General features: G+C 34.3%; 65 protein-coding genes, 1 other RNA gene and 1 pseudogene (1 of these 67 running past the window's edge). 5 read left to right on the forward strand and 62 right to left on the reverse strand.

What is annotated here, in order from left to right; translation table 11 throughout:
* Positions 1-796, reverse strand: partial view of a glutamine--tRNA ligase/YqeY domain fusion protein gene (locus tag RT412_RS06785; protein WP_313345407.1) — the beginning only. The gene continues 893 nt to the left of window position 1, outside the view; only the first 796 of its 1,689 coding nucleotides appear in the window; its start codon is at positions 794-796; the stop codon falls past the left edge of the window.
* 157 nt (positions 797-953) lie between these two features.
* Positions 954-1,808, reverse strand: a complete 855-nt coding sequence (locus RT412_RS06790; RefSeq protein ID WP_313345256.1) for a 3-hydroxyacyl-CoA dehydrogenase NAD-binding domain-containing protein — start codon at positions 1,806-1,808, stop codon at positions 954-956.
* A 180-nt stretch (positions 1,809-1,988) separates the two neighbouring features.
* On the opposite strand from RT412_RS06790, the gene RT412_RS06795 reads away from it, so the two are divergent.
* The 3 genes from RT412_RS06795 (at position 1,989) to RT412_RS06805 (ending at position 4,549) form a co-directional block, all read left to right on the forward strand.
* Positions 1,989-2,825 carry a YihY/virulence factor BrkB family protein gene (locus RT412_RS06795; protein WP_313345253.1) on the forward strand — a complete coding sequence of 279 codons (837 nt, stop codon included), beginning with the start codon at positions 1,989-1,991 and terminating at the stop codon, positions 2,823-2,825.
* Between the two features lie 121 nt (positions 2,826-2,946).
* A complete protein-coding gene (locus tag RT412_RS06800; protein ID WP_313345250.1) occupies positions 2,947-4,002 on the forward strand; it encodes a peptidoglycan DD-metalloendopeptidase family protein in 1,056 nt (351 codons plus the stop codon).
* A 103-nt stretch (positions 4,003-4,105) separates the two neighbouring features.
* Positions 4,106-4,549, forward strand: coding sequence for a polymer-forming cytoskeletal protein (locus tag RT412_RS06805; RefSeq protein WP_313413118.1), 444 nt, complete (start codon positions 4,106-4,108; stop codon positions 4,547-4,549).
* 98 nt (positions 4,550-4,647) lie between these two features.
* Here RT412_RS06805 and RT412_RS06810 read toward each other — a convergent pair whose 3' ends face one another.
* The 14 genes from RT412_RS06810 to RT412_RS06875 form a co-directional block, all read right to left on the reverse strand.
* The gene (locus RT412_RS06810) at positions 4,648-5,250 is read right to left on the reverse strand and encodes a methyltransferase (protein WP_313345244.1); all 603 of its coding nucleotides are present in this window, start codon (positions 5,248-5,250) and stop codon (positions 4,648-4,650) included.
* A gap of 147 nt (positions 5,251-5,397) precedes the next feature.
* Positions 5,398-8,847, reverse strand: coding sequence for an FAD-dependent oxidoreductase (locus RT412_RS06815; protein WP_313345242.1), 3,450 nt, complete (start codon positions 8,845-8,847; stop codon positions 5,398-5,400).
* 13 nt (positions 8,848-8,860) lie between these two features.
* Complete coding sequence (gene nuoF / locus RT412_RS06820) at positions 8,861-10,663, reverse strand: NADH-quinone oxidoreductase subunit NuoF (protein WP_398439148.1); 1,803 nt, start codon at positions 10,661-10,663, stop codon at positions 8,861-8,863.
* A 38-nt stretch (positions 10,664-10,701) separates the two neighbouring features.
* Positions 10,702-11,172, reverse strand: coding sequence for an NAD(P)H-dependent oxidoreductase subunit E (locus RT412_RS06825; RefSeq protein WP_313345402.1), 471 nt, complete (start codon positions 11,170-11,172; stop codon positions 10,702-10,704).
* Positions 11,173-11,396: 224 nt separating this feature from the next.
* Positions 11,397-12,809 (reverse strand): aminopeptidase, encoded by a 1,413-nt coding sequence (locus RT412_RS06830; RefSeq protein WP_313345239.1) that lies wholly within the window; start codon positions 12,807-12,809, stop codon positions 11,397-11,399.
* Between the two features lie 14 nt (positions 12,810-12,823).
* Entirely contained in the window at positions 12,824-13,276 is a 453-nt protein-coding gene (locus RT412_RS06835) for a hypothetical protein (protein ID WP_313345237.1), read from the reverse strand.
* A gap of 147 nt (positions 13,277-13,423) precedes the next feature.
* Positions 13,424-14,422 (reverse strand): LacI family DNA-binding transcriptional regulator, encoded by a 999-nt coding sequence (locus RT412_RS06840; RefSeq protein ID WP_313345235.1) that lies wholly within the window; start codon positions 14,420-14,422, stop codon positions 13,424-13,426.
* 108 nt (positions 14,423-14,530) lie between these two features.
* A non-coding RNA gene (gene ssrS, locus RT412_RS06845) (6S RNA) lies at positions 14,531-14,705 on the reverse strand.
* A gap of 89 nt (positions 14,706-14,794) precedes the next feature.
* Positions 14,795-16,228, reverse strand: coding sequence for an AAA family ATPase (locus RT412_RS06850; RefSeq protein ID WP_313345232.1), 1,434 nt, complete (start codon positions 16,226-16,228; stop codon positions 14,795-14,797).
* Between the two features lie 135 nt (positions 16,229-16,363).
* On the reverse strand, positions 16,364-16,846 hold the full coding sequence (gene ispF / locus RT412_RS06855; RefSeq protein WP_313345229.1) for a 2-C-methyl-D-erythritol 2,4-cyclodiphosphate synthase: 483 nt from the start codon (positions 16,844-16,846) through the stop codon (positions 16,364-16,366).
* Between the two features lie 9 nt (positions 16,847-16,855).
* The gene (gene ispD, locus RT412_RS06860) at positions 16,856-17,548 is read right to left on the reverse strand and encodes a 2-C-methyl-D-erythritol 4-phosphate cytidylyltransferase (protein WP_313345226.1); all 693 of its coding nucleotides are present in this window, start codon (positions 17,546-17,548) and stop codon (positions 16,856-16,858) included.
* Between the two features lie 83 nt (positions 17,549-17,631).
* Complete coding sequence (locus tag RT412_RS06865) at positions 17,632-18,444, reverse strand: PHP domain-containing protein (protein ID WP_313345224.1); 813 nt, start codon at positions 18,442-18,444, stop codon at positions 17,632-17,634.
* Positions 18,445-18,451: 7 nt separating this feature from the next.
* A complete protein-coding gene (locus RT412_RS06870; RefSeq protein WP_313345222.1) occupies positions 18,452-19,450 on the reverse strand; it encodes an asparaginase in 999 nt (332 codons plus the stop codon).
* Positions 19,447-20,340, reverse strand: a complete 894-nt coding sequence (locus tag RT412_RS06875) for an RluA family pseudouridine synthase (RefSeq protein ID WP_313345219.1) — start codon at positions 20,338-20,340, stop codon at positions 19,447-19,449. Before RT412_RS06875 ends, RT412_RS06870 begins: the two co-directional genes overlap by 4 nt.
* A gap of 66 nt (positions 20,341-20,406) precedes the next feature.
* Here RT412_RS06875 and RT412_RS06880 point away from each other — a divergent pair, with 66 nt between their 5' ends.
* On the forward strand, positions 20,407-21,210 hold the full coding sequence (locus RT412_RS06880) for an NAD(+)/NADH kinase (RefSeq protein WP_313345217.1): 804 nt from the start codon (positions 20,407-20,409) through the stop codon (positions 21,208-21,210).
* 96 nt (positions 21,211-21,306) lie between these two features.
* On the forward strand, positions 21,307-23,097 hold the full coding sequence (locus tag RT412_RS06885) for a methyl-accepting chemotaxis protein (RefSeq protein WP_313370159.1): 1,791 nt from the start codon (positions 21,307-21,309) through the stop codon (positions 23,095-23,097).
* Positions 23,098-23,352: 255 nt separating this feature from the next.
* Here RT412_RS06885 and RT412_RS06890 read toward each other — a convergent pair whose 3' ends face one another.
* The 46 genes and pseudogenes from RT412_RS06890 to RT412_RS07115 all read right to left on the reverse strand — a co-directional run.
* A complete protein-coding gene (locus RT412_RS06890) occupies positions 23,353-24,747 on the reverse strand; it encodes a stalk domain-containing protein (protein WP_313413120.1) in 1,395 nt (464 codons plus the stop codon).
* Positions 24,748-24,922: 175 nt separating this feature from the next.
* Positions 24,923-25,267, reverse strand: coding sequence for a phage holin family protein (locus RT412_RS06895; protein ID WP_313413121.1), 345 nt, complete (start codon positions 25,265-25,267; stop codon positions 24,923-24,925).
* A 13-nt stretch (positions 25,268-25,280) separates the two neighbouring features.
* Positions 25,281-25,835 carry a M23 family metallopeptidase gene (locus RT412_RS06900; protein ID WP_313413122.1) on the reverse strand — a complete coding sequence of 185 codons (555 nt, stop codon included), beginning with the start codon at positions 25,833-25,835 and terminating at the stop codon, positions 25,281-25,283.
* Positions 25,822-26,313 carry a phage holin family protein gene (locus RT412_RS06905; RefSeq protein WP_313413123.1) on the reverse strand — a complete coding sequence of 164 codons (492 nt, stop codon included), beginning with the start codon at positions 26,311-26,313 and terminating at the stop codon, positions 25,822-25,824. Before RT412_RS06905 ends, RT412_RS06900 begins: the two co-directional genes overlap by 14 nt.
* A gap of 9 nt (positions 26,314-26,322) precedes the next feature.
* The gene (locus RT412_RS06910) at positions 26,323-28,140 is read right to left on the reverse strand and encodes a hypothetical protein (RefSeq protein WP_313413125.1); all 1,818 of its coding nucleotides are present in this window, start codon (positions 28,138-28,140) and stop codon (positions 26,323-26,325) included.
* 81 nt (positions 28,141-28,221) lie between these two features.
* Entirely contained in the window at positions 28,222-28,425 is a 204-nt protein-coding gene (locus RT412_RS06915; protein WP_313413126.1) for a hypothetical protein, read from the reverse strand.
* A 102-nt stretch (positions 28,426-28,527) separates the two neighbouring features.
* Complete coding sequence (locus RT412_RS06920; protein ID WP_313413127.1) at positions 28,528-28,677, reverse strand: hypothetical protein; 150 nt, start codon at positions 28,675-28,677, stop codon at positions 28,528-28,530.
* A 22-nt stretch (positions 28,678-28,699) separates the two neighbouring features.
* A complete protein-coding gene (locus tag RT412_RS06925) occupies positions 28,700-28,978 on the reverse strand; it encodes a hypothetical protein (RefSeq protein WP_313413129.1) in 279 nt (92 codons plus the stop codon).
* 1 nt (position 28,979) lies between these two features.
* Positions 28,980-29,558 carry a hypothetical protein gene (locus tag RT412_RS06930; protein WP_313413131.1) on the reverse strand — a complete coding sequence of 193 codons (579 nt, stop codon included), beginning with the start codon at positions 29,556-29,558 and terminating at the stop codon, positions 28,980-28,982.
* A 10-nt stretch (positions 29,559-29,568) separates the two neighbouring features.
* Positions 29,569-30,414 (reverse strand): distal tail protein Dit, encoded by an 846-nt coding sequence (locus RT412_RS06935; RefSeq protein ID WP_313413133.1) that lies wholly within the window; start codon positions 30,412-30,414, stop codon positions 29,569-29,571.
* A 15-nt stretch (positions 30,415-30,429) separates the two neighbouring features.
* Complete coding sequence (locus tag RT412_RS06940) at positions 30,430-31,845, reverse strand: hypothetical protein (RefSeq protein WP_313413135.1); 1,416 nt, start codon at positions 31,843-31,845, stop codon at positions 30,430-30,432.
* Positions 31,846-33,117: 1,272 nt separating this feature from the next.
* Positions 33,118-33,462, reverse strand: coding sequence for a hypothetical protein (locus RT412_RS06945; protein WP_313413136.1), 345 nt, complete (start codon positions 33,460-33,462; stop codon positions 33,118-33,120).
* A gap of 10 nt (positions 33,463-33,472) precedes the next feature.
* The gene (locus tag RT412_RS06950) at positions 33,473-34,069 is read right to left on the reverse strand and encodes a hypothetical protein (protein WP_313413138.1); all 597 of its coding nucleotides are present in this window, start codon (positions 34,067-34,069) and stop codon (positions 33,473-33,475) included.
* 2 nt (positions 34,070-34,071) lie between these two features.
* Positions 34,072-34,446 carry a hypothetical protein gene (locus tag RT412_RS06955; protein WP_313413139.1) on the reverse strand — a complete coding sequence of 125 codons (375 nt, stop codon included), beginning with the start codon at positions 34,444-34,446 and terminating at the stop codon, positions 34,072-34,074.
* A complete protein-coding gene (locus RT412_RS06960; protein ID WP_313413140.1) occupies positions 34,427-34,879 on the reverse strand; it encodes an HK97 gp10 family phage protein in 453 nt (150 codons plus the stop codon). The genes RT412_RS06955 and RT412_RS06960 overlap by 20 nt, the downstream gene beginning before the upstream one ends.
* A gap of 6 nt (positions 34,880-34,885) precedes the next feature.
* Complete coding sequence (locus RT412_RS06965; protein ID WP_313413141.1) at positions 34,886-35,176, reverse strand: phage head closure protein; 291 nt, start codon at positions 35,174-35,176, stop codon at positions 34,886-34,888.
* Entirely contained in the window at positions 35,169-35,534 is a 366-nt protein-coding gene (locus RT412_RS06970) for a phage head-tail connector protein (protein ID WP_313413143.1), read from the reverse strand. Before RT412_RS06970 ends, RT412_RS06965 begins: the two co-directional genes overlap by 8 nt.
* Before the next feature lie 49 nt (positions 35,535-35,583).
* A complete protein-coding gene (locus RT412_RS06975) occupies positions 35,584-35,886 on the reverse strand; it encodes a X2-like carbohydrate binding domain-containing protein (RefSeq protein WP_313413233.1) in 303 nt (100 codons plus the stop codon).
* A complete protein-coding gene (locus tag RT412_RS06980) occupies positions 35,856-37,058 on the reverse strand; it encodes a phage major capsid protein (RefSeq protein WP_313413145.1) in 1,203 nt (400 codons plus the stop codon). Before RT412_RS06980 ends, RT412_RS06975 begins: the two co-directional genes overlap by 31 nt.
* Complete coding sequence (locus RT412_RS06985; protein ID WP_313413146.1) at positions 37,058-37,657, reverse strand: HK97 family phage prohead protease; 600 nt, start codon at positions 37,655-37,657, stop codon at positions 37,058-37,060. Before RT412_RS06985 ends, RT412_RS06980 begins: the two co-directional genes overlap by 1 nt.
* Positions 37,641-38,807 carry a phage portal protein gene (locus RT412_RS06990; RefSeq protein ID WP_313413147.1) on the reverse strand — a complete coding sequence of 389 codons (1,167 nt, stop codon included), beginning with the start codon at positions 38,805-38,807 and terminating at the stop codon, positions 37,641-37,643. The genes RT412_RS06985 and RT412_RS06990 overlap by 17 nt, the downstream gene beginning before the upstream one ends.
* Before the next feature lie 13 nt (positions 38,808-38,820).
* Entirely contained in the window at positions 38,821-40,503 is a 1,683-nt protein-coding gene (locus RT412_RS06995) for a terminase TerL endonuclease subunit (RefSeq protein ID WP_313413149.1), read from the reverse strand.
* Complete coding sequence (locus RT412_RS07000; RefSeq protein ID WP_398439064.1) at positions 40,503-40,874, reverse strand: hypothetical protein; 372 nt, start codon at positions 40,872-40,874, stop codon at positions 40,503-40,505. Before RT412_RS07000 ends, RT412_RS06995 begins: the two co-directional genes overlap by 1 nt.
* Before the next feature lie 82 nt (positions 40,875-40,956).
* Positions 40,957-41,277, reverse strand: a complete 321-nt coding sequence (locus tag RT412_RS07005; RefSeq protein ID WP_313413151.1) for an HNH endonuclease signature motif containing protein — start codon at positions 41,275-41,277, stop codon at positions 40,957-40,959.
* Positions 41,278-41,327: 50 nt separating this feature from the next.
* The gene (locus tag RT412_RS07010; protein WP_313413152.1) at positions 41,328-41,702 is read right to left on the reverse strand and encodes a PH domain-containing protein; all 375 of its coding nucleotides are present in this window, start codon (positions 41,700-41,702) and stop codon (positions 41,328-41,330) included.
* A gap of 429 nt (positions 41,703-42,131) precedes the next feature.
* A complete protein-coding gene (locus RT412_RS07015) occupies positions 42,132-42,578 on the reverse strand; it encodes a hypothetical protein (RefSeq protein ID WP_313413153.1) in 447 nt (148 codons plus the stop codon).
* 1 nt (position 42,579) lies between these two features.
* Complete coding sequence (locus RT412_RS07020) at positions 42,580-43,026, reverse strand: hypothetical protein (RefSeq protein ID WP_313413155.1); 447 nt, start codon at positions 43,024-43,026, stop codon at positions 42,580-42,582.
* Between the two features lie 4 nt (positions 43,027-43,030).
* Entirely contained in the window at positions 43,031-43,507 is a 477-nt protein-coding gene (locus RT412_RS07025) for a hypothetical protein (protein WP_313413157.1), read from the reverse strand.
* Position 43,508: 1 nt separating this feature from the next.
* Positions 43,509-43,730: a hypothetical protein gene (locus RT412_RS07030; protein ID WP_313413158.1), complete on the reverse strand. Its 222-nt coding sequence runs from the start codon at positions 43,728-43,730 to the stop codon at positions 43,509-43,511.
* Complete coding sequence (locus tag RT412_RS07035) at positions 43,727-44,287, reverse strand: hypothetical protein (protein WP_313413159.1); 561 nt, start codon at positions 44,285-44,287, stop codon at positions 43,727-43,729. The genes RT412_RS07030 and RT412_RS07035 overlap by 4 nt, the downstream gene beginning before the upstream one ends.
* Positions 44,280-44,675, reverse strand: a complete 396-nt coding sequence (locus RT412_RS07040; protein WP_313413161.1) for a YopX family protein — start codon at positions 44,673-44,675, stop codon at positions 44,280-44,282. The genes RT412_RS07035 and RT412_RS07040 overlap by 8 nt, the downstream gene beginning before the upstream one ends.
* Before the next feature lie 50 nt (positions 44,676-44,725).
* Positions 44,726-45,049: a DUF551 domain-containing protein gene (locus RT412_RS07045; RefSeq protein WP_313413163.1), complete on the reverse strand. Its 324-nt coding sequence runs from the start codon at positions 45,047-45,049 to the stop codon at positions 44,726-44,728.
* A gap of 1 nt (position 45,050) precedes the next feature.
* Positions 45,051-45,407 carry a RusA family crossover junction endodeoxyribonuclease gene (locus RT412_RS07050; RefSeq protein ID WP_313413164.1) on the reverse strand — a complete coding sequence of 119 codons (357 nt, stop codon included), beginning with the start codon at positions 45,405-45,407 and terminating at the stop codon, positions 45,051-45,053.
* Positions 45,408-46,562: a hypothetical protein gene (locus RT412_RS07055; RefSeq protein ID WP_313413166.1), complete on the reverse strand. Its 1,155-nt coding sequence runs from the start codon at positions 46,560-46,562 to the stop codon at positions 45,408-45,410.
* Positions 46,547-46,750 carry a hypothetical protein gene (locus RT412_RS07060; RefSeq protein WP_313413168.1) on the reverse strand — a complete coding sequence of 68 codons (204 nt, stop codon included), beginning with the start codon at positions 46,748-46,750 and terminating at the stop codon, positions 46,547-46,549. The genes RT412_RS07055 and RT412_RS07060 overlap by 16 nt, the downstream gene beginning before the upstream one ends.
* 9 nt (positions 46,751-46,759) lie before the next feature.
* Positions 46,760-47,191 carry a single-stranded DNA-binding protein gene (locus RT412_RS07065; protein WP_313413169.1) on the reverse strand — a complete coding sequence of 144 codons (432 nt, stop codon included), beginning with the start codon at positions 47,189-47,191 and terminating at the stop codon, positions 46,760-46,762.
* On the reverse strand, positions 47,184-47,504 hold the full coding sequence (locus tag RT412_RS07070) for a hypothetical protein (protein ID WP_313413171.1): 321 nt from the start codon (positions 47,502-47,504) through the stop codon (positions 47,184-47,186). Before RT412_RS07070 ends, RT412_RS07065 begins: the two co-directional genes overlap by 8 nt.
* A gap of 14 nt (positions 47,505-47,518) precedes the next feature.
* Positions 47,519-48,295 (reverse strand): site-specific DNA-methyltransferase, encoded by a 777-nt coding sequence (locus RT412_RS07075; protein WP_313413174.1) that lies wholly within the window; start codon positions 48,293-48,295, stop codon positions 47,519-47,521.
* The gene (locus RT412_RS07080) at positions 48,296-48,478 is read right to left on the reverse strand and encodes a resolvase (RefSeq protein WP_313413180.1); all 183 of its coding nucleotides are present in this window, start codon (positions 48,476-48,478) and stop codon (positions 48,296-48,298) included.
* Positions 48,479-49,360, reverse strand: a complete 882-nt coding sequence (locus RT412_RS07085) for a hypothetical protein (protein ID WP_313413184.1) — start codon at positions 49,358-49,360, stop codon at positions 48,479-48,481.
* A gap of 1 nt (position 49,361) precedes the next feature.
* Positions 49,362-49,862, reverse strand: a complete 501-nt coding sequence (locus RT412_RS07090; protein ID WP_313413186.1) for an HNH endonuclease — start codon at positions 49,860-49,862, stop codon at positions 49,362-49,364.
* Positions 49,863-49,874: 12 nt separating this feature from the next.
* Positions 49,875-50,420: a hypothetical protein gene (locus tag RT412_RS07095; RefSeq protein ID WP_313413188.1), complete on the reverse strand. Its 546-nt coding sequence runs from the start codon at positions 50,418-50,420 to the stop codon at positions 49,875-49,877.
* The gene (locus RT412_RS07100) at positions 50,421-50,699 is read right to left on the reverse strand and encodes a hypothetical protein (RefSeq protein ID WP_313413190.1); all 279 of its coding nucleotides are present in this window, start codon (positions 50,697-50,699) and stop codon (positions 50,421-50,423) included. It lies immediately after the preceding gene.
* Entirely contained in the window at positions 50,686-51,285 is a 600-nt protein-coding gene (locus RT412_RS07105) for an ERF family protein (RefSeq protein ID WP_313413192.1), read from the reverse strand. The genes RT412_RS07100 and RT412_RS07105 overlap by 14 nt, the downstream gene beginning before the upstream one ends.
* Positions 51,269-51,508: a hypothetical protein gene (locus tag RT412_RS07110; RefSeq protein WP_313413194.1), complete on the reverse strand. Its 240-nt coding sequence runs from the start codon at positions 51,506-51,508 to the stop codon at positions 51,269-51,271. The genes RT412_RS07105 and RT412_RS07110 overlap by 17 nt, the downstream gene beginning before the upstream one ends.
* A pseudogene (locus RT412_RS07115) lies at positions 51,505-51,844 on the reverse strand (hypothetical protein); the annotation flags it as partial. The gene RT412_RS07110 and the pseudogene RT412_RS07115, both read right to left, overlap by 4 nt.

The raw sequence follows: 51,844 nt of genomic DNA on the forward strand, positions 1-51,844 counted from the left end.
ATAAAAACAACTTAGCAAACTCGATTTGCTTGGTAGGAGCTTTTTTAAAATCATCTATATTACTTAAAACCCAGTCATAAAAAGGTCTGTGATCTTCAAATTCTAATGTGCATACAGAATGAGTTATTCCTTCGATTGCATCCTCTAAAGGATGGGCATAGTCATACATAGGATAAATGCACCACTTATCCCCTGTGTTATGATGAGATTCATGTAAAATTCTATAAATTACAGGATCTCTCATATTGATATTGGCACTTGCCATATCAATTTTAGCCCTTAATACTTTTTCACCGTTTGCAAATTCACCGTTCTTCATTTTTGTAAACAATTCTAAGTTTTCCTCAACGGATCTGTTTCTGAAAGGACTTTCTTTTCCCGGTTCAGTCAAGGTTCCTCTATATTCTTTTATTTCTTCAGCCGATAAATCATCAACAAATGCAAGACCTTTTTTAATTAATTCTACGGCATAATCATACATTTGATCGAAATAATCGGAAGCATAAAATATTCTTTCCTCCCAATCGGGGCATAGCCATTTAACATCTTTTATAATAGACTCCACAAATGATACATCTTCTTTTGTAGGATTAGTATCATCAAATCTCAAATTAAATGTTCCGTTGTTTTTCTTAGCTAAGCTATAATTTAAGCAAATTGATTTTGCGTGACCTACGTGAAGATAACCATTTGGCTCCGGAGGAAATCTTGTGTGTACCCTGTTTCCGTATGTACCATTTTCAAGGTCTTCATTAATTATTTTTTGAATAAAATTAACCGATTCCCTGTTTTCGATTTCGCTCATCATTTTCCTCCTTGATTATGTATATTTCATTTCATTATATATAATGAAATTACTATTTTCAAGCTAAAAATTCCAATATCTTTATTATTTCCCAATAAAAAAATGTCATCCTGCATATTGAAGGATGACATAATACTAAACTTTTTAATTATTTGCTGTAATCATAGAATCCTTTACCTGTTTTTCTGCCAAGCAAGTTTGCTCTTACCATTTTGCGCAGAAGCGGATGCGGTCTGTATTTTGGATCGCCGAATTCATTGTATAGAACCTCCATAATAGCAAGACATACATCAAGACCTATTAAATCTCCCAATTCTAATGGTCCCATCGGATGATTTGCTCCTAATTTCATAGCAGTGTCTATTTCTTCTCTTGAAGCAACTCCGTCAGCTAATATGCCAACACCTTCATTTACTAACGGAACTAATATTCTGTTAACAACAAATCCCGGAGCTTCATCAACGCTTACAGGAGTTTTGCCTATTTTTTGTGATAATGCAAATATTTCATCATGAACTTCCTGAGAAGTAAGCTTACCCTTAATGATTTCAATCAATTTCATTACCGGTACAGGATTAAAGAAATGCATACCTATTACATTTTCAGGTTTTTTCATTTTAGAAGCTATTTCAGTAATTGATAAAGAAGATGTATTAGTGGTTAAAATTGCAGTTTCTTTTGCAACCGCCTCAATTTCACCGAATATAACATGTTTTGTTGCCATGTCTTCTGCTATTGCTTCAATGAATAAATCTGCTCCCGAACACTCTTCATATGTAGTAACCTTTGTTATGTTTGCAAGAGTTTGATCCATAGCTGCCTGTTCAATTTTTCCCTTAGCAACTAATTTAGCAAGACCTTTGCCTATTGTATCTTGTAACATATCATATGTTTTTCCCGGTCTTCCCTTAACTATAACAGGATATCCTGCCTGTGCAAAAGTCTGAATAATTCCCTTTGCCATTGTACCTGTTCCAATAACACAAATTTTTTTTATTTCCATTTAATCCTCCTATATTATTAGGACCATTGTCCTTTTTTTGCCTAACACAATTATATCACTGTAAATAGTTTTTATCAATACAGATATATTTGACATATATTTAACAATTAAAATAATTGTTGAATATATTGTAAATAATAAGCAAAGAATCTCCGTATGACATTTAAAAATGGGTGTATTATGATTAAAAAATTTTTCGTATTTATTGTTAAGCTGCTTTCTAAAATGAAGGAGGATAATATATTCGAGTTAAGTGCCCAATTTTCTTATTATATAATATTGGGTATTTTTCCGTTCCTTATTTTATCAATTTCAATATTGTGTAACTACAGCTACTTTATATATGAAATATTGCATTCCATAGAATCAATTGTGCCTGCGGATGTTTATAAAATAGTTTACAGCATAGTCGCTAAATCAGTAAACAGCTGCGCCAAGCCATACATATCTTCAAGCTTACTTATTCTGTTATGGTCCGCAACTGCAGGGAGTGCCACAATTATTGCCGGAATAAACAGAGCATACGGCTTCACAGTTAATCGAAACTATTTTTTCATGAGATTAGAAGGAATCATCTTTTCATTTGCTATTATGGTAATACTGCAAATTATTTTTGCACTGATTGTTTTAGGAAATGAAATTATTACATTAATGCAAAATGTAACACTATTATCAGAAATTATTTTTTCACTGATTCATATTTTCAGATACGTACTGCCGTTTTCATTGATGTTTTTAATTTTTTCTGCTGCGTATAAATATCTGACCTATGAAAAAGTTAAATTTTCATTTGTGTTTCCGGGTGCGGCATTTGCAACCATAGGTATAATTTCCGGCTCAGCTGCTTATTCCTATTACATAGGAACCAAGACAATGTATTATGATACCATCTACGGCAACTTAGCAGGTGTGATAATTTTTTTATTGTGGATTTTCATTATGTCCATAATCTTCTTAACCGGTGCAGAGATTAATTATTTTGTAGGGAAAAACAGACAGAAGAAGGTACAGAAATAAAATACAGTAGAAAAAACATTGTTATTTTATGTAATATGTTATATAATATAACAATGTTATTAAAATTTTCACAATTTTGAATATATCTTACAATTTTAGTGTAAGAATTAGAAGAGGATCTATGTTTACTTTTAACAAAGAGAAAAAAGTTAAAAAGAAATATGAAAATTCTAAATTGCATTTTATTATGTTTTTAACATCAGAAAAGCCTATAAACCTTTCTATATCAAAATGGGTTGTATATACGGGTTTATCCGTGCTTGTATTGACTATTGCAGGAATTTCAATATTTTCATACAATACCTATAGTCTAAAGATGAGATTAGATGATAGCTTAGCGAATTTAGAAAAGGAAATACAAAGACTACAAATTGATAAAATTCAAGTTGATATTGAAAACAAAAGCTTAAAGAGCTCTTTAGATTATAAAACTCAAATGGTTGAAAGTGCCATAGATGAAATTGAGTGCTTGCAGGATTCAATCAATGAAATAAAAGATATTGTGGGTTTGCCTGCTGATGAAGAGAAGGTTGATGAAAGTTTAGAAAAAAAGACTGAAAAATCAGCAAAGGATTTAAGCAATATAGGACAGTTAGCTTATCTGCCAATAAAAATGACCACAATGAGCAGAAGCATGTCAGGACTTAGAAGCTTTGAAAATCAAGTCAAAGAAACTTCTGAACTTAGAGATGATGATGACTTTGAAAAAATAGACAAGCTTATAGCAGGGACTAAGGGGGATCTTGAGGAGCTTTTAAGTAGTGCGGAGGATAGAAAACAGTATTTGAAAGATGTTCCAATTAAATTTCCGACTCAAGGAAGAATTACATCAACATATGGACAAAGGTGGGGAAAGTTTCACAGGGGACTGGATATAGCAAATGTTACCGGAACAGAAATATATGCAGCCGGCAATGGTAGAGTTATAGAATCAAAATACAACAATAGCTACGGAAACTATGTGTTGATTGAGCATAAGAATGGGTTTAGAACCAGATATGCGCATATGTCAAAGAGATTGGTTGAACAAGGAGCTGAGATTAATCAGGGAGACCTTATAGGTTTAATCGGAAATACTGGTACAAGCTATGGCTCGCACCTTCATTATGAGATATACCTATATGGAAAATTAATTAATCCTCTTGAAATAGCTGATTATTTAAAATATAACGAATAATTTTTAATAGAAAAGCTTAATAAAATTATAAATATATATAAAGAAAGGATAGGCATCAGACCCAAAATACATGGGTTTTTATGAAACGATGCATGGACATGAAATGTTTGGAATAACTAAAGAAAACGAATCTACAATTAAATTCAACGAAGAAAAATTAGATACTATAGTATCATCTAATATCACAATAGATGGAAAATTTAAATCTACAGGCAATATAAGACTTGATTGTACGATAATAGGCATCTTAGATTCTGAAAGTCTATATTTAGGTCAAAGCGCTGATATTAAAGGAGATATCAACTGTGATAATATAATAGTAGCAGGAAAAATAACCGGCAATGTGTTTTGTAAAGGCAAGATGCATATTAAGGAAACCGGAATTGTTAATGGAGACATCGAAGTGAGCATATTGTCTATGGATGAAGGTTCTACGTTTTCAGGTAAATGCACTAGAAAAAAGTTTGAACCAATAAAGACTGATAATCTGACAAATGACGATAAAAAAAATAAGATTGACAATAAAAGCAACAAAAAAATTAATTGATACTCTTTTAATAAACATCTAAATTTAAATTTTGAGATTTTAATGCGTTCGCCGCAATTTAATTTACGGCAAACGCATTAAAAAATTGCGTCCCCCCATCATTTTTCTGCGCGGAAAATGAAGTACCCTGATTTTTTGTTTGCTGTTTCGCAATTATTGAACAAGCTTTCTATTTTTGCTTTAGTACTTGGGGCGCCCTGCTTTTTTTGTATAACAACATATAGCTTACCGCCCTCATTTAAATGCTCGTAAGCTCCTTCATAAAATGAAAATACCACATCCTTGCCTGCTCTTATGGGCGGATTGGTTACTATAATGTCATATTTATCATTGATATTTTCAAAACCGGATGATTTAATTATTTTTGTTCTGCCGTCGACCTTGTTTTCTTTTGCATTCATGGCACAAAGCTCTAAGCTTCTTTCATTGACGTCCGACATTGTAACGTTGGTCTTATTTAATAGCTTGGCGATAATAATGCCTATGGGACCATAACCGCATCCTAAATCCAGTAAGCTTCCCGAAAAGCCTTCATTTTCATTTAAAACCGTTTCAACTAAAAGCATTGAGCCAAAATCCATGCCGCTTTTTGAAAAAACGCTGTTGCTCGTATAAAAATAAAATCTGTCCTGTCCTATGTTCCAGTCAAATTTATATATTTCCTTTTCTGTTGATGGATTTTGATTAAAATAGTGTTCCATTATTCTCTCCGAATGTTTTTTAATATTTTTATTATAGCTTATTTTTACCGATTATTAAAGAATAATCAGAAAAAAGAAAAAGGAGATTCCTCGCTTCACTCGGAATGACAAAGTCCCGTGAAGAATCTCCATTAATATTACAAATACCTATTTAGCATTTATGCAGTTTGCTTTTAAATTCATTAAATATGCTTTTTCAACCGTATCAAAGATTTTATATTCCTTTTCTTTATTACCGAATATTGGAACATAAAGCTCTGTTTCGTATACCTTCCTGCATTTTTCAGCCGGTTTAGCATTCAATAATTCAGCTATTGTTTTAAACATCTCAGCATTTGACATTCCTGTTAACGGCTTAAATGCTTCAACGACATTTTTAACTGTACCGTCTGCACTTATTACCGTTCCCTGAGATTCAGCCAAGCTGTTTAAAGGAAGTACATATTCTGCAGCTGATGTTGTTTCATTTTCCATAATATCGAATGCAGCAAAGAATTTAAGCTTATTTACAGCTTCTTTTAATTCCTTGTCATTTGACAATATGTCTTCACCTACAACAACCAAGCCATTCATATTACCGTTAATAATTGACTTTCTGATTTCCTCACCCGGCGTTTTAAATCCAATATCCCAGGCACCCTGGCTGTTGGATTTTGCTTTAAGCACTATAAATCCTCTGTGTGGCTTATTGTCGTTCCCTAACAATAATGTTATATCGGCTAATACCTTTAACGCTTTATTGTCAACTGTATTGGAATCTGCAATTATAATCGGCTTTTTAGCCTTCTTGATACTTTCTGCAACCATATCGGCAGATTGCAATACTTCAATATCTTTGACAGCGCTTAATAATTTATCGCCGTTTGGATACTTGCTTAATAATTCGGCTTTGATGACACCTTTATCTATCAATGCCTTCAGCACACCCGCAAAGAATGCTTCATAGTGTCTTACATCGGCTTTAATTGCCCACTTGTCTGCTTTAGTCGGCTCTGTTGAGCAAGATATAATGCTTCTGTCATTGGATAATCTTCTTAGCTTCATACCCATTGAAGGATGATGCTCGTATAATTGTCCAACGGAAACTATTAAATCAGCGGCATCTAATTGTTCAAAATCTATGGTCGATTGATTTTTGCCTAAAACGCTCTCGATGCCCGGCTCTTCATCTATTGTAAATGAACCCTTATAGTGGCTGTCTAATTCTTTAACTATTGATTTTATAGTTAACAATTCTTCATTTGTTAATTTCGGTGATACAACAAACGCAACCTTATCTTCACCGTACATGTTTTGTATGCTTCTCAGACGTTTAGCTGTTTCAAACAATGCAATGTTCAGTGCTATTTCTTCTTGATTTCCTTTTATCTTTGCTTTAGCATTTAGCAACCTGTTGTCATTGTTTATATGCTCAATACCAAACTTACCTTTTCCGCACAACGGGATTTCACTTTCTTTAGGGCTGCTTGCCTGGTAGATTATATTGTCTTTATGCTCGTAAACTACATCACATCCAACCGAACAGTAGCTGCACACTGACTTGGTCTGAACTAAATTAAGCGGAATTTCCTTAATGTTTCCTCTTCTGTCAAGCCATGCACCTGTTGGGCACACATCTATACATTGACCGCATGAAATACATTCGGTTAATTTTAATTCCTGTTCAAATGCAGGTGCTACAAATGTCGCATTTCCTCTTTCAACGAAACCTAAAGCATTAGCTCCTACAACCTCGCTGCACGTTCTTACACACAATCCGCAAAGCACGCATTTGTCAACATTTTGAGATATGAAAGGATGATCTGTTTCTTTTTGTTTCTTTTCATCTTCTGCATGATATTTTACGGTATCTATTTCATACTTTTTAATATAATCAACCAACTCACATTCGAAGTAATCCTTGCATCCGCATTCAAGGCATCTCTGTCCTTCTCTTACTGCTTCTTCTTCCGTCATAGTCGGAAGAATCGGCTGGAAGTTTACTCTTCTGAGTTCCGGCTCAACAGTTCTGTGTTGTACTCTCGGCACTGCTTCTCTGTCCTTATAATCCTCTTTAGAAACTTCGGTATATACTAAAGGTAATTTCTTGTAAGGAATAATTTCTCCGTTTAAATAGCCGTTTATTGCTTCGCATGCATGCAATGCCTGTGCAATTGCTTCAATAGCAATCTTAGGACCTGTTGCGGCATCCCCGCCTGCAAACACTCCTCTTAGGTTTGTTTCGAATGTTTCTTCATTAATTTGAATGTTTTTCTTTCTTCCTTGCGCTACATTTATATTTCCGCAATCAACCTCCTGACCGATTGCCGCTATGATTGTATCTGCTTCAAAGGTTACAAATTCTCCTGTCGGTTCAGGTTTTTGTCTGCCTGATGCATCCTTCTCTCCAAGAACCATCTTTTCACATTTTAAGCCGGTAACCTTGTCGCCGCCTTCTACTGATACGGGCGCTGAAAGGAATGAGAATATAACTCCTTCTTCCTTTGCTTCCTTAATTTCTATTTTTTCGGCAGGCATTTCGCTTTCAGTTCTTCTGTAAACTACTCTTACTTCCTCTGCACCAAGACGGATGCTTGTTCTTGCAACGTCCATTGCAGTGTTTCCGCCGCCTACCACTATAACCTTTTTACCTATTTTAACGGGTTTATTTTCAGCTACGTTGATTAAGAAATCAATACCTCCCAATACTCCCTCAAGGTTTTCGCCTTCACATCTCATAGGTGAGCTTTTCCATGCTCCTATACCTAAAAATACGGCATCATAATTATTTTGCAAATATTCTAAAGACATATCGTCCCCGATTTTTACTCCGTAATTAATCTTTGCTCCCATTTCTTCGATGATGGCAACCTCTGCATCAACCACATCTTTAGGAAGACGGTATTCAGGTATGCCGTATCTCAGCATTCCGCCCGGTTTAGGCATTGCTTCGAATATTTCTACCCCATGACCTTCTCGAAGTAAGAAATATGCAGCTGACAAGCCTGCAGGACCTGCTCCTACTACTGCAACCTTCTTTCCTGTAGACGGTTTTAAGCTTGGTATATATTGTTTTTCAGAATTTAAATCGTAATCTGCCGCATATGTCTTAATACATGCAATGGATACAGATTCTTCAACGTGCTGTCTTCTGCATGCCTTTTCACAGGGATGTGGACAGACTCTGCCTATACAAGCCGGCAAAGGCAATCTTTCTTTTATTAATTTTAATGATTCTAAGGGTTGCTTGTTTGCAACTAATCCAACATATCCCTGGACGTCGGTTTCTGCCGGACAATTCAAGGTACATGGCGGTTTACAGTCACCTATATGCTGAGATACAAGTAAATTAAGCGCTGTATTTCTTGCTTCCACAACTTTTTGGGTGTCTGATCTGACTACCAATCCATCGGCTACGGGTGTAGCACATGCTCTTGCAGTCTTTGGCTGTCCTTCTATTTCAATTAAGCACAATCCACAGCCTGCGTATACTTCTAATCTTTCATCAAAACATAAATGCGGAATTTCAATATTATTTTCTAAAGCTGCCTGTAATACTGTTTTTCCTTGTTCTGCTGAAATTTCTATACCGTTTATATTAAGTTTAACTATTGACATGTTATCCTCCTTCTTAGTTCTTTTCTACTGCGCCGAATCTACATACGCTGTAGCAATTACCACATTTAATGCACGCTTCCTGATTGATGACATGAGGATTCTTAACAGTGCCATCTATGCATTTTACAGGACATTTTCTTGCGCATAAGGTACATCCTGTACATTTATCTTTATCAATTTCGTATGTTAATAATGCTTTACAATGTTTAGACGGACATTTTTTATCAATAACATGGGCAATATATTCATCTCTGAAATATCTTAATGTTGATAATACAGGGTTCGGAGCTGTTTGTCCAAGACCGCAAAGAGATGAATCCTTAACACTTTTTGCTAAGCTTTCAAGCTCTTCCAAATCCTCCATTGTGCCCTTACCTTCAGTAATTTTTTCTAAAATTGACAGCATTCTCTTAGTACCGACTCTGCACGGAGTACATTTGCCGCAGGATTCATCAACTGTAAATTCCAGAAAAAATCTTGCGATGTCAACCATACAGTTGTCCTCATCCATTACTATCATACCGCCTGAACCCATCATTGAGCCAACTGCCATCAAAGTTTCGTATTCGATAGGTGTATCAAGATGATCTTTGGTTAAACAGCCTCCTGATGGACCTCCGGTTTGAACCGCCTTAAATTCTTTTCCGTCAGGGCATCCGCCGCCTATATCATAGATAACTTCTCTTAATGTTGTTCCCATAGGTACTTCAACAAGTCCTGTATTAGCAACCTTGCCGCCTAAAGCAAATACCTTTGTTCCCGGAGATTTTTCAGTACCGAAGCTTCTGAACCATTCCGGTCCTCCATTGATAATCTGAGGTATATTAGCCAATGTTTCAACGTTGTTTATACATGATGGTTTTCCCCAAAGTCCCTTATGTGCAGGGAATGGCGGCTTAACTCTTGACATGCCTCGTTTACCTTCGATGGATTGCATTAAGGCAGTTTCTTCTCCGCATACGAATGCTCCTGCACCTAATCTTGTTTCTATTTCAAAATCAAAGCCGGAATTAAATATATTTTTACCTAAAAGTCCGAGTTCCTTTGCCTGCTTGATTGCTATTTCCAATCTCTTAACCGCTACAGGATACTCCGCTCTGACATAAATATACCCCTTTGTCGCACCGATTGCATATCCTGCTATTGCCATTGCTTCTAAAACAGCGTGAGGGTCTCCTTCAAGAACGCTTCTGTCCATGAATGCACCCGGGTCTCCTTCATCAGCATTACAGATTATATATTTCTGATCAGCCTTGTTAGGTGCGGTAAATCCCCATTTAACTCCTGTCGGGAAGCCTGCTCCTCCTCTTCCTCTCAGACCTGAATCCTTCATAAGCTTAATAACTTCATCAGGGGTCATTTCGGTAAGTGCCTTACCTAAAGCAGTATAACCGTCTCTTGCAATATATTCGTTAATGTTTTCAGGATCTATAAAACCGCAGTTTCTTAAAGCAATTCTTTTTTGTTTTTTATAGAAATTTCCATCCATTAAGGATGTACTTTCTACAGGTTCTTCAGCCTTTTCCGCAAATTCGTCAATTATTTTTTTAGCTTTTTCCGTATCTACATGAGTATAGGTTACCTTTTCTTTGTTTGGTTCATAAACCTCAACTATCGGTTCATAGACACACATTCCTATACATCCTGTTTGAACAACCTTTATATTGCTTAAATTTTTAAGCTCGGCTTCTTTAACAAGTGTATCAAGCACAGGTCTTGCTCCGGCTGATATGCCGCATGTGGCCATACCTACAACGATTCTTATTTCATCTTCTTTTTTATTACTATCTAAGCTTTTAGCAAATTCATCTCTCATATTTTTTAATTCATTTAATGTCTTCAAGTTTGCACCTCCTAATTTCTGTATTTAGCTATAATTTCAGGTACTTTCTTGGAATCAACTTTGCCATAAACATCTTCGTCTATAACCATTACAGGTGCTAAGCCACAGCATCCTAAACATCTTGTTGCTTCAAGAGTAAACAATTTATCATCCGTAGTTTGTCCGACCTTAACATCTAACTCGTCAGCTATCTTATCAATTATTTCTTGAGAACCTTTTACGTAGCAGGCAGTTCCCAAACATACTCCGATTGTATGTCTGCCTTTTTCTTCTATTGTAAATTGAGTATAGAATGTTACTACACCATAAATATCAGCTAAAGGAATGTTTGTTTCGTCTGAAATGAACTTTTGCACTTCTAATGGCAAATAACCAAATATTTCCTGAGCTTTTTGCAATGTTTGCATTAAAATACCCTGTACATTTTTTACAGAACTAATATATTCTTTCAATTCCGCAAATTCTTTTTCCTTTAATTGCATGAAATCGTTTTGCAATTTAAGTCCCTCCTCAAAATTTTATGACACAATAATTATATATTCTGGTATATAAAAAGTCAATGAATAACAAAATAACAAAGTCTGGATAACGTACCCAAAATAAAAAAGTCATTCTGAGTGTAGTGGGAATCTCTCTTCGAATGGAGATTCCACGTCGCTCAGAATGACATTATGCGTTCAGAATAACAAAGCTTCGTTTAATTGTTTTAAAAATTATTATAAAATGTTTTGTACGCTTTATATGTCATGTAAAGGTCTGTTTTTGAAATTATTTCGTATGGTGCATGCATACTGAGAACAGGGACGCCAAGGTCAACAACATCCATATTGTAGCTTGCCATAATGTATGCAATTGTTCCTCCGCCGCCCTGATCTACCTTTCCAAGCTCAGCCGGCTGCCATACTACATTATTTTCATTAAATAATTTTCGGAGTTTCCCTATATATTCTGCATTTGCATCGCTGGCTCCTGATTTACCCCTGCTGCCTGAGTATTTTACCATCGCAACACCTTTGCCCATTATAGGTGAGTTTTGGATTTCAGAAACCTGAGAGTATGTAGGGTCTACACCTGCTGCTACGTCTGATGAAAGCATACTGCTGTTTGATAAAGCTCTTTTTAAAGACAATTCACTGTAAACACCGTCGTTTTGCAAAGCAATTAATTCGGCAATCATATTGTTAAAGAACATAGAATGCATACCTGTATTTCCTACACTGCCTATTTCTTCTTTATCAACAAATAAGGCAACTGCCGTTTTATCTATATTTTCAACCTCTAAAATTGCTTTTAAAGACGTATATGCACATACTCTGTCATCGTGACCGTAGGCAGCAATCATGCCTCTGTCTATTCCTACGTCTCTTGATTTTCCTGCCGGTACTATTTCAAGCTCGGCAGTTTGGAAATCTTCCTCAATCATTCCATATTTCTCATTAATAATTTTCAAAACATTGTATTTAAATTTCTTATCCTTGTCGTCCTCATCATCATTTCCTGTACAATCAGCAGGCAACGAACCGATTATAACGTTTAAGCTTTCCCCTTCAATTGCCTCCGAAAGCTTTTTGTCGTTTTGGTCTTTAGCCAAATGTGGAAGTAAATCTGTTATATAAAATATCGGGTCGTTTTCATCGTCTCCGATTGCTATATCTACTATTTCCCCGTTAGCTTTAACAACTGTGCCATACATAGCAAGAGGAATTGTAACCCATTGATATTTTCTGATACCGCCGTAGTAATGAGTTTTTAATAAAGAAATACCATATTCCTCATACAATGGATTTTGTTTTATATCTATACGAGGTGCATCAACATGGCTACCTACTATATTCATTCCATTTTCAATTTTTTCTTTTCCTACCACAGTAAGCACGGCATTTTTTTCTTTATTGATATAATATATCTTGTCACCCTGTCTTACTTCTTTTATGTTTTCAAAATTAACGAAGCCATTTGCTTCAGCTCTTTTTACAATTTCTTTTATAGATAGTCTTTCAGTCTTTGAAGCATCCATGAATTTTCTGTAATCATCGCCTATCGCAAAAACTTCTGTCCTTTCATCATTGTTTAATTTTTCCCAAATAAAATGCTTCTTATAAAAAAGTTTGTTCTCCATATATACTCCTATTATTAATTTTGTATCACCAAAGAGGTCAAATACATTTGTTTATCTTCTTCAATACATTTTATATCATAATTTCTAACCATGTTAAATTCGCCGTCATAACCGCTCATCTGCCAATTTAAATCTGCATTTATATTTATTCCCTTTTCGGTGCGTTCTACACTGTGAATTTTATCAACCTTTACGCTCATGGCAAGCTCAAAGTCGGTTGGATTATCTGCAATCTTTTGCAGTATATCAGTATCATTATCCAATAATTTATCTCTTTCAATATTCGTTAACTTTTCCTTTAATAAGTTCATATCCTTAAATCCATAAAGGAACTCATTCATTATTTCAATACGCTGATTTAACTGATATTCGATACTTGTTATTTCTTGGTGATATTCAAGACCGCCTATTGAAATATAACTGAAAAGCATTGTAACAATCATTAGGTAAATAAATCTTTTTTTCATTGGTAATCCCCCTACAATATAAATTAACACTATATATTATAGAGGGATTATATGGCTTATGTTAGCACTATTTGTCAATGTACCTTATCAAATTTTCTATTAATTTCAACAAATAATGTCATCGATAAATCAGCTTAAATTCTAAATTTACACTAAAGATTTAACGCTTTTCCTCTTTTCAATAGTAAATGGCAGCTCCATCAAGCCTTGCTGAGTTTTGTCACCTTTTATCATTTTAATAAGCATTCTCATTCCTACCGCACCAACATCATAGTATGGCTCACCTATAGTTGTTAGTTCGGGTCTTACGAATTTGCCTTCTCTTATATTTCCAAAACCTACAACAGAAACAGAATCGGGAACCTTTATACCGTTATCAATGAAACTGTCCATAATTCCGATTGCAATTTCATCATTGCTGCAAACAACCGCAGTAAAATCTTTTACATCTTTTACAATGGATTTTCCAAGCTCATATGCTTTTCCATGCTTGTTTCCTCCGACAACGTATATGTTGGAATATCCTAAATCACTTTCCTCGATTGCTCTTAAATATCCGGAAATTTTGTCGTTTTCTACTGTTGTCCTGTCTTCGAAATCAGAAACATAAACAATCTTTTTATGTCCTTCTTTAATTAAGTAATTAGTCATTTCAAATATTGCTGCGTTGCAGTCAATAGAAATATGATTCATATCTTCACGAACATTTCTCGTAAAATAAATGCAAGGTTTATTAAATCCTTTCGCAATATCAATAATTTCATCATCAAACTTGTTTCCTACAAGAAATAAACCTTCTGCCTGCTTTCTGTCTAAAAGCTGCAAGTATTTTTCCTGAGTTTCTTTACTTGAATAACTGCTGCACAGAAGAATGTCATAGCCATACATTTTCCCTATTTCTTCAATTCCTCTTACTATATCTGCAACGTAGCTTTGTGCAAGGTTGTTTATGATGACACCTATTAAATAGGACCTTCTTGTAACCAAGCTTCTTGCCACATCGTTTGGTTTATATCCTGTTTCTTCAATAACCTTCAATACTTTTCTTCTTACTTCGGGACTTACAGGTTTAGAATCATTTATAACTCTTGAAACAGTTGAAATCGATACTTCCGCAAGTCGAGCAACATCCTTTATCGTAACCATTTTTACCTCCTGTGAAAATTTATCTTTTCGTTTTTCCTAATTTATATTAACATTATATACATATTTTATATAATAATCAATCGTTTTTTCCTGATTTTCCTAACAAAAAAATAACCCGCGTGAGCCGCAAGCCTTTAATTCACACCCGCATCTAAGCAGGTGGGATTTCTGTTAAGTGGTTCTGACTTCCCGTCAAAGCAGGCATGTCATCTGCACTTAAACACGAATTCCCTTTTACAATATGTCGGTTGAATTAATAAGCTTCCGCACTCTGCAGGCCTTTTTAGTAGTATTATTATAGCACGATTTATGGATTTCTTCAACTGTATTTTACAGCTGCCGCATGCAATTTTTACTATTTTACCCTATAATTTAAGATAATATTACATTTAATTCTTCTTCGTAAACAACTTCTTTTTCCATTAAATGCTTTGCTATTTTTTCTATCTTTTCCTTATTATTTTCAATTATTTTTACAACATCCCCATAAATTTCAGCAGACAGACTCTTAACTGATTTTTCTACAGAATTAAGCGGAATATTAAGTTTTTCCGCTAAAACACCTAAATTCACAAATGAATTGTCATCATCCATTCCATATCGTGCGATGTAATCGACCGCTAATGAAGTTGCTTTTTCAATGTCATTTTGTGCCCCGATAGTAATATTTTCTTTGCCGAAAAATATTTCTTCGGCAACTCGTCCTGCCATTAAGACGGCAAGCTGATTTTTTATTCGCTTTTTAGTTATAACCTCAGCTCCGTTAGGAGTGCTTAATGTATAACCACCCGCACCCTTGCTGGTTGGAATTACAGATATTCTTATAACCTTGTTGTCAGGCATCAAATATTTTGATATAAAAGCATGTCCTGCTTCATGGTAAGAGGTCACAACTTTTTGTTTATTGTTTTCAGTTAAATTCTTTTTCTCTGTTCCGGCTATAACTTCAAGATAAGCTTTATTTATATGTTCTTTGTTTATTTCATCGGCATTTTCCCTTATTGCTGATAAAGCTGCCTCATTAACTAAATTCTCTATCATCGCACCGCTGAAATATACTGTCAAATCAGCAATTTCTTCTATGTCTATATCCTGCTTTGCTTTTTTTTTCGATAAATATAAGCTTAATATATCTTTTCTTGCATTTCTGTCAGGGAGCATTATTTCTATTTGTCTGTCAAATCTTCCGGGTCTTAAAAGAGCCGAGTCCAATGTGTCAATTCTGTTAGTAGCAGCTATCACAACGGTTCCGGAATCATCACCGAATCCTGACATTTCTGTCAGAAGTGCATTAAGCGTCCTGTCTCCTTCATCGCTTCCTCTCATGTTGCCATTCATTCTTTTCTTGCCTATGGCATCAATCTCGTCAATAAATATTACGCTTTTTCCTGACTTTTTGGCTTTCTTGAACAGATTTCTGATTCTTCCCGCTCCTAATCCGGCATAAACCTGTACGAAATCGGAACCGGATACTGCATAGAAAGGAACTCCTGCTTCTCCCGCCAATGCCTTGGCCATCAATGTTTTTCCCGTACCGGGGGACCCGTATAAAAGAACTCCTTTTGGCATTCTTGCATTGAACCTGCTGTATTTTTCCGGATTTTTAATAAAATCCACTATTTCCTGCAAGCTGTCCTTTGCTTCGTAGTTTCCTGCCACATCATCAAATTTCATGTTTGATGAACTTACGTATTCTATTTCATTTAATTTATTTATTTCTTTTTGTGCCGTTTTTTTATTTTTCAGTAACAGTAAAATTACAAAAATCAGCACAGCGATTACTCCTGCTATCTGAAATTTATCCATCTTTATACCCCCTAATACGATTGATAAGCAATCGATTAGCTATTGATTATCAATTGCCTGTCTATTGCTCTTCTATTACTTATACATTGTATCATTTGGATATATGTTTGGATATACTTAATATATAGATAGATTTCAATGTTTTTCCTTATCTTCCAATAAACAAACCGCCTGTGCGGCTATACCTTCTCCTCTGCCTTCAAAGCCCAACTTTTCTGTTGTTGTTGCTTTAATATTTATATTTGATATGTCGGTTTCTATATCACAAGCCAAATTCTTTTTCATTTCTTCTATAAAAGGACTCATTTTTGGTTTTTGCGCTATAACCACCGCGTCTAAATTGCATAGCTTAAAGCCGTTATTTTTCATATGCTTTACAACTTGCCTTAAAAGCACTCTACTGTCGGCATCCTTGTATTTGTCATCTGTATCCGGGAACATTTTTCCTATATCTCCCTGACCCATGGCGCCTAACAAGCTGTCCATAACGGCATGAATCAATACGTCCGCATCGGAATGACCGTAAAGTCCCATTTCGTATGGTATTTGCACTCCTCCGATTATTAATTTTCTGTTTAATGTTAATGCATGCACATCATAACCTATTCCGATTTTCATATATGCTCCTTAATATAAGCTTGCGAAAATTTCAGCTATTCTTAAATCCTGAGGTGTGGTAATTTTTATATTTTTAGCTAAGCCGTCAATGGTTTTTACTTTATAACCGTAGTATTCGACAATTGATGAATCGTCTGTAAAGACAGCATCTTCTGTAACCGCATTATAATAACAATCACTTATGAGCTCATATTCAAACGCCTGAGGAGTTTGAACAGCTTTTATGCTTGATCTTTTCATGGTTTGATTAACAAATCCATCCTCGGTTATTTCTTTAACGGTATCCACAACATCAATAACAGGAATGCAAGCTCTGTAATTATTTGCCCCTTCCACGCAGTTTAAAATTAAATTATATGAAATAAAGGGTCTGACACCATCGTGAATGAGAACAATTCCGCAATCCTTCCTTACGGCTTTAATGCCCTCATATACTGATTCGGTACGAGTTGAACCCCCTGCTTCAATGCATGTAATTTTTTTATAATCATCAGCCACTTCGCTTCTGATATAATCTAAATCTTCTTTGCTTACAATCAGTATTATTTCATCAACTTCGTTGCTTTTTTCAAATTTGTACAAGGTTGTATCCAATATTGTCTTACCACCGATGGATAAAAATTGTTTCGGTATTTCTGAGCCCATCCTTGTACCCTTTCCCGCTGCAACAATAATTGCAGAAACAAATTTGTCTTTATACATATAAGTCCCCTTTGTAGCAATTGAAGAGCAATAGATTTGTAATTGGTAAAGATATCTACTGTTCTCCTATCGTTCTCCTATTGTTATAATATTTTTCTAATATCTAAATCTTTTAGCATCACTTCCGGCAAGCCGATCTTTCTGCTTGGAATAAATAAGCCGTGACAATCAGACCCTCCGGATATCATCAAATTGTTCTTTTTGCAAAAATCAATATAGTATTGTTCTTCACCCTTATTATAAGGTGAAAAACATTCTATTCCATCTATTCCTGCTTCAAGCCAAAATTCCAATTCTTCTATAGGCATACGGCTGTTTCTGTAATGGTATGACGGATGAGCCAAAAATACAAATCCACCGCTTTCGTGAGCAGTTTTTATAACTTCTTCGGGACCTTTCAGCTTAGCTTTAATCCCTGACTTTTCAACATCTGTTAAATGAGTCAGCACATCCTTGTGTATACCTTTGTCTATCATGTAGTTAGCGGATTTCCAGCCGCCTCTTTTTCTGTCATAATCATATTTTTCAAAATCTTCAAAGCTTATACTGTCATATTTTTCAGAAACATATTTTATATAATCCTTATTGGAGCTTAATTTGCTTTCATTTGTCCAATTTATCATATCTAAAAGCTGTTTATTCTGTATATCGAAGTTATACAATGTCAAATGATATTCTCTGCCTTGATATTCACAAGTAAGCTCCGTACCCGGGATAAAAATTAAATTGTCGCTTGGTTTTAATATTTCCTGCATGTTTTTAATATTTTCGATACAGTCATGATCTGTTATTGAAAATATATCGATTTTATTCTTAATCAGTTCTTCTTTCAATTCTGATACATCCCATGTTCCGTCAGAAGCATAGGTGTGCATATGCATGTCAACTTTTTTCATAGTACCTCTAATATAATAAGTCTTCGTTTACTTTAATATAAAACATTTCCTTTATTTCATCAAAATTCTTTGTTTGTGCCATTATCCACATCAGCTTAGTAATTGCCGCTTCTATGGTCATATCATAAGCTTGCAGCACCTTAAATTTTTTCAAGGCCTTTATACCTACTTCATATATACCCATATCACTGCCTTCAAACATAACTTGTGTGGCTATTACGATAATTTTTCCTTCATCAGTCAAATGCCCTAACTTCTCTAAAAAATTTCTTTTATCTAAGAACGGAAGTCCTCCGACTCCATAGCTTTCAATTACAACACCTTCATATTTTTCACCTATATAATCCAACACGTCCGGCTCCATTCCCGGAGCTAGCTTAAGTAAAAATATTGAAGGGTAAATATCCTTATAAAACTTAGCGCCCTCAGTAAATCTTTCATTTCTGATATACTTAGTAATTCTATTATCATCTATTATTGCTGCAACAGGAAAATTTATTGATTCAAATGCACTGTAGCTCTTTGACTTGATTTTTCTTGCTCTTGTTCCAACTATAGCTTTCCCGTCAAACACTAAATATACTCCGCTTACATCTTTTTCCACTGCAAACCTGAAGCTGTCAAGAAGGTTTTTCTTAGCATCGGTTATATCGGCATTTATAGGCTTTTGTGCACCGGTAATGATAATCGGTTTATCTAAATTTTGAATTAAATATGATAAAGCGGCAGAAGTGTAGGACATAGTATCGGTTCCGTGGGATATAACGAATCCGTCATACTTATGATAATTTTTCTCTATTGTCTCTGTCATTAAAACCCAGTATTCAGGTTGAATATTTGTACTGTCAATGTTAAAAAGCTGAATTGCTTCTACGTTACAATACTCCTTAATTTCAGGAACATAGCCAAGAAGCTCTTGAGAGGTTATTTGAGGAGCTAAACCATCTTCTGTATTTTTTGAGGCAATTGTACCGCCTGTAGCGATAAGCAATATATTTTTCTTCATAATCTTGTACCCCCTAAACCTATTATTTTTTCCATATCCTCCGGCAGAGGACATTTTATAACTATTTCCTCGACCGTAGACGGTTGTAAAAACTTCATTTCATAACAATGCAGTGCCTGTCTTTTAATTAAATCACTTTCACTTCCATACAAGGTATCTCCTAATACTGTATGTCCTATATGCTTCATATGTACTCTTATTTGGTGAGTTCGTCCCGTTTCAAGCTTTAATTTAACCAATGTAAGATTATTAAAACGCTTTTCAACAATGTAATGTGTAATGCACTCCTTACCCGTGGGATGGATAATTCTTATGATATCCTCTGCATTTAACCTTGTAATTGGTTCGTTAATCGTTCCACGGTCGTTTACTACAGTCCCTTCGACTATTGCATAATAGTATTTGTCAACTTTATTATTCTTCATTTGTTTAGATAATTCATTATGAGCATATGGGTTTTTAGCTATTATAACGATTCCCGAAGTGTTCATATCAAGGCGGTTAACCAATCTGACCTTTCTCTTGAGACCTTTTTGCCTGAAGTAATATGCAACACCATTGGCAATTGTATTATTTTGGTGAGATTTTGTGGGATGAACCACTATATACGGCGGTTTATTCACTATCAGCAAATCATTGTCCTCGTATACTATGTTTATAGGAATATCTATCGCATCATATTCGTCTTCATCCTCGTCAAATTCCAAGGATAAAACATCTCCTGCAAATACATTTTTATTTAATCTTGTAACTCTATCGTTTAAAAGAATTTTATCGTTCAGTTCTAATTTTTTGGATAATCGTCTGGAAAAATTTAAGTTTTCGGATAATATGTCCTTTACAGTTTTGTCGTTTTCTTGTATTGTATAATTAAGAATATTGTTATTCATTAAAAACTCCCATAATTTCGTCAATATAAATATAATATAAAAAGTATTTTATGTAAAGGGGATAAGATGAAAGAAAAGGTAATAAATATATCTGCAAACCATGATGAATATACTCTACAAATAAAAGACAGGTTAATAGAGCTGCTAAATAAAAGCGGTTTTAAGCATAATGATGGATTTTCTGAGGAAGCAGAGCTTAATATAACTATAGGCGGCGATGGCTCCTTTTTAAGAGGTGTCAGAGACAGTAGCTTTTCAAAAACTCCTTTTGTGGGTATCAACACAGGAACTTTAGGATTTTACCCCGAAATATCACCCGAAAAATTAGAAACCTTCATATCAGATTACATATCAGGCAATTTTACCATCAACAGTGTTAATTTAATAGAATGTGAAATTAACGCCGGAGGACGTAACGAAATTATATATGCGGTTAACGATATCGTTCTTAAAAGAAAAGATATGAAGACAATACACTTGGACGTATATATTGCTTCAAACCACTTAGAAAAAATAAGCGGTGACGGTTTGATAATTTCTTCACCCTTAGGAAGCTCAGCATATAGTAAATCTGCAGGTGGGAGCTTAGTTTATCCTTCACTTAAAACTTTGCAAATTACACCTCTTTCGCCCATAATTTCAAATGCCTACAGATGTCTGGAATGCAGCATAATAGTTCCGCCGGAATTTAATATATCTATTTTTCCGGAAAGAGAGGTAGATTATTATGTAGCAATAATGGCAGATGGATTTATATTTGAATATGACAAGTTGGAAAGTATACAATTCAGAACTTCAAAAAAGGTAATTAACAGGTTAGCCACAGGCAAGTTTAATTATTGGAATGTAATTAAAGACAAATTTTTGTAGATTATGGTAATTTTTCCCTCTTTATTTTATTTGTAATTTGTCGAGTTATTATTTAAGACAAATTATTGACAATTGAGAGAGATAGAGGATAATATCATGAAAAAATTTAAAGGATTTAAGGGTTTTAAATTTACTAAAATCAAAAGAAATGAAAAAGAGAGCAAGGAGAAGAAAAAGAAAAAGCTTAATATTTCCGACTTTAGAAATTACTATCAAAATTCGAAAATATCTAAAAAACTTGTTACAGGATTTTTAATTGTTTCAATTATTACCATAGTAGTAGGTATAGTAGGTATAATCGGAATGAAGCAAATAAGTGATGCGGACAAAAGACTCTATGAACAGGAAACCGAACCATTAGTACACTTATCATATATGTTGAACAGTCTTAATGATACTGAATTACATTTAAGGGACGCAATAATAAGTTCAGGTAAATTACAAGCAATTGAATCATTTGAAAAACAATTCTACGAAGAACATGAAAATTTCATGACTTCATTAGAAGCATATAAACTAAAACTAAACCCAGAGGAATTAAATGTAATATCAACTGTAGAATCCATAATGAATAATTTTTATTTTACAAATTCGGAAAAATGCTTCACTCTTGCTAAAAGCGGTGATTTAACCGGCGCATACATAGCTTCGCAATCTATATCAAGCTCAGTAGATTTTATTTTTAATTATCTTAATGATAGTATGAATTCTAAGGTACATGAAGTTGAACTGACAAGTAAAGCAAATACTAATCTGTCTACAATACTATCAATAGTATTAATAGTTGTTATAGTAGCAGGGTTTATTATATCTATATTAATTGGTGCTTTAATATCTAAAACAATATCCACTCCGATTAATTCTATGGTGGACGCAGCCAATAAACTTGCTACAGGAGATACAGAAATAGACATTGAGATTAATTCAGACGATGAAATAGGTACACTTGCCATTGCATTTAATACGGTTGTCGAAGGAATAAAAAATCAAGTAGATTATGTATATAAAATAGCTGAAGGAGATTTATCCTTTACCATAACACCAAGGTCGGACAAAGATATAATGGAAATTTCTCTTGAAAAAACTATAGAAAAGCTAAATAAAATTCTATCTGATATAAATGAGGCATCAACGCAGGTGTTGGCAGGATCAAATGAATTATCTAACGGCGCTCAGGAACTTTCACAAGGTGCTACCGAACAGGCAAGTACAATAGAAGAGCTTTCAGCTTCTATAAATGAAATTTCAACACAAATTCTTTCTAATGATGAAAATGTAAAATCAGCTGAAAAACATGTTAAATCAGCGAAAGCTACAGTTACAAAAAGTGATGAACAAATGCAAAATATGCTTTATTCAATGTCTGAAATAAATAAATCGTCTAATGAAATAGCAAAAATAATCAAAGTTATAGACGATATTGCTTTCCAGACAAATATATTGGCTTTAAATGCGGCAGTAGAGGCAGCAAGAGCAGGTGCTGCCGGAAAGGGTTTTGCGGTAGTTGCGGATGAGGTTAGAAATTTAGCTTCAAAAAGCGCTGATGCAGCAAAACAAACCACCGATTTAATAGAGAATTCAATTAAAGCAGTTAAGGATGGAACAAACATAGCTGAAAATACAGCCACACACCTAAAAAATATAGTGGATAGTACTAATCTTGTTGTAGAATCCATAAATAAAATATCGGAAGCTTCACAAGAGCAAGCTAATTCTATAAAACAAATCAATGTTGGATTAGAACAAATTTCTGCAGTCGTACAAACAAATTCAGCATCCGCTGAAGAAAGCGCGGCAGCATGTGAAGAATTATCCGGACAAGCAGATATGTTGAAAGAACAAATTTCTGTATTTAAGCTAAGAATGTCTGCTGCGAATATATATTAATAAAACTAACATAAATCAAAAACCTGATGCGATATCGTATCAGGTTTTTGATTTATGTTATTGTTACATTCTTAAAGTAAACTTCAACTACATATACGGAAAGCATAAATAAATACATTTAAGTTGAAAAATCAAGAAAAATTCCAAATTGATTTTATCTGCAAATCACAATAAATTATACGATACGCAAATAAATATTTGACGTTTTTTTGCCGTCAAAAAAATAGAGCTGTCATGAAACAGCTCTTTTGTATTTTATGGGTTGCAACGTCCGCAAGGTTCATAGCCTTTATTTATTGCTTCTTCTCTACTGTCGAAATAAACCTTATTGCTATCAGTCATAGTGCTAACGGAGCTACATGTGGGATAATGAAATTTTAACGAATTACTATTACCTATATAGCTACCCGTAGTATTTACCGGATCAGTTTTTATTGGTTCTTCTTTTACTGGTACGTATGTTGTTGCCGCTTTATCAATCGTAATTGTAGAGCTGTCAGTGGTAGCAATTATAGTTCCTTGTTCGTCAGTTCTGTAAATCTTAGCTCCTGCAGCAGTCAGTCTGCTTAAAGCCTTATCGTGCGGATGACCGTATGTATTGCCCTCTCCTACACTTATAACCGCATATTTCGGAGCAACTGCATCTAAAAATATTTGTGACGTACTTGTTTCTCCACCATGATGACCGACTTTCAATAAATCTACATCTAAATCAAAACCAACACGAACCATTTCTAACTCTGATACTGATTCGGCATCCCCGGTAAATAAGAACGATGTATCACCATATACTAATTTTGTCACAATAGAAAATTCATTCATTTCAGAGTACCACATTGAGTTAGGAGCCAAAATATCAAAATCTAATAAATCTGTATCTATTATATTCGTTCCACCTTTAGCTTTTATAACCTCTGCATTTTCTCTTTCAATTGCTTGAATTGTTTCTTTGTATATTTGTGTATCGGTTGTTGTGTCAGGTATGTAAATTTTTAAAATATCAAATTCATCTAAAATATTAGGAGCTGAGCCAATATGGTCCTCATGGAAATGTGTTAAAATAAAGTACTCAATATCATCAATTCCCAAATTGTTTATATAGTTTATTATAGTGTTAGAATCGCCTTTATTGCCGGCATCAATTAATACTTCTTCGCCATTTGGTAGCTCAATCAATATGCAATCCGCTTGACCTACGTCTATAAAATGTACTTTCAATACTTCTGATTTAGATTTAGCGACTGTAACTGTTTGAGTGGCGCTATCCCATCCAATCGTAGCTCCAAAAGCTTCAAGCACTGCTCTAATAGGTAAATATGTTTTATTGTCTTTTATGATAGCTGCAGTATCATTTTTAATTTGCTTACCGTTTCTGACAATATGTGATTGCCCTATTGGCACTTCGACCTTTATGCCATCTTTCTCAACTAAAGCAGTTCTTGTGTCATTATCCCACCTCACTGTTGCACCGAAACTCTCCATGGTCACTCTTAATGGGACCTGTGTTCTGTTGTTTCCATCTACGAACGGAGCTCCTGATTGCTCCGTAAAACTTACATTTGTACCATCGATGCTAATATTAACCGCATATGCTACAGTTGATAATATAAGCATAAAAACAAGTACAAAGCTTAATACCCTCTTTTTCATAGCAACATACCTCCCAATTAAATTGTTTATATTATATATTATTTTGTCAAAATTTACAAATTTTATTTTGCACTGAAAATTCAACATGCATAAAACATCAAAACGTTAATTTTCTTTCGTTAGAACGCAATCTATGACGTTGAATTTTAGCCAAAAAATAAAAAAACCGGGCATTTTAGCCCGGTTCTACATCTTGATTATCTAAATTTTCAAATAACAATTCACTCGCTCTATTGATTTCATAAACAGCTGCTTCAATTAACGCATCTAATTCTCGATCTGTTATATTGATACCTTTAGTCTTAAGAAATTCTATTACATACATTTTCTTTTGAGTACCGCTTCCTGGAAGCTTAAATATTTGTTCAGCTGCAGCCACAGCAATATTAACCCACATTTCAATTGTTGTTAATTTTTCATTTGTTAGCTTAGTTCGTAGCCACGGAGCTACTAAGCCTGTTAAAATAACACCTATTAACGATATTACAAGCGTTGCAATTTGATAACTTATATTACTCATATAATCCCTCCATTTATTTTATTTTGTTTGCCATATTTATTAAAAGTAAATCTAAATACTTTACAACGTTAGAAGCATTCTGCCAATACTCCGTTGTATTCATAACACCTTTTTCCTTTAAAAATTTTAAAGCTTCATCTACTGTTTTAATTTCCATCCTTGCCTCCAAAATCTTAAAATACTCAATAGGATCTATCGAAACACCTTGTGCGTTTCTGACTTCAAAATGCAAATGGCTACCATACGAATAACCGGTCTGTCCTTCTACTCCGATGAGTTGCCCTACTTTAACCTTGTCGCCTTTATTGATTAGCCGTTTCGATAAATGACAATAATGAGGAAAGTAACCATAACCATCATCCATTTTAATGTAATTGCCCCATTCCCATGTAGGATTAGATTTGTCCAGGATGATTTGCGAACTAACGACAGTTGCATCGCATATAGCTAATATATTTTTAGAGGTAAGCCCTACACAATCTATGCCCTTGTGAGGTCTGGTATCGCCGTTAAGATTTCGAGGTCCAAACGGTGAAGTGATTTTATATTCACCTTCATAGAGTTTCATCATCATCCACTCCCTCATCGTTTAAAATCTTCTTTTTCCGCTTCTTAACGATAGTCAGTAACCAGCCTACGTCATTCCCAGCATCGTCCAAGTTCTCTAAGATGGATTGACATTCTCTAAGGAATAAAACAGCATATACAACAGTGCCTAAAAAAGAAGCAGCTCCTGCTACGGGAGACACCCTATAACTTAATCCAACCATAATAAAGATTATTAGATATGCAAATATTTTTCTCGATGTTCCTGTCCACATATCATTACTATTTATTTTCCTTTTTTTAATACTGTTCCACAAGCCACCATTTCGACACCCTATTGCGTAATACTTAGTTATGACATCTAACATCATTACACCAAGAACAGCGCAAAAAGCGGTCAAATAAGCTTGCTCTGGAAACATAACATACATTATTGCACTTAAAAAAACAGCCCAGAACGGCTGTACATTTTCAAATGCACTTTTTAAATACTCACTCATTTCTCACCTCTATCCAGGTTGTCCAAACCTTATATTTTCGTAATCTTTGCGCTTTACCTTTACTTCCCATGCAAATTTAATATTGTCGCCTTTCACTACAAAGCTTGTTTTATTTCGTTCTGCTATATATACTTTTCCGTCGCCGTAAGCCTGTAAAAACACTTGATAAGGTAAATCAGTATTAACACAAGCGAGCAATTTTTCGTCTAAAGTTATAATACATTCACCGTTTACAACTTCATTTTCGCCTATATCACCGAAATATATTTCGGCTGTTTCGTATGCACTAAAATATACTTTTCCATATTCTTCGGTATCAATTACACAGTTTTTCATACCGCTTACATTAAAACTAAGGCAACTAACAGAAACAAGTTGCGCGCCTAAACGTATTCCGTACGGGGCTTCAATATCAATTGTCCCAAATGCAACTATATCTAAATTTGCATCCCCTGCAATGTAAGAAGCCCATTCAATTCCGTCATTAAACCGAATACCACTATTGTCTACTATTGTTGCGCCTGATTCAAATCCTGTGCTTAAATAACCGTTGATAATTGCATTTCCGTTCTCTACTTTTAATAGGTATTTATCATCAGTTTTACTGTAAATTTCAATTGCTCCGTTATCAATAGTAGTCGTATTTTCAGCGCTTTCACTAACTAATGTTGAGCCTGTGATTGTAACCCCATCAATATTTATAGCTGTTAGCGTTCCTGTTGTGATTTCGTCGGCGCTTATACTCTCACCAGTTATAGCAGTTCTCCAAATCCATTCACCCTGAATATTTTTTGCATTTGCGATTAAAATGCCCCCACTTGACATTAATATAACCCAAGTGCTTTCATCTTCCGTTGGTTGGTTGTGTATCAATATGCCTCGGTCATCAAAAGTAACATATCCTGTTTGTCCCTCGACTGTTTCAATTGCATCATTCAAAGTACCTGTTAATCTTTCGGCTATTAAATTTCCATGCTCATCTATTACATTGTTGACTTTTTTCTCAGTAGTAGACACTCTTTTGTTAATATTAACAAATTTTGTTGTCAAGTCTTGTATTGGTTTGCCTAAAATTACCCTGCTATTTAACCCTGTTACTAAATCTCTTTCAAGTTCTACAATTCTGATATTGATTTCAATATTTAAAGCATCGTCAACTACTCTAACCGTATCACCTAAATCAAAAAAACCTAATTCTTGCAGTTCGCTACCTTGTACGACTTCAACCTCATAACTTACAGTGTTTTCAGCTCTGTCAATTATTCGCCTTATAAATTGCAAATTCTTTCCGAATCTAAAATCAGCACCCCTATTAGCACCTAATTGTTGTAATAACGCAATGTCATTTTGAAAATAAGATAATTCACCGCCCCAAATTACCGCAACTTGATATAATAAACTCTTGATATCTGTTTCATCTTGTATGTCAATAGACGATGTTGTTGTTACATCCGTTCCTGTGAATGTAAATCCACTATCTAAAAGCAAATCATTCATAACATATATTGCACTTCTGTTTTCATGCACAAATGTTAATTTTGTTTGTTTTATTAAATCATAACTGATATGTTCGCAACTAACTACTACTTTTAACATGTTATTTTCGTCGTGTTCATCTTCTAATGAGACAACTCTAAAATAGTCATTATCGTATACGATTAAATTATCTTCATCATACAAAAATTCTGTTTTTAAAGGTTCAATTAAAGCCACAAAATTAAGTACATATTCACCGTTTATAACTTTATGTACATTTGCACTTTCAAGGTTATTTAAATAAGCTAAAATAACATTATCTTGATTAATTATTGTAAGTATTTTACCCACCTACTTTCATTTAAAAAGGACCTCATAAGAGATCCTTTTTGATAAGCTAATGCTTAGTTGACAAAATATTCGTTTTGTTCCCTAATTTTTATTATATATATTTAATGCTGCATCATAAGCTAAATCCAAATTAGCTTTTACTATGCCTTCAAAATCTAATTTTGTAAGATACCTATGTAGCCAAATTTCTTCTGATTTTTTATATTGTCTATTTCCCTCTGTATAATATGGTATTTCAGATTTAATTACATTAATAATAAAATTAAATTTTTCTTCATTAGTCATGGTACCACGCTCCATATATATTTTTTATTATTTTAACATATATAATTACATGATTCCATATGTAAAAAACACACTTTTCTAAGTGCTTTTTAGTTTTGTTCCCTAATTTATAGGAACTATTTTATCTTGATAACCGTCTGCAATTAACATCATGTCAACATCTTCTTTAAGTGGTAAAAGCTTTGAATTACTAAATACTAACTTGTAATCCAATCTTCCTTCTTCAATTCCTTGCACTAAATATAAAGCCATAGCTTCCATCTCCTTTTCTCCTTTAATAGTTTAATATAATAAAATCCAATGCACCTTGCATGGTTTCTATTTGTGATTGCAATTTTTCAATTTCTGTCGGCTCCTGCTGTATCGGTTCCGGATTATGTGCGTCAATAACTGCTTGAACTGCTATCATATCAGCACCATCCGCAAAAGTCATCCATACATTTTCTGCTGTTATTTCTCCGTCTTTTCTATCGTGCATAACACTCAAAGGCACTATTCCGGCTACAATTAACTCATCATGTAGTTTATTTGGATTAACATTATTAATAATCATTTTAACCTACCTTTCTAACCGAACAACCTGTCCCGCTTGGTGAAATATCAACTGCTGTTCCTTGCGTTTGGGACACCCTAAGATTTAATAATGTACCAACTGTGCAATATTTAAAATAACTATTATATAAATATGTCGGACTACCGCTAGCCGGCATAAATGTTTGTAAATAATCTGTCCAAATATTCCTGAGTCCAACTTGCGTACCTGTCGCTAATGTAGCAAATACAATGCCACAATTTATTTCGTACATTCCTTCCTTAGTAATTTTAATTTGTCCTGTTTCGGCGTCAATTTCGCAAAAATCCTCTCCATTATATGATACTTTATTTGACCAAACAACCTGAGTAGTTGTGCTGTGCGGTATGCTTTGATTTGCCGATATGCTAAATTTTGCATATTTTTTGCTATCGGCTATCAAAGAGTTAATTTGTTGCCTAATATCTGGATGGGCTGTTTCGTCTAAATTGTGTAGTTCAACATTCCCTCCACTCTCATTTTCGATCTTTGTAAAATTTCTGCCAGATACCATCAAATTTTCTTTTACTGTGTTTGTTCCTAATATTTTTTCTAATTCCATAAGTCACCACCTATACTATATAAGTGTTTCTAAATTCAACACTAACATTAACATCAAAACTTGTACCCTTTATTGTAATCATGCTTTCGCCTATAGGTATATTTATAAACTGACCTGTGAATCGTGTCATAGCACTTACTTTCTCATTGCCCTCAATCGTATAAACTATCATTTTTTCACTGTCAATATAAACTGTTTCGCCTGATACTAAATTTGATAAAGTAAAGCTATTTATGCCATTGTCAATAATAACACTTGTACAATTAGTATTTGCATATACCTCGATTAACGGAGTTGCTTCAAAGTTTCCATTGTTTGTTACTGTTTTTGTTGTTAATAAGCTTATATTTTCCCATGCTAAGCTGTTTGTGATAATGTCAAATTCATCAGTTATAAAATCAGCATTATTTGTAATTATGTCATTAGCATCACCTAACAAACCATATTTGCAAAAACTTGCTTTAAAATGTATTGTAATCTCAGTAAATATAGCGCCTTCCTTGATTTTAATAGCGTCTATAACCTCCGCCCAATAAAACAAAGTCGGCTCATCTAAAAATATGAGCATTGATTTAACACCTATAAAACTTTGTAAAAAAGTTCTTTGTCTTGTTCTGCGCGTGCTTATATTATTGTCGTAAATACCTACTGTAACATCAATAAAATTGTCCTCATACCTATTAGTAAAAGTTTGTGAGCCATGCCTTTTTGGTACAATAAAATCAAAGTTTGTTTTTACAGGAGTTGCATTTCTTTTAATGTCGATTAAATATATATTATTTGATAAATCAAAGTTTAAGTTATCGACAACCACATCATTAAATGCAAACCCTCTAACTCTGCTTAGTTTAGCCATTTATGCAACTCCTTTCTATCCTAATACTGTTCCACGTTCTTTTGTTCTCTGCAAATTATATAATTCTCTTGCAATCTTTTTAATATCCGCTTCTTCTCTAACTGTAAACTGATTCCCGGTAATAAGAATACCACCGCCAGTTCCACCATCACTACTATAAGCTTCATTTTCAGCTGCAGTCATTATTCTTTCACCTTTATGTACTTCTGCGATATAACCGTCATAAGGTACATAAGGTAAACCGCTTGCATGACTACCATCATAACGTTGATTGACAGTTCCCACATCTTTATCTTTTGCCTCTGTTTTATTCCAGCTACCAAGCCACTCAACAGCTGTTTTAATAGCTCCCGTAACTCTTTCAAATACATTTATAACCGTTTCTACTGTTTTAACTATTGCACCGAATGTCACTTCTACAACCCCTTGAATGAGTGGAAATGTCGGAGAAATAAAATCCCATAATGCTTTAAGTATAGGCAATAAATTATTATTGAATAACGACCATACTTTATTGACAACCGTCCAAATTACATCAAATACCTTTTCTGTTACTTCTTTAATTGTTGGCATATTTTCTTGAATCCAACTAAACAACGTTGATAGTACAGGTAGAATATAATCACTAAATAAATTGTATACTGTGGTCACAACAGTAGTTATTACGTTGAACACAACACTTATTACCTCTTTAATCTCTGGCATATGTGCAAGTATCCAATCGAGCAAGTTTTGTAAAATCGGTAAAAACTCATTAGACAGCTGCATAAATACCGCTCCTACAGCGCCCTTGACATCTGCCATGGTGTCACCAAATTTTACATTAGCCTTTACCGCTTCTTCGGACATAACAAGCCCTAATTCATCAGCCCTGTTTTTAAGGTCATCCATACCGTCAGCACCAGCATTTAAAAGTGGTAGCATCTCTGTGTATGACTTACCTAATAAATCATTTCCTAATGCATTTCGCTCAGCTCCCTCTGGCATTTCTGCGAGTGCATTCATTACATCGTCGAATATGTCAGATTGAGATTTATTTTTTAAATCATCCATGCTTATGCCAATTTTATCGAATGCCTGAACGTTTTTTTCTGAACCTTTCATTGCATCATCCATGACATCAGAAAGCTTTTTAATACCACCTTCCAACTTGCCTACATCAGCACCACTTTGCTCTGCTGCATACTTCCACCTTTGGAGCTCTTCTCTGTTGATGCCTGTTCTTTCTGATAGCTTGTCTATTTCATCAGCACTTTCAGCTGTTTTGTTTGCAAGTGCCAATAATGCACCGCCTGCAGCTGTTGCCCCTGCTCCGATAGCAGCGCCCCATTTTGCAGCTGTTTTTATTCCATTACCTAACTTAGTTCCAAGACCGTCAGCTTTCTTTTCGGTTTTAGATATGCTTTCTTCTGCTTTTGAACTATCAACCAAGATGCTTCCAAACAAACGAAAAATTTCAATAATAATCACCCTCTTTCATGGCATAATAAAAGCACCCTTTTTAGGATGCTTCATATTTATCTGATTTTCTCATATTATCCTTAGCCCATAATGGCTGTAAATTGGTATAATGGAAACATTCTCTTTGCTGTTCTTCCTTAGTAAAGTCAAACAATGCACAAGGCTTTATGTGGTCTATATGCCACTCACCATAGTTGTCCCATGTCATTCCATCTTGAAATTGGCTTTCTAAATGGTCTAATAATGTTTCAACTGAACAACCAATTAATCTTTGTGTTGAAGCAGATTTAGTGTTACTTTTTATTGCTTCATAGATTCTTTTTCTACACCTCTGTAATATTCTGTATCCGATATCTGTTTTTATACGCTTATAATGTCTTTGTTTAATGTTTTCTTTTAATTCTTCTTCATGTTCTTTGTAATAATCTTGAAAGTATTCTCTGTACCATTCTTTTCTTTGTTCTTTATATGCTTTATTTCTTTCTGAAATCCATTCTTTGTTTTCTTTATAATGTCGTTTGCTTTTTTCTTTATTATATTCTTGATTTTCTAAATACTCTATTTTTCTGCATTCTTTACAACTAAACTTTAAACCATCTTTAGCCTGAGACGATTTATTAAAATATTCAGTTGTTGCAGGCTTTATTTCTCCACACTTGCAGCACTTTTTATAACCCTCTGAAATTTCTTCAATGGGATGTTTGACTCTCCATTGTTCTTTGCGTTTTTTTGCTTATTTCTTCTGAGCGAGCCTTATAATAATTATGTTTACATTCTTTACATTGAAATTGATAGCCATCTCTTAGTTTTGAAAAATTTTCTATTGGTAATTCTCTTTTGCATTTAGTACAAATTTTAGTTTCCGTAATAATAACACCTCCGTTGTGTTGTCCGATTATTTTAATGTAGGAAACAAGGTTCGGAATACCTTGTTTGTCAGCTCGCGACTGCCTATCCTACAATAATATTATATCATAATTATACATCATTTACAATCATTTCCTTTATTAAAGGCATTTATTATTTCTTTTACATCTTTCAAGATTTCCTCGTCACTCTTAACCTTACAAGGCTTTATTTTAGCTTTAAACTCATCAAAGCTAATATGTTGATAAGGAATCCATCGTTGAAATATAAGCTCTTCCTCTCGTTTTTCGTAAGCATATTCGATGAAAGGAAGAGCTTCTTCTATATCTAAATTCGTTGGATAATCTAAGGAACCGTATCTCCTTAGTAGCAGGTCTATTGTTTCTTTGTAATCAAACCTGCCAATAAAGTAAAAAAACGCTTAAGGTCGTTCTCCTTAGAAAGCGTTTCAAGATAATTAGCTAACATTAAAATGTCCATTTGCTTAACAGCTCCTGGAGTCATTTCAAACGGTCCTGCTAATACTTCATATATAGCATATTCAGAATTTTGTTTAGAGAATATTTCAATTAAATTTAAAATACCTTCAATACCAACATCCTCAACATCAACTTCGCCTGCGCTTGCTTTTTTAAGTAACGGTTTTATTTCTTCTTTTAAGTTAGCTTTTGAGATTGCTCTCATAGCTGCAAATACGTCTTGTGTTTGTAATTTACGCATATAATCACTCCTATGCAACTGAACTGTCTGGATAATAGATTTCAAACGGCGGCACGTCTAATTCAGTGTCATCATAATGACCTGTAAATGTTGTAGGAATTAAACCTTCGCTCTTGTCAGCCATATTAAGAGTTAAGCCACCTAATGAAATAGCATTCTTAACAACTATAATAACAGGAGTATCAGTTTTTGAAAGTTTACCCACCCAAACAACATTGTCAATATAGTCAGTCAACTGTATATAGTTGTTTACCGTAATTTTTTTATAACCGGTTGGACCGTCTGCTGCTACCCCGGTAGCCAATGCTGCCATAATAGACTCCTGAGTTACTTCTTTAATGTTAGCCATTAATGTTACAACCCATTCATCAATAACTTCTAACCCTTTTGCAGCTCCTTTTACTCCATCAATTTCAATTTTTCTAATAGTAGGAACAGCTGAAAATGTTCCTCCGCCCTGCGTTGCTCCTAATAGTTTACCAGCTGCAACCGCACTATCGAAAGTGTCTGTTCCAACTTCAAAATTTTTAAAAAATGCTCCTGCATCTAACAGCAAATTTTCAGCTGTAGTTGCTGTAAATCCACTAAAAACCTTCGGTTTTGGCATATTTATTCTCCTTTCAATTCATATAAATGTATTTCAAAAAGTAATCGTCGTCTAATGATTAACTTATCATCCTCTTCAACTTTCTGTCTCAACCCTCTGTAGACTGCAAATTGTATCTCATCATTATTAAAATAGTACTTATTTAAGGTTGCTTGTATATTATCTGCTAAATCCTCAACAATTCTTGTGCTTGTGCCATAGTCAATAACATTAATCTCTAATTGATATAAAGTTTTGCCTGCATCATACGACACTTCGCTAAGTTCATACACTATACGAGGATAAACGTCAGGTTCTTGATTTCCTTCGTAGTATACATTTACTGTAAGAGTCTTAAATATTTTCTGCAGTTCAACTCTAAGCGCCCACGTCTTCATTATCTCCTACCTCCTCATCCTCGTTTATTAATGCTTGTGCTTTTAACTCATCCTCGATAGCACTCAAGTATTGAGCCTCTATCTTTTGTATTTCGTCAATACTTTCAAATACAGTATCTCTTAAAATACTTCGTTTCGGCTGATTGTCGCCACCAAGCTCCTGTAAAACTCCATACCAAGTGTTATGTTTAAAGCCAACTTGTAAATCGGTTTCTTTCTTTCTAACCCAGTATTGAGTTGAACTATAAAGTCTTTTGTTCTTCTTCATACCTGGCAGTTCTTTGAGTTTTATTATCATCTTCTTACGAATGACTTTTGCAACATCTTTTAAAGCAGCCCTTGAAAGCTCTTGAATGGTATAGTTAACCCGGTCAACACTTGATGTAAATGTTACACCGTTTTTATTACTATACTTTGTTACTGATTTAGGCATTGGCAATTAAACCACCGCCTCACAAATTAGCTCTATAAAATCTCCTTTTTCAAAGGTTCTAATAATGTTATATGGTTTTGTTTCATAAGTAAGTTTTCTTTCTTGTTCATACTCAAAAGAATGTATTACAAAAGTTACTTCTGGCCTTAATCCAGCTGTAAGAGCTTGGTAAAATTCGCTTTGTTTAATAGATTTCTTGTTTGCATATACTTGTCTTGATGTTTCAACTTGTACAGTATCTCCACCTTCATCGACTGTATTGACTATTGATATTAGATCAATTACATCTTTAAACATCTTTTGTCACCACCTGATAATCTGATGATAAAGCTAAATGAATTTTTAACATTTTATAACTTTCTGCAAATCTTTCCGCATCTGGATTATCATAACCAAAATTAGCTTTGCAATATAATGTTATCGCTCGCTTGATTAATGGATCCATTACTTTAACATCTACTAACATAGGTTCTGGATTTGGTACTTCCTCTGTCGGTTCTGGTGTTTGGTCTTCTGTAACAATAACAGTTTTATCGATATTGACATTCACGTTTTTTAATTCTGCTTTTGCAGAATCTATAAGGTCTGATACTTCTGTATCCATTACAGTGTTACTTATTCTTAAAGCTTTTTTTATATCATCTAATAATGCCATGTAGTCCCTCCTTTAAAAGAAGGAAGGGAGGTTAATCCCTCCCTAATAATTAAACTGTTGTGTCCTCAACTGTAACAACAACCGTCAATGTTGTAGCGCCAGTTAATAACTTGAATGTCTTATCTCCAACAGCTAAAGTAGCAAGGTATTCTTTCTTCAAAGTTACCTTATCACCTACAATTGTATAGTTTTCAACATTAACAGCTGTTGAACCTATTTTTATACTGGTTACAGTATCATTCCCAGTAACAGTCAGCACTACATCCTTGTAACCTTCGCCTAATGCGTTTTTATCAAATGTAGCTGCTTCAGGGCTAACTGTTACTCTGATTTTTTTCCGTATACAAATGATGCAGGTTGTGGTGCCCCACTAACTACCGCATAACCAGTATAGTCATTAATTCTGTTCTTTCCGGACACGTCCTTAGTTATGCTTAAACCTTCATTCCAGTTAAATCTGTAATACTTAGGATTTCCAATTACAAAGTCACCATCAGATAGGAATGGATCAACTTCTATTGGGTATTTACCGAATGACTGAATGCCTACACCGTTAATAGGATTGTGCATGAACCTATCCTCAGCATCTCTTGAGAATGCCATAGCATCCATTATATCCTGAGCAACATAAATTTTTGCACCAATTCTCTTTCTCTTATCAGTCAACAATGCAATACCAGCTGTTATAGCTGCATATATATCTGCAACATTACCTTCTGCAGTTCCTATAGTGTATTCACCATCTAAAGCAACTCCGCTTGCTGCAATACCTGTTAAAGTGCCTGTACCATCACCATAGAATATATCATTAGCAATCTTTTCAGGGATAGCCATTGATAATTCGTCTAAGATGTAATTGATAAAGCTATCAACTGACATTGCTTCTAATTTCCAAGTTACTCTGATAGTTTCAGATACTTCAAGTACTGTTAAAACTAATTCAGCCCACTGAACTTGACCGTCTTTGTTAGCAGTTCCCTCAGCTTGTTCTTCTGCGCCTGTTCCACCTGCTCTGTAAGGGAATTTGACATATCCGTTTACTGCGGTCTTTGGTATATCTCTAAAGAACGGTGATGCTAACTCAATTCTGTTCATTAATTCCATCATTACATCTTCAGGAATAAATAAACCACCATTATTAACTCCATTGTTGTTTGCATCAGCTGCAACATAAGTAGTTGCTGTAGTAGTTAACGCAGTTCCAACTGCTCTTTGTTCAACTTCATCTAACGGCAATCCCATTAAAGTTTTTGCCCAACCGCTTCTGTACTCAGGAGCTTTTAACACATTATGTTTTGTAAATTCCACTTTTCTTTCCTCCTTAAAATCTTTTATAATGTTTGCATCAGGCAAATTAATTATGCCGTCAATTAAATTCTTTCTTTTTTCAGCTTTATCTAAGATTCCTTTTCTCTCTTCTGTCAAAGTGTTTATTTCTTTTTCTAAAGCATCTAAGTCAGCACCATCTTTGTCTATTTCAACTTTAATAGCTGATAATCTTTCTTCAATTTCTTTTAATCTCATTATTGCACCTCGCATTTTAATTTTAATTTGATTTGTTTTTTTCTACGCTCTAACAACTCCTGTTTCTCTGCCTCAATCACTCCGTTAAGGTAAGAACGAGCGGATATTTCAGTGTCTTGGTTTGCCGGTATGGAAACTGCTGACACGTCATAAACTTTTTTAACTTTTAGTATGGTTCTTGTCCTTGTTTCACTGTTATAAGAATCTTCTTCTACTGTAAATGCCCAACTCATGCGTGTTACAAGTCCGTTGTTTATTTCTTCATACATTTCTTTGCTTGCTGATGATTTGCTTAAATCTGCGCAAATAAAAAGACCATTGTCGTTTGGTTCCACGATTAATGATCCGTTAGATTGTCTTGCTAATACTTTGCCTTCATGGTCATATTGCATTATTATGTCTGACATATCCGCACCATCTAAAGCGTGTCTGTCAATTACTTCATAATACTTTATTCCATCATACTCCCAAAGCAAATAAGGTTTATCAAAAGTTGTAGCGTAACCTTCCACATAATAATCTGTATCAATCCTCTTTTGTTGGCTCTGTGGTTGTAGTATTGATAGGTTCCTGTACTCCCTATTATCCTTTAATGGCATTTCCTTCACCTCCATCTAACTTATTAACTTCTGAATACTCTTTCCTGATATATCTCTTATCTCCATCTTCAACATGGGGCATATTCCAAATGTCCATAACTTGATTTGTAGTTAAAATACCTCTATCAAACATCTGGGATGATACTTGTAACTTTGTATTATTGCTTGCGTATTGCATTCTGTTCGATGTAAATAATATTTGATTTCCGAATGCTAATTCTTTCTGTGTAAATGTCATGTTTGACATAACTAAACTAAGTTGCAAAGCGAAAGGTTCAATTTTACCCTCATAATAAGCATTCCATCCGTCTTCTGTCCAATCATTTTGTAATACTTTCTCGTTTGTACCAAAATAATTATACACATTGGTTTGAATGATTTTCATCTGCTCAGCATCTACAATAAATGGCTTGCTTTCAATTTGTTTTACTTCAGAATATTTAGCATCAAACATCATTACACCGGATGTATTGTCAGAACTTAGATTATCTTTTGAAAATCTATCCCTTTCTTTCTTTATGTCCTCTGGTCTTAAGGATTGTCCGACTTTAGCCATGAATCTTAACATTGCAGATTGTTTAATTCCCTCTTCAATGCCTTGTTTTTGAATATCTAACAGTTGCATAGTAGGAAGTAATGCTTTGTTTCCCGTACCAAAGAAATCATCTTGATATTGATATTGTGTCAATATTCCAACTTTATTTAATTCAATTGCTGCCTTTTGTCCGTTAGAAAATGTGTATCTTAACCACGGTTCCCCTTTTACGTCTAATATTTCTGTTCTTTGCGGTAGTAATGGATAAAACCCTACTATCGTTTCATAGTCATTAGCATATAAAGGCACTATGAATGCTGTAGTGTCAATACTCAGAATAGTTGCAAGCCGGTATATAAATTTGTATGTGTCCATATATGGATTTGGTTTAAACTGTAATGTCTTCTCTAAGTTTTTATATGCACTTCCTTGTATTTCCGGTTTTAATTTTGCACATTGAGTTGCAAAGGAATGTATTGCAGCTCTTGTAAGTTCCATTTCATATATACCACCGGCATAAGTAGTGAAAGCTGGTATATATGCGTTTAATGTTTTAAAGTAACCATCAATATTATTTTCCCTTTGTTTGGGAAATATTTTTTCTAAAAGTCCCAAATTTTCACCACCTTTAAATCATATTCATATAATTTTCGTAATGTCTTTCTAAAGCTATATATGCATCAAGTAAACTTGCAACACCATCAATTCTGCGCCTTTGATTACTTGTTTTTACTAAGGAAATATTATCATTTTTATCAACATCTATTGCTGCATTGCTTAAATTCCACTTTAATATTGGATTATTATTATAATTAATCTTCTTAGCTTCTAAATCTGCAGCAAATGACTTCATAGGACTTGACATTGTTTTTTTACCTTGAATAACTGGCTCTGTTGATTCCTTGCCAAAATTGATTTGTAATTCATCAACTATATATTGACTATTCCAACTGTCATAACCTATTTTATATACATATATATCGAGATCGTTTTGAACTTCAAGAAACCAATTTGTAACATCCTTATAGTTGATTTTATTACCTTCAGATACCCTCAATAAACCCTGCTCTAACCAAATATCATAAGGTATTTTATCCTCTATTACACGTTGTTCTAATAAATCAGCCGGCAACCAATACATTTGTTTGACGTATAGTGTTTCATCATACGGCACCTTAAATATTATAGTTGCACATGTTAAGTCAGTAGTGTTAGAAAGGTCCAATCCACCGATGCAATATCTCGGTTTTAATTTTGACAATTCATAAGTAGCTGTATTGTTCAACTGCTCGAATGTTAACCAGGATTCAGAGGATGTTTCTCTGATGTTAAATTCCTTGCAAATTAAGTTTTTTACAAGTGCAGGATTCTTAATTGCCTTTTCTACTTTTCTTCTTAAAGTTTCAAGGTTTTTAATTGTGCCTAATCCCGGGTTAGCTTTCTTCCAACACTTAGGATCCGTCCATTCTTTACGGTTATCTAACTCATAAATAAAAGAGATGGTTTCCTCATCGTGGTAACCATCTGGATCAAAGTATCCGTTTATTATTCTTTCAGAGTCTTCGTACTCAGTATCATATATATCTTCCCTGATTGTGCCAGCTGTCGAAGTAATATATATTAATGGCTGCTCTCTTGCACTTACACCATCAGCTATAATGTCATAGAGTGCTTTACCATTTTTCCATTGATGTATTTCGTCCATCAGAGCGCAATGTATGTTTAATCCATCAAGGGTATCGGAATCACTTGCAAGCGGCTTGAATACACCATCATTAAAATCACTTAACAATTCAGCAACAAGAGTTCTAATTCGTTTTAATAGTGATTTAGATTTGCGTACCATACGCTTTGCTTCTTGCCATATGATTTTAGCTTGGTCTCTTTTAGTAGCTACCGCATATACTTCAGGACCCGGTTCTCCGTCTCCTACCTGCATATATAAACCAACTATTGAAGCAAGTAATGACTTTCCATTTTTCTTTCCTACAATTAACTTTGATTTTCTATATTTTCTGTTTCCATTTATGTCGATAAATCCGAATACCGTTGCAAGATGTGCTTTTTCCCACAGCTCCAGCACAACAGGTTGACCACCAAATTTACCCTTAGAGTGTTTACAGTAATTTTCTGCGAATTCTAATATGTGATTCGCTCTTTGTGGCGAGTAAAAATATTCACCTGGATTATTTATGTCATATGCAACTTTTTTATAAGTCCTGTAAATCTTATCTGGAACAACTTCTTTGCCGCTTTCTATGTCTGCCCAGTATTCAAGTATAGGATTATAGTCTTTTGGGTACTTAACCATCAGACATCTTCCCTTCCATTTACGAAGTCATCAAATCCATCATCTTCTGTTTTGTTTGTTTCTTCTTTAGGAAGCAAGCTTATCAATTTATCATAAATGGTCGTATATCTATTGATCATTGTGTTGTAACTTTTTTGAGACGGATTTTCAATTATCATTTTTTGAGCGCCTTGCTCAAATAAATAAGTAGGTCCTTTACTTTTAATATTATCCTCTAAAATTTGAAGGGTAATTGTCATAAACGCTGCTCGTTCAATTAATCGCATTGCAAGTTTTCTTTTGTCGTCTGAAATCTCTTTAAATTGTTCTAACATTTTATTAATTTCTGTATATATTAATTCATCTTGTTTTGTCTTGCTAAGTTTAGCCATTTATTTAACCCCCCTCTCATGTAAAATTACCTGTGTATTTTTTGAAGGTTGCCCATCGGTCGTCTCGTTTAAGCATATAAAATTATTTATGGGGGGACTGTATTAATTCCCCATTACAGTCAAACATTAATCCTTCTCTGACAATATCTTTATCCATGCTGAATGTTTTGATATTGTGACACTTTAAAGATAAATATTGTAAGTTATCATGATTTAATGTTATATATGGATTATTTATATTGTCAGGTGTCAACTCTTCTATATGGTCAACTATGTATCCTAAGTCTTCTCCACAGTATTGACACATTCCACCATCTACTGAGATTCTGTCTGATATAAATGATTCTCTGCAATCCTTCCACGCTTTACTATCATAAAACCTCTTTGCAAACTCTTTTGCCATGTGATCACCTGCATAATAAAAGCACCCTTTCGAGTGCCTATGTAATATATTTATTTTACGTGTTCTGCTAATTCTGCTTGTACTTCATAAATGTTTAATGTCTTATTGAATTGTTTCTGTATTGGTTGTCCTATTCCTGATACCCAAATCTTTAACTCGGCATCTAAATCTAAATGTCCGGCTGTCTCAACGCTAAAGCTTGTTATCTTGCTATAAGGGATTGATCTGCATTCTATTTTCTTCCCGGTCATTCCTTGGACATCAATAAGTATTAATCTCCTGTTAGTAAAAATAAACATGTCTCTTACCAATTTGTATGCTTTGTCAACAATTTCTTTGTCTGATAAAAGATGTCCATATTCCTTTTGGGCTGCTTCGATACTATATTCAGATGCATTACCCATCAAACCATTAAATAATCCCATCACACAAACCTCCTAATTTTAATTAATTAATATTATAACCATACAGGAAAGATTTTACAACATTAAATTCCCCACCCCTATACCCTATGCAGCCTGATTCATATCTGCATCGTCACAAAACCTAAAATTTAAAACGTGTATATTTCAACACAAAATGAACTTGCTCCACCGTCCGGATACAACAAAACCGTGCCGAATTGCACACGGTTTAATGCGTCATGAAGCTGCTGTTTTGTATACTGCCTGTAAAAGGCTGTGCATTATAATTTACTGCCGCTTAACGGCTGTGTTTGCTGTAATAAAAAGACACCGCTGGGGGAAGCAGTGTCTTTGTCAAGGAGTACTTAAAGATGAATTAAACACTTCTGATGGAATCATAATAACATAAAGAAAGTAGTTTGTAGTATCAACTTATGTAAAAAAATATTTTTATAATCGCAATCCTCTTTCATACGCAAATATATTTCTTGCTTTTTTTAGATACCTGAACACAGTCGCTCTTCCTGCAGGTATATGTATAACCGCTTGTTGTACCCTGCCTTCGATTTCTCCTTTTTTCATATCTCTCTGTGCATGTGGAAAGTATACTATTTCTACCGCCTGCCGCTCCCATATATGTAATTGTGCTAATGTTTTTTCTACAGCAAGTATGTCCCATAATTCAGCTTGTTTCTGTCTCAATATCCCCTCTGCATACATTATAGCCTGTTCCGTAGGCTTGCTTATGCCTGTCCCGCCTAATCGTTGCTTTCTTTCATATTCCTCAAGTGCTTCTTGGTAGTACTTCTTTTCTAAATCTTCTTTATGTGGTTTTCCAAGGAAGGCATAATATCTAAATGCTTCTGTTGCATAATCTCTTATGTGGTCTTTCTTCAATTTACCCCTCCTCTTTTTCAGCAATCATTTCTCCCATGCTTTGTAATGCTTGATTTATCACGTTATAAGCAGTTGCACCGATTATTTCACCTTGATATATATTATTTAGCATGGATTCCGCAGCTTCATATTGACCTTGGTATGATTCTATTTTAGTTATATTCATCCTTTCTTTATGTTCATTCAACAATTTTGTTGTTATGCTGTGCATTTTTACAGATGTTTCATATTTATTAGCTACGTCCTTAAGCAGCTCAACCGTTTCTTTGATTTCCTCCGGCTCTAATCCTGTATCTTCATATGCTGCAAGTTTTCGATATAGTTTCAAAATAGTACAACCGGAACAACTTGGATATTTACAGTCACAATCAAATCCCATGTAACAAAGTTGTCTTATTTTTTGTTGTTCTCCGTAATAACAATCTTGACTTTCAGTTAATCTCTCCATTTCTCTACCCCCAATGTCCATTTTTCTTAAGTATTTCAATCACTTCATCTGCGTATGGCTCGTCTGTGTTGATTACTAAGTAAGTATTTAATAACTTATTATCGTTTGTACGACAACGATATATTACGTCTAATAGTTGTTGCAGCCTGTGTTTTGCTAAAGGAGATAAATATTTTGCAATATCATCATTTTTTAAAACTGTAAACTTATCTAAATTCCCACCTTTTAAATTAGTCATATTTACCTCCTCAGTTCCTCCGGAAACTCCCTCAATATGTTTTCTTTTATTGACTGGCTTCTCATCAATATCAACCATAAAATAACTTCCGTCAGGAGCCAATACTTCTAATGCATCATATGCTGATGTATAAAGCGTTCTGGTTTCACTAAACCTTGTAACTTCATAGCCCTCTTCTTGTAAAGCGCCTACAAGTAAGTCAATCAGCAGTTCTATATCTTCATTGTGTTTTTTAATTTTCATATTACACCTCCATCCTAATTTGATTGCCTGCTGATTTTTTAATCTTCATCGGCTGATATTTCTTCTCAATATCAAACACATCCATTTCATTAAATAGAAAGCTTTTGCATTTATTCGGCGTCACGCATAACCGCTTAGGTCTTTGATGGTGTTTAACCTCGCAATATGCAATATCATCATCAATCAGCACAGCATTTGCACAGTAACGGCAATATTGTTTCATTGTTCTATCCTTATCCTCTCAAATTTTATTACCCAAACCCACGGATTAGCTTCCCAGCCGTATTTATCAAGGTCTTGTTTTTTGATTGTGCCGTTCCACAGTTCAATAAATGCTTTTAACGCTGAATGTGAGTTACTATACTCGTTATCATATGAATGTATAAATCCTCTCGTATCAATACACCCCTCTTTAATAGCCTGTTCTTCTGTAATATCCTGCAACCTCTCAACTCTTACGCCTGTTACTTTTAAAAATATCCTTGCCGCTTCCTTTGGCATGTGGATTGACGGTTTCCATTTGATATCACTTTCCATGAACAAATATTCGTCTACTTCTTTGCATCCGTATTCTATGAAATCTTTATCAGCAGCATATAAGATAGTGTCTGTTTCTATATCGTTGAATTTTTCCCTAACATAGAGAATATCTCCGACTTTATATTTAGGCTTTACTACATTTCTTCTTGTAACCGTCTTTCTATCGTCAAGTATTGCAATTGTCATATTGGTATTGAACAAAATCGGCTTTGCGATTTTTAATAGTTCTTCTCTATTCATTGTCCACCTCCAACAATTCAGGATTTTCAAATTTATTTCCTATAATTCTTGTGTCAAATATTTTTGCATTAGCAATAACAAAATACAAAAGTGTATCTCCGTAAGGACTATGCCCGATGCGCTTAGCTTTAAAGCAAGCATTCTCATAGTGAATTAAGTATCTTTTTATAATTTTCTTTTTATTAAGTTTATTGAAGTAGCTCTGCTCTAAAATATCGCCGTCAACTATCATTTCATCTGTATCGGGAATACTCTCACCTGTGTATTGAAGAATTTCATAATCACCTGTATATTCAGCACATACAGTCCAATTATTGTTGTCATCAGCTCTTAACCTTAAAAAATGTTTATCGTTTATTGTCCTCAATAAACTTAAAATTTTGTGCATTTGTAATCATTTTCTGATTTTTCTTGTCCCATATGCTGTATTTGATTACTCTATTCATTTGAACCCTCCTTATACTGTTCAGGCAATGGTTGCCATGCTATAACTGGATTATTTTGCGAAACTTCACTCATGCCACCGCCTTTCATTATTCCTTGATACTTAAACTTATTATTTATAAAAAACACTTCCAAAACCATTTTATTTTTAAGAGTTGCCAATACTCTTTGAGTTTCTTCCGGCAATGCCTCTTTAACATGAATCCAATTATTCTTAAATTGCTCGCATTTCATCCTGTCATTTTCACCTCCTGTGCAATTTCCATCAAAGCACTTGCGACATAATTTGAAATTGCATAACGGTAAATCAATTCTCATTTCACACCTCCCATATCTCTACTTCAACCTTATCGCCTTGTCTATAAACAATTTCTTCTGTAATACTATTTATGTATTTATTGTTATCATTAGGCAATATTCCCGACTTCTGTAATGCATCAAATATAAATTTCTTAGCTGACATTACATTATCTTTATCTCTACGTTTCGTTTGCTCGTACCATGTAATTTTTATATTTACAGGTCTTTGTATTCTCTGTTTTAATCCTTTGAGAATCCATATTATTTGGTCTTCCGTTTCTTGCTTGAATCTGTTTCCTGCATGTCTATTACGGTTTATTTTATTTATGTACTCGTTCAGACTTGGTAGTCTGAATGGTATTGTAAATTTTATCAATTAATCATCTCCTAACAAATCATTAATCTCTATCTGTTCTCTTATTTGAATTCCATTTTCTTTTAGCGTCTCTTTGTAATGCATTAAGAGAACCGGTGTTAAAGGTTGAATGTTTCCGTCTACATCTTTATACGTCCCCGTTTTTATGTTTTCTTCAATCTTTTCAAGGTGTTTTTTCTTCGCACGCTTTTGCTTATCCTCTTGATATTTCTTCCTGCGTTCACTTTTAGCCTCTTTAGTCTTTTTATTTTTATCGCTTTCATGTACAACTTCTATTCCTTCTCTTATATCCTCGAGGTCTTGTAATAAATCCCGACTTTCTCGCTTCTCAATTCGAATATTAACCACTTCTAATTCAAATTTTTTATTGTGATATTTAGCATTATGCAGTTGCATATGATGTCTCATTTTTTCTTTTTCATAAACTGCATCCGGATACATTTTTAAATACATTTCTAAGTCAATTATTGGTTTTCTGCTATCAAATAGTTTCTTGCCTTTCACTATTTGTATAACAGGTTCGACTATAAATCCTTTTCGGTATTCCGTTGTTGTTTTAACGTCATAATAGACATTTCCAAGAGTTAAATCTCTTTCTTTGCCGGTACACCAACATTTATTATTAAAACACCCATTATTTGTATAATTTAAACAATCATAAGGGTCATATCTGAAATATGGTTCACAGGTATCTTCGTTGATATGGCAGCAGGTACAACTTATCATCCCGTTTGTTCCAAATTTCTTATTGAGGTTTTCTAATGTAAGCTTCTGTCTTTCGTCCTTAATTTTCTCTGCACTATTGTCATAATTATATGGCTTATCAGACAAATGCCACGAGCACTTACCACCATAATTCAATTCTTTCAAAAGAGGATGCCAAAGTTCACATTCTTTTTTACGATAAGGGCAATGAAAGTTATAATTATTATTTTCTACTCTCCATTCAACGCCCATGTGACTCATGTATCCGTACGTAAAATATCCTTTCATCATCACGCCGCATGGAGCTTCCCATACACTGTTATATAAAAATTCTGATGTGTATTCGAATTCATGTGTATTTGCATACCACCTTACATAGTCGGGATGATTATCTTTTGTATAGCCTTCCGCGAGAAGTTTCTTTGTCAGCTCGTTCATATCCCCATACATGGTCTTACTCCGAAGAAATTCTCCAATTTGTCTCTTAATTCATCCGTGGATATGTCGTATTCTTTTGCAATACATTTTTCGCATACGGAGGTTTTATAGGCTAAAGTTTTAGAACATTTGTCATCCCAAGTATTTAATTGCTTTCCGCATATATTGCAATGTTTATCAATTAAATTACTTTTCTTCATACTTACCTCCTAAAAAGGCACATCCTCCGGATCCACCGGTGTGAATATATCCTCATCCTCACTCGGAAAACTACCGCCCTGCGGTTTAGCTTGTCCCTCGTTCTTACTGCCGATAAATTCAACCCTATCTGCTATAACATCAGTTGTGTATCTCTTTTCTCCTGTCTGGGTTGTATAACTACCTGTATTTATTCTGCCGTGAACCGCGCATTCTCTCCCCTTTGCAAGGAAGTTAGTGCAACTTTCTGCCATCTTCCCGAACACAGTTATATTTATAAAATCTGCTGTTGGTTTGCCTTGGCTTATGGCTTGTTGCTTTTTCTCCCCGAATAACTCCTTATCTACTGCTAAGTTTATCTTTACTACTGCTAACCCTGTAGCAGGTACAAATGCAAGCTCGGGATCTTTAGTTAATCTCCCTATCAATACGACGCTATTCATGGTTTACCTCCACTAAATAATTAACCTTTTTACCGTTCTTTATTGCATATTCAATTTCTGATTTTGTACTTTTGCCTATATAACCACCAGCGTTAATTACAAATATTTCATCCGCCATATAAATTTTTCTTTTGTGCATATCGTCAAGCATTAACTTTGTTTTCTCATCTAATGCTTCGGTATCTCCTGAGTGTCCAAATAAACCAACCGATATTACTATATTGCCTTGTAATGTTAATACTTTCTGGACCATCTCAAATTCATTTCTAAATTTTGTACTACCGCATAATGTGATTACTTTATATTTCTTCATTTTCTACACCTCCACTAACTAATGTTGTAAATTGAAGTCTGAACATTCTTAGCCAATTTCGTATTAAAATCATTTACAAATTTCTTTTTAATCTCAAAGCCGTATGATTTCCTTCCTAATTGCTCGGATGCCAATAATGTAACTCCGCTACCCGCCGTTGGATCAATCACCACATCTCCGATATCTGTAAATATCTCTATAAGGTTTTTTATAACGTATATGCTTTTTTGTGTGGGATGAATTTTTATTGTTCCCGTGTCTCGCTCGTAGCTAAAACAATAGTTTTCAGGAATGTCAACCCCGTTGAATATCATTTTGCCATTGTTATTGAACTTTGGCAGCTTGTCCCTGTATAATAAAATGGCATATTCACAATTTCCCACAATCTTCATGTTTGCCTTTAAAACCTGAGCCGAATAATTTTTTCTGAACACAAGATTTATATAGTGATTGAATCCGTATTCTTTTGCTTTTTCTATCAACATGAATTGTTGTTCGAATTCACAAAATACAATCATACAACCGGCTTGCTTTGCTTCTTTAGGTTCTTTCTTTAGCATAGTAGAAGCAAAATGCATAAATTCAACGACGTTGAAATTTTTGTCAGTATCAAAGAATTGCTTTCCCGCTAATTCGCTTTCTCCGTTTTTATTGTCGCCATCTTTGTACCATGACGGGTTACTTGCGTATGCGTCAACTCCAACATTGTATGGAATATCGGCAATTATTAACTGTGCTTTTGGGATGTTATATCTTTTATAATTTTGAAAATGGTCATGATATAATTCCAATTAATCGCCTCCACCCTCTGATTGTTCTTCGCCTTTCCAATATTCGACATAGTAATTGTAGTTTCTTCCTGTCGACTTTTCTTTTCTCATCCTTACGGTGTATCCTGCTTTTATAAGCAAAGTTGCTATCTCTAAACGTTCAACTTCTGTTAATTTAGATAGCTCTAAGGTTTTTACGTTCATTTATTCCTCTCCTTCCTTGGATGCATTTAAACCTAAATCCTTTAACCTTTTTTCAAATCGTTCTCTTGCAATTCTTTCTAAGTCTTCACCTGTATAGTCATCATTTGGTGTAAAGTTGTGGAATTTGTTAGGCTTAGCATTGCTTGATTTATCTTGCTGCTTCTGTTCTTTTAAAGGATAAACCGTCTGCCAGTTATGTAAAATGCTTTGGTCTATAAGTTTGATTTTCATATCATTAGTAGCAGCTAATTCATCTAATTTTTTAAGAAGCATATCGAATGCTCTTTCCGTCATAGGTTTCTTTATCTTTTTACGCATCTCTAAAAAATCTTTTAAGGCTTGTCTTAAATTATCATCAGAAGTATAGTTGTCCAAAACACTATATATATTATTAATGTTCTTATCATTCTTTACATTCTTGTTTATCGTGTCGCTACTCTGTCGCTTTCGAACCTCTTTCGTAGCTTTTTCGTTGTCGCTTTCATCGTCGCTTTCGTAATTACTATGTGTTTGATAATAGTCGTAATTATCAATATTTATCAACATTCCCCTTGTCGCTTTCGATGTCGTTATCATTGTCGCTTTCGTGTCGCTTTCGTACCCCCTTTCATCGGGATTTCGTAAAAACGTTAGAATTTTATATATTTGGTCCTTGTTAGGCTTCTCTAATCGGGCTCCTACCTTCCAAGAACAACCTTCAATAATATCATCATATGTAACCCACAACTGACCTCTTTTTAACCCTTTAAAATTTCCGTGCTGAGCTTTAGAAAGTAAAAATATCCAAACTTTAAGATAAAGAGGCGGCTTATTCCATATTTCGCTTTCTATTAGCCTTCTGCTTAATAATATGTATCCGCCAGGGATTAACGGTTCTGCCAATTTAATCCCTCCTTCTATGCTCTTTTTTATGGCATTCTTCACATAAGGTTAATCCATTATCAACCACATACCGTAGTTTTTTAAACTTAGCGAAAGGTTTAATGTGATGAGCGTTTAATTTACCACCTCTTTGTCCACATTTTTGACAAGTGTAATTGTCCCTTTCAAATACCTTTGATCTCCAATTTTCATATTGTGGTGTATGTCTTTGTTCTTTTGATTCTCTTTCCCATGGAGGTGTCACTTTACCTTGCCAAATTTCTACCTCTCCATTCGGATTAATACCTACGTGACAATCTGACAACATAATACCAACACTATCAAGATATTCATTGCTTGAAAAATATCCATTTATAAAAGCGCATTCTCTACATAAGGTTATGTTTTTTTTGAAATAAGCATAATCTGATTCTTTAATTTCGCATCCGCATTTATCACATTTGTATATTTCGAAGTTAACCAACCTATTGCCATTTCTTATTTTCACAATTCTGTCTAACAACTTACCACCGCCCTATTTATTGAACTGCCATGAACTTTTCAGCTTTTCTATTTCCACTGGTGTCATAGTACATATATTTAATTCTTTAGCCTCTGAAACAATCCCATCAATAAATATTGACATCTGTTTTGTATCAAATTCAGAACTACCCATAAATACCTTGATGTGTTTAAATCTCTTGCCATTTAGTTCTGATTGCCCAAATTCCTCACAATATTTGACTGATTTAATAAGTGTTTCAACTGCATCCTCAACTACCGATATAACACTTGATGGTCCATATCTTTTAAGCATTTGAAAATATATTTCTTCCTTGCTACCTCTTAGCACATCTGCTATTTTCGTTATCAATGCCCAAGCGTAATTATTTGCGTTTAAAGAACGTTTCTTCTTTTTATGCTCAATCGTACAAGTTTTGGTCTTATCATCATTTAACAATTGATTTAGAGGCTCCATGTTGCTTTCTTGCTGTCTAGAGATTATGAGAGTTACCTCATAATCCCCGCTGAACTGTCTTGTTATTTTGCCCTTAGTAAAAGTAAGTTCCGTTTTAATCACCTACCTATAATTTTTGCCTATTACCTGCATCCAAAGTTCATAAGAATAATTCTTTTCAAATTCAATCTGCGCCAATTGCATGATATGTTTATCGAGTTGTGTATTTTTATCATGTAATTCTCTGTGACATTTAAAGCATAACGGAATTGTTAAACCATATTTCTCTGCTTGCTTTCTATTCGCTGTTCCATGCATACAGTGGTGAACTTGTAAATTTCTTTCACTATGACATACATAACAACGGTGATATTCACTTGTAACTATGCTATTGATTTTCATTTGATTCACCATCTTTAAATTTTGCTAATTTTTTATATCCAGTTAAAAGTTGATCGTATTCCGCTTTTGTCAATAGATCAGGAGTTTCCTTGTGATAATTTCTTTCTATCTGTTTGAAAATAGTTGCTTTACTGTATCCCGCTTGCGTTGCAACCTCAAAGAGTTTAAGAATATCCTCATTTGTTACATCTCCAGTTTGGTTAGTTATGTCGCTGTCCGAATTGTCATCAATGCAGAATAATCCGTTTAATGCGTACTTTCTTGCGTAGCTACTTGAAGCACCTGTTATTTGACTTCCGTCCATTCCTTTTTTTGCTTCTTCTTCTCTTGCAAATGCTGACACACTTGTTGATTCTGCATTATCAGCATCTATTAATGTAGCAGTAGCTTGTACATAAAACCTTTCACCCTCTTTGATTAATTGGTCATGCAGTTGCAGCACTAAGCCCTCTTTTTTTAGCAATGGTTTTACAGCTTCAAGTATATTTTCACAACTTCTGTATTTATATTTTCCAAATGTGTTATATTGTCCTTTGGGTGCTTTTAACTCAGCTTGTACATTTAAAAGTTTATTGAAAATGCTCATTATACCTATTTATCCTCCCCTCAACTTCGTTTTTTTCACGTTCTAATTGCCTTTTATGTATCTCTAATTCTTCAATAGAATATTTTATTATCTCTTCGAAGCTGTCATTTACAACATCCTGTAACTTAAATATTGCAGATTGTACATTGTCTATATCTTCTTCAAGTTGTCCTAATTCTTCTTCTAAATCATCTGTACCTTGTATATATTTTTCGTATGTCATTGTTCATCACACACCACAAATTTATTATCTTTAAGCGTATAGAATGTGTTTTCTTTTATCTTCTTGCCGTCTACTTTTGCAGATTTAACATTCTTTAAATGCCAATTCCAATCCTCGCCCTCTTCCCATTCTGCTAATACGATATAACAACCCAATGCGCCTTTTGCCTTACTTTCTATACCTGTAGCCATTGCAATACTTTCCTTGCCCTCAACTGTCGCAGCACTTTGGTCTCCTGTGTTAGTCGCAGCACTTCGGTATCCTGTGTTAGTCGCAGCACTTTGGTATCCTGTGTTAGTCGCAGCACTTTGGTATCCTGTGTTAGTCGCAGCACTT

Origin of the sequence: Sedimentibacter sp. (genome assembly GCF_032080165.1) — a bacterium.
In the GTDB taxonomy this organism is placed as follows: Bacteria; Bacillota; Clostridia; order Tissierellales; family Sedimentibacteraceae; genus Sedimentibacter.

Excerpts from the sequence above, each read along its gene's own strand:
- RT412_RS06790 (WP_313345256.1), bottom strand. The coding sequence starts at position 1,808 with ATGGAAATAAAAAAAATTTGTGTTATTGGAACAGGTACAATGGCAAAG.
- RT412_RS06795 (WP_313345253.1), top strand. The coding sequence starts at position 1,989 with ATGATTAAAAAATTTTTCGTATTTATTGTTAAGCTGCTTTCTAAAATG.
- RT412_RS06800 (WP_313345250.1), top strand. The coding sequence starts at position 2,947 with ATGTTTACTTTTAACAAAGAGAAAAAAGTTAAAAAGAAATATGAAAAT.
- RT412_RS06805 (WP_313413118.1), top strand. The coding sequence starts at position 4,106 with ATGTTTGGAATAACTAAAGAAAACGAATCTACAATTAAATTCAACGAA.
- RT412_RS06810 (WP_313345244.1), bottom strand. The coding sequence starts at position 5,250 with ATGGAACACTATTTTAATCAAAATCCATCAACAGAAAAGGAAATATAT.
- RT412_RS06815 (WP_313345242.1), bottom strand. The coding sequence starts at position 8,847 with ATGTCAATAGTTAAACTTAATATAAACGGTATAGAAATTTCAGCAGAA.
- nuoF (WP_398439148.1), bottom strand. The coding sequence starts at position 10,663 with ATGAGAGATGAATTTGCTAAAAGCTTAGATAGTAATAAAAAAGAAGAT.
- RT412_RS06825 (WP_313345402.1), bottom strand. The coding sequence starts at position 11,172 with ATGCAATTAAAGGAAAAAGAATTTGCGGAATTGAAAGAATATATTAGT.
- RT412_RS06830 (WP_313345239.1), bottom strand. The coding sequence starts at position 12,809 with ATGGAGAACAAACTTTTTTATAAGAAGCATTTTATTTGGGAAAAATTA.
- RT412_RS06835 (WP_313345237.1), bottom strand. The coding sequence starts at position 13,276 with ATGAAAAAAAGATTTATTTACCTAATGATTGTTACAATGCTTTTCAGT.
- RT412_RS06840 (WP_313345235.1), bottom strand. The coding sequence starts at position 14,422 with ATGGTTACGATAAAGGATGTTGCTCGACTTGCGGAAGTATCGATTTCA.
- RT412_RS06850 (WP_313345232.1), bottom strand. The coding sequence starts at position 16,228 with ATGGATAAATTTCAGATAGCAGGAGTAATCGCTGTGCTGATTTTTGTA.
- ispF (WP_313345229.1), bottom strand. The coding sequence starts at position 16,846 with ATGAAAATCGGAATAGGTTATGATGTGCATGCATTAACATTAAACAGA.
- ispD (WP_313345226.1), bottom strand. The coding sequence starts at position 17,548 with ATGTATAAAGACAAATTTGTTTCTGCAATTATTGTTGCAGCGGGAAAG.
- RT412_RS06865 (WP_313345224.1), bottom strand. The coding sequence starts at position 18,444 with ATGAAAAAAGTTGACATGCATATGCACACCTATGCTTCTGACGGAACA.
- RT412_RS06870 (WP_313345222.1), bottom strand. The coding sequence starts at position 19,450 with ATGAAGAAAAATATATTGCTTATCGCTACAGGCGGTACAATTGCCTCA.
- RT412_RS06875 (WP_313345219.1), bottom strand. The coding sequence starts at position 20,340 with ATGAATAACAATATTCTTAATTATACAATACAAGAAAACGACAAAACT.
- RT412_RS06880 (WP_313345217.1), top strand. The coding sequence starts at position 20,407 with ATGAAAGAAAAGGTAATAAATATATCTGCAAACCATGATGAATATACT.
- RT412_RS06885 (WP_313370159.1), top strand. The coding sequence starts at position 21,307 with ATGAAAAAATTTAAAGGATTTAAGGGTTTTAAATTTACTAAAATCAAA.
- RT412_RS06890 (WP_313413120.1), bottom strand. The coding sequence starts at position 24,747 with ATGAAAAAGAGGGTATTAAGCTTTGTACTTGTTTTTATGCTTATATTA.
- RT412_RS06895 (WP_313413121.1), bottom strand. The coding sequence starts at position 25,267 with ATGAGTAATATAAGTTATCAAATTGCAACGCTTGTAATATCGTTAATA.
- RT412_RS06900 (WP_313413122.1), bottom strand. The coding sequence starts at position 25,835 with ATGAAACTCTATGAAGGTGAATATAAAATCACTTCACCGTTTGGACCT.
- RT412_RS06905 (WP_313413123.1), bottom strand. The coding sequence starts at position 26,313 with ATGAGTGAGTATTTAAAAAGTGCATTTGAAAATGTACAGCCGTTCTGG.
- RT412_RS06915 (WP_313413126.1), bottom strand. The coding sequence starts at position 28,425 with ATGACTAATGAAGAAAAATTTAATTTTATTATTAATGTAATTAAATCT.
- RT412_RS06920 (WP_313413127.1), bottom strand. The coding sequence starts at position 28,677 with ATGGCTTTATATTTAGTGCAAGGAATTGAAGAAGGAAGATTGGATTAC.
- RT412_RS06925 (WP_313413129.1), bottom strand. The coding sequence starts at position 28,978 with ATGATTATTAATAATGTTAATCCAAATAAACTACATGATGAGTTAATT.
- RT412_RS06930 (WP_313413131.1), bottom strand. The coding sequence starts at position 29,558 with ATGGAATTAGAAAAAATATTAGGAACAAACACAGTAAAAGAAAATTTG.
- RT412_RS06935 (WP_313413133.1), bottom strand. The coding sequence starts at position 30,414 with ATGGCTAAACTAAGCAGAGTTAGAGGGTTTGCATTTAATGATGTGGTT.
- RT412_RS06945 (WP_313413136.1), bottom strand. The coding sequence starts at position 33,462 with ATGCGTAAATTACAAACACAAGACGTATTTGCAGCTATGAGAGCAATC.
- RT412_RS06950 (WP_313413138.1), bottom strand. The coding sequence starts at position 34,069 with ATGCCAAAACCGAAGGTTTTTAGTGGATTTACAGCAACTACAGCTGAA.
- RT412_RS06955 (WP_313413139.1), bottom strand. The coding sequence starts at position 34,446 with ATGAAGACGTGGGCGCTTAGAGTTGAACTGCAGAAAATATTTAAGACT.
- RT412_RS06960 (WP_313413140.1), bottom strand. The coding sequence starts at position 34,879 with ATGCCTAAATCAGTAACAAAGTATAGTAATAAAAACGGTGTAACATTT.
- RT412_RS06965 (WP_313413141.1), bottom strand. The coding sequence starts at position 35,176 with ATGTTTAAAGATGTAATTGATCTAATATCAATAGTCAATACAGTCGAT.
- RT412_RS06970 (WP_313413143.1), bottom strand. The coding sequence starts at position 35,534 with ATGGCATTATTAGATGATATAAAAAAAGCTTTAAGAATAAGTAACACT.
- RT412_RS06980 (WP_313413145.1), bottom strand. The coding sequence starts at position 37,058 with ATGAGATTAAAAGAAATTGAAGAAAGATTATCAGCTATTAAAGTTGAA.
- RT412_RS06985 (WP_313413146.1), bottom strand. The coding sequence starts at position 37,657 with ATGCCATTAAAGGATAATAGGGAGTACAGGAACCTATCAATACTACAA.
- RT412_RS06995 (WP_313413149.1), bottom strand. The coding sequence starts at position 40,503 with ATGGTTAAGTACCCAAAAGACTATAATCCTATACTTGAATACTGGGCA.
- RT412_RS07000 (WP_398439064.1), bottom strand. The coding sequence starts at position 40,874 with ATGGCTAAACTTAGCAAGACAAAACAAGATGAATTAATATATACAGAA.
- RT412_RS07005 (WP_313413151.1), bottom strand. The coding sequence starts at position 41,277 with ATGGCAAAAGAGTTTGCAAAGAGGTTTTATGATAGTAAAGCGTGGAAG.
- RT412_RS07010 (WP_313413152.1), bottom strand. The coding sequence starts at position 41,702 with ATGGGATTATTTAATGGTTTGATGGGTAATGCATCTGAATATAGTATC.
- RT412_RS07020 (WP_313413155.1), bottom strand. The coding sequence starts at position 43,026 with ATGGAGAGATTAACTGAAAGTCAAGATTGTTATTACGGAGAACAACAA.
- RT412_RS07025 (WP_313413157.1), bottom strand. The coding sequence starts at position 43,507 with ATGAAAATTAAAAAACACAATGAAGATATAGAACTGCTGATTGACTTA.
- RT412_RS07030 (WP_313413158.1), bottom strand. The coding sequence starts at position 43,730 with ATGAAACAATATTGCCGTTACTGTGCAAATGCTGTGCTGATTGATGAT.
- RT412_RS07035 (WP_313413159.1), bottom strand. The coding sequence starts at position 44,287 with ATGAATAGAGAAGAACTATTAAAAATCGCAAAGCCGATTTTGTTCAAT.
- RT412_RS07040 (WP_313413161.1), bottom strand. The coding sequence starts at position 44,675 with ATGCACAAAATTTTAAGTTTATTGAGGACAATAAACGATAAACATTTT.
- RT412_RS07045 (WP_313413163.1), bottom strand. The coding sequence starts at position 45,049 with ATGAGAATTGATTTACCGTTATGCAATTTCAAATTATGTCGCAAGTGC.
- RT412_RS07055 (WP_313413166.1), bottom strand. The coding sequence starts at position 46,562 with ATGTATGGGGATATGAACGAGCTGACAAAGAAACTTCTCGCGGAAGGC.
- RT412_RS07060 (WP_313413168.1), bottom strand. The coding sequence starts at position 46,750 with ATGAAGAAAAGTAATTTAATTGATAAACATTGCAATATATGCGGAAAG.
- RT412_RS07065 (WP_313413169.1), bottom strand. The coding sequence starts at position 47,191 with ATGAATAGCGTCGTATTGATAGGGAGATTAACTAAAGATCCCGAGCTT.
- RT412_RS07070 (WP_313413171.1), bottom strand. The coding sequence starts at position 47,504 with ATGAAGAAATATAAAGTAATCACATTATGCGGTAGTACAAAATTTAGA.
- RT412_RS07080 (WP_313413180.1), bottom strand. The coding sequence starts at position 48,478 with ATGAACGTAAAAACCTTAGAGCTATCTAAATTAACAGAAGTTGAACGT.
- RT412_RS07100 (WP_313413190.1), bottom strand. The coding sequence starts at position 50,699 with ATGAAAATCAATAGCATAGTTACAAGTGAATATCACCGTTGTTATGTA.
- RT412_RS07105 (WP_313413192.1), bottom strand. The coding sequence starts at position 51,285 with ATGAGCATTTTCAATAAACTTTTAAATGTACAAGCTGAGTTAAAAGCA.
- RT412_RS07110 (WP_313413194.1), bottom strand. The coding sequence starts at position 51,508 with ATGACATACGAAAAATATATACAAGGTACAGATGATTTAGAAGAAGAA.